This is a genomic window from Sphingobium sp. FW305-3-2-15-F-TSA7 (assembly GCF_058787155.1).
In genome coordinates this window covers 1-57224 of sequence record NZ_JBYSZM010000040.1, presented here as the reverse complement: position 1 = coordinate 57224, position 57224 = coordinate 1, and the positions used below count along the sequence as shown (strand labels likewise).

Below are 57224 nucleotides of genomic sequence, written 5' to 3'. Positions count from 1 at the left end.
GGAGGCAGATTCGTGGTCGTCGAGCAGGCGGAGAGCGTGGCGGCCAGTGTGAGAGCGAAAATGGCGCGCATCGATATTCCCCCCGGATGATCGGGGTCAGTTTAGGCGGGCATGGGCGTGATCGCCAGGGCCGGCGGGAATTCCCGGAATGACGATGCGGGAGAGGCGGGCCATGCCGCACTCTCCCGCATCGGCTTCCTAGTGTCAATTTGGTGCACCGTTACCGGAATTCCTGTCACCGGAACCCAAGGGACTCCGATCACCGATCTTGATGACGTGGTCCTTGTGATAGTGCTCGACTGAATGGTAATTTCAAGTAAATACGATAAATATAGAAGAAAACTCTATTTATCTAAACTGCTTAGGTCAAAAGCGCATCTTCTACAGGTTTTGTGAGGCCACGGTGTCCATGGCCCAAATGCACTAGGACGTGCTGCAAATATGGACAGACCGCACATGGGGCATTTAAAAAAAGAGTATGATAGAATCATATGAAATGAGAATAATATTACTAAGAATAAAGGCTCTGATAAATTAAATTTTGATACAAAGAAATGTCCAAATTTTATATATATAATAAAGATTAATGAAATTAAAATTGAATATGACCACGCTCTTAGGTAAGGGGATGATTTATTTAATGGAGACATTTTGAGCTCCGTATACTTAATTTACCTTTTGTAGTAATTTCTGTCTACCGAATCGGTTCTTGCCCAGATTTTTCCAAAATTAAGGCTAAATTCACCTTTCGCTACAGAGGAAGAGGGTGCAGGAGTTGATGTGGCCCATGGTATGGATGCAGTATATGATAGAGAGAAGTCTGGAGTAAAATTAATTAATCCGGATGTGCCGTCAAGATTTCCTCCGAAATTACTTGCCGACCATGACCAGCCATCTATATCTGGGGTTGTGGAAACGCCTGCGTTTATTGATGGGCCCGGCTTTGAAATTCCTATTGTAATCCCATCTTCATATTGATTAAAGGTGTATGCGAAAAGTATGCCGTACAAGCTGAATCCTATCTGGCCAGTTGGATAAAACGGACCACCGCAACGGCTATCACTAGGATGTAAATTGCAATTTACGGGCGCTGTAACAACAGTTTCATCATCATCATCATCATCTGAGCTCGATGTCCCACCGCCGCCGTTACCTGGCTGGCGAGGTGGCACACTCGTTCCACCATTTCCACGGCCTAAAAGAAGCCTACCCGGAACGATATTCTCGGTAGGCCGTCGACCACGTATGATAATGTCGTCGGCCGACATCCCAAAGGGATCGATCAGATTCACCGGATCCCCGGACACATATCCATACAGGTTCATACCCGCAACATAACCGATCGGGTCGGTCTGCATGAACCGGCCGATGCCCGGATTGTAGATGCGCGCCTTGTAGTAATACATGCCGAGTTCGGGCAGCCATGCCTGGCCGGTATATTGGAACCGACCGGCATTGCCCGCCGCCGGCACGCCATATTCGTCATAGCTGTTGATGTTGGTCACAGCGCCCGATCCGTTCGAGACCGCGATGATGCTCCCGCGCTCGTCGGCATGCAACCAGCGACGGTCGGTCGTGCCCGATCCCTCGTACCAGACGATCGGTTCGTCGGTGCCGGGGCCGAACACGAAGCGGCGGCGGACTGGCCCGGATGGATCATATTCGGTGGAAATGTTCAGGCCGTCATAGTCGAACATCGTCGCCGCACCGGTGACGCTATTGGTCGAGATATAGTCGAGCCGAGCCATCGGATCATACCAGGCATAACCGCCCGGAATCGCATATTGCAGATTGCGCTGGCTGTAGGCGTAACCGGTCGTCCCGATGCTGCTGATATTGCCCTTGCCGTCGTGGCCGAGCGCGGTGCTGCCTTGAGCGGTGAGCTGATTCAGGCCGTTGGGCGTTTCAGCCTTGTCGCGATTATAGTGTCCGCCCCAAGCGAACAGATCGTTGCTGCGACTGTTCGTGGCGATTTGCGAGGCGGGGTTGTAAGTGAATCCCAGCGTCAGATCATGCGTCGTACTCGCGAAATCATGCGCCAGCGATGTCAGGCGCGAGACGGTGTCATAATTATAGCTCGTCGCTGTCCCGTTGCCGCGCGTCACGCTCGTGCGCCTGCCGAGATTGTCGTAGCTATATGTGGCCAGCACGCCGGCACCTGAAGTTGCCCCATTTTCGCGGATCGCCGTCATGTTGCCGGTCACATCATAATCATAGCTGACATACACGCTGTCCGGCCATGTCAGTCGGGTCCTCCGTCCCGCCAGGTCATATTGCATGGTTTTGGTGCCGCCATAGGCGCCCGTCTGGCTCGTGGCCCTTCCAAGGGCATCATATGCGAAATTGGCGATATGCGCGATTGCGTCGCTCGATCCGGTCATCCGCCCGAGCAGGTCATAGGTGTAAGTGATATCCTGATCGATCCCGCTGCCCGAAAGATCGAGATATATCCGTCGATTCAGATTGTCGAACGTGGATCCGATGTTGCTGTTGTCGCGCAGCCTGACATTCGTGACGTTGCCGTTCGCGTCGTAGCTATATTGTTCATAATCGGTCCAGTTCACGCCGGTGTGATTGGTGGTCGGATAGTAGGATACCCAGGCGCGATCATGCCCGTCATATTGAACGACCGACGGATTGCCTTCACCGTCGGACACGCTCGCGCGCAGTCCGTTGTTGGTGTAGCTAAATTGCACCTCATCCGACTGATCTGTCGTTCCATAGGCGGTCTGTATCTTCGTCACCTGGCTCGCCGCATCATAGGTCGTCTTGCTCACCCGGTCCGGACCATTGGCGCTCGTCGTCTGTGGCGTGCAGACGACGCTTTGGCTCGCCCATTGGGTCGGATCCATGCGCTGTGCGACGCAATCGACGCGGCCGAGGGTGTCGTAGCTGGTCTGGCTGACCGCATAGGTTGTACCGCCGGCCTTCAACTCAGATTTCACAGCCCTGGCATTGGTGTCGTAAGTGGTCGCCGCCTGTTGCTGCGAAGAGAATGCCGCCCAGGCCGGATCGGTCTGGTCGGTGACCGTGCCGATCTCCACCAGCGTGACCTGCCCGTCATTATTGTAGGTGAAGCGCTGCGCCAGGGGTACGCGCGTACCGCCGCCATCGGGGTCGGGGCCGACGACGCCGATCACTTGCCGCGCATTGTCATAACGCATGACGGTGGTGTCGGCAGTGCCTGAGAGTGGGCCATCAACGGTGATCTGGTTGCCCAGAATGTCGTAGGTATAGCTGGTTGTCGCGCTCAGCGATCCGTTGCCCGCCGCGGCCGTGATGCTGCTCGGCAGCAGGTTGGCGGTATAGGCGGCGGTGGTCTTGGTCTCGTCGGCCGTGCCGGTGCAGCTTGCCGTTGTCTGGCAGGCCGAAACGCCCGTCAGCATCGTCACCCCGCCCGTTGCGGCATAGCTGAAGCGCGTCTGAGGCCGCACGGCACCCGTCGATGGCGCCGGCGCGGTCATGGTCAGCACGCCGCCATGGGTGCTGTCGTAAGTGTAGTCGGTCTGGTTGCCCTTGGCGTCCTTCGTCCAGTTCGGCTTGTTGCAGGTGACGACATTGGTACAGCTAGCGGGGTAGTCGGCGGCGATCACGATATCCGCCAGGCCCGATCCGCTCTTGGCCTTGTAAGTGGTGCTGGTCACATTGCCGCGCGCATCATAGGCGAACACGGTCTTGTTGCCTTCGGGCTGGACGATCTCGGTCGGGCGGGCCGACGTGTCGTAGACATAGTTGGTCTCGCGCGTGAGCTCGTTGGTGATTTTGGTGACGCGCGACCGGGTGAGGTCGGCGACGGCCGTCGTGACGCCCGAATTCGCGTCGGTGATGGTCGTCGTCGCCGTCGTTCCCGAGACCGTGCGGGAATAGCTCCGTGTGACGCCATCGATCGTCACCGAGGACAGCGACGGGCTGTAGGTCAGCGCGATGTTGTCGGACGACGCACCGGGGCGGCGGACGGCCGTCAAAGAGCCGCCGTCACTGGTTCCGGCATAGGTGAAATTCCATACCCGCCCGCCGATATCGGTGGTCGTGGTCGTGGTGGTGGTTGGATAGGTATAGGTGATCGTCGGCCAGCTCGGCGCAGTGGTGCCGGTATTCTTGAATGCGATCGTCGAACGCCGATACCAGTTGGTGGTCGAGCCGGGCGTGAAGGTGTTGGAGAGATAGGTGAAGTCCATCGCATAGCCGGCATTGTTGCTGACGCGATCGATGCGAACGCCACGGATGATATTGGTGAAGGGCAGGGAATCGTCCGAGCAACTCACTTGCGGGCCGGAGCGATAGCAGCGTTCGACCATTGCCCAACCGACGGTCACCGTCAAACCATTGGCCTTTTTGCGCGAGGCCATCGGCAGAAAGCAACTCGTGGTCACTGACGAGGAACAGATGTTGCTGGTGAACGCGGCTGGCCCAGGCGTCAGGGCAAAGGTGGCGAAGCTGAGTTGGTCGCCATTGGCCGTGGTCAGAACATAGGAATCGCCGCCGCCGATCTCGGTCAGCGTCGAGCCGTCCGCGTTATCGGGAACGAAGACGCCGCCGACCTTCTTGAAGTTCGAAGAGGTGGACCCGTTGATCCGAATCTGCACCTGACCGGCGACCGTGCTTCGGATCAGACGGACATCATATCCATCGCGCCAGCCGGCAGCGCCGAAGCTGCGCACCATGGCGAGCGTGGATTCGCCCTGGCCGATCGATCCTTCATTGACCGTGAAATTGAAGCTGCTGTCGACCAGATCGATACCGTTGCGATCGGTCGTGATGAAGCGCGCCGGATCGGACGCAACGGTCTGGGCATTGAGCGGCGCTTGCACGCCGAAAACCGAGAGCGCCAGCACCGAGGCCGACGCGCAGAATCTGGATGAGGTCTTCATGATTTGTCTCCACTGAAAGCTGTTTTTCGAAAGGTGGAGATCAGGGAGGTGGTGGATTGGGCGATCCGGTCAGCTTGGTCTTGGTCCGGTTGTTCGCCTTGTCGTAGGTATATTCGCCGTTGATATTGTTGTTCACCGTGCCGGTGCGCGCGGCCTTCTTCACCCGGCCCTTGGCATCATAGGTGTACGTGATGGTTTCCGCGGCGATGGCGCCGCTTGCGAGGGCGAGCGCGAGCGCCGCCGCGCTCGTGCCGAGCAGCGGCCTGATATTTCGCATTGCTTTGTTCCTTCGACTCGTGAATAGGAACAAATAGAGAACATTTGAAATCCTACATTGCAACAAGCGAAATCGGCTTGGGGCTGTTCGGTGGTGCGCCGACTGGGGAGCTTCCCTGCCGCATCGCCATTTGCGGAGAACCGGTTCCCACTTTTCCGCGCGATGCTCTAACATGCGCGCGATGCCGCCCACCGACCCGCTCTATCTCGGCCCCGTCAAACGATCGGTCACGATTGCGGGGCACCAGACCTCGATCAGCCTGGAACCGGCTTTCTGGGCCGCGCTGGAGGCGGCCGCGGCCACATTGGAACTGCCGCTCAACGCTCTGGTCGCGCGGATCGATGTCGAAAGGATCGCGGCGGAGGAGCCGCCCAATCTGGCGAGCGCGATCCGGCTATGGCTGTTCGCGCGGGCGGGCGCTGTGATGCGGTCGGGTGATGCGCCCGCGCCCTGATGTCGTTATCCCTTCAGTTTCATCCTCAGTCGTTTCGAAGGCGTATCATGCACCCAAGAGCCATATTGCTTCCCGCCCTTGCGCTTGCCGCTGCCTGTTCGGCGGGCGGTGGCGGCAATGCTCAGACCGCGCCGGGCAAGGACGGTACTGCGACCGACGCCAGCACCGCCGCGCGCGCCGCACCCACCAAGGCGCCCTTCGTGGCGACGCCCGTCGCGACCTTTGTCGAGCCCTGGGCGATGGCGTTCCTGCCCGGCGGCAAGCAGGCGCTGGTCACCGAGAAGAAGGGCGTGCTCAAGCTGCTGACCATCGACGGCGCCGCCTCGGTCGAAGTCGCGGGCGTGCCGGCGGTGGTTTATGGCGGGCAGGGCGGCCTGGGCGATGTCGCGCTTCATCCCCGCTTTGCGCGCAACGGGCTGGTCTATCTGAGCTATGCCGAGGCGGGCGAGGGCGACACGCGCGGTGCGGCGGTGGCGCGGGGCAGGCTGGTCGTCGCGGGCGGCGCTGCGCGGCTGGAGAATGTCCAGGTGATCTGGCGCCAGTCGCCCAAGGTCTCGGGGCGTGGCCATTACGGCCATCGCATCCTGTTCGCGCCCGATGGCCATCTCTTCATCTCGTCGGGCGAGCGGCAGAAATTCACGCCGTCACAGGATATGAACGCCAATCTCGGCAAGATCCTGCGACTGAACGACGACGGATCGGTGCCGAAGGACAATCCCTTTGCCGACAAGGGCGGGGTGACCGCGCAGATCTGGTCGCTCGGCCATCGCAATCCGCTGGGGTTGGCGTTCGACGCCAAGGGGCAGCTCTGGGACATGGAAATGGGGCCGGAGGGCGGCGACGAGCTCAATCGCGTCGTGCGCGGCGCGAATTACGGTTATCCGGTGGTCTCCAACGGCAATCATTATGGCGGGGCGGATATCCCCAATCACGACACGAGGCCGGAATTCTCGCGGCCGGCCCTTTGGTGGACGCCGGTGGTCTCGCCGGGCGACCTGATCTTCTATTCGGGCACCATGTTCCCGCAGTGGAAGGGCAGCGCCTTCATCCCCGGCCTGTCGTCGCAATCGCTCGTCCGCGTCGTGACCTCGGGCAGCAGCGCGCGCGAGGCCGAGCGTTTCGAAATGGGCGCGCGCATCCGCGAGGTGGAGCAGGGGCCGGATGGCGCGCTGTGGCTGCTGGAAGATGGTGAGAATGGCGCAACCGGGCGGTTGCTGAAGCTGACGCCCAAGGGGTAGGCAATCCTGATGTCATTCCCGCATGCGCGGGAATCCAGTGACGTAGAGCGCTATGGTCGACATCGTCCGGATTCCCGCGTGCGCGGGAATGACACGTTAAGGCAAAGACTTCAGTCCCCCGCCGCACCCGGCTTGAGCAGGTCCAGCACTGCCGCGGTCGTCGCGATCGTGCCGGTAATCACCGCGGGTTCCGGGGTGATCTTGAACAGCGGCGAATGGTGCGAGGGGACGGCGGGGCCGCCGGTCTTGGCCGCGTCGAGATCCGCCTGGGGCGTGCCGCCCACCGCGAAATAATAGCCGGGCACTTTCAGGTCGGGCTGGACGAAATAGGCGAAATCCTCGGCGCCCATGCCCATCTGCTCGAACGGCGCCAGCCCGCCGGCACCGAAGGTTGCGACCATCACGCCGTTCAGCCGCTTGGCGAGCGGGCCGTCGTTGATCGTCGTCGGCGTGCCTTCGCTCGCCTTGACGATGGGCAGCTTGTCCTCCGGCACGCCATTGGTCCGCGCCACGCCGATTGCCACACGCTCGATCGCCTTGAGCAGGAAGGCGCGCGTCTCCTCGTCATTGGCGCGCACCGTCAGCTGCAGGTCGGCGCGGTCGGAGATGATATTGTGCTTGGTGCCGGCATGGAAAGCGCCGACGGTGATCACGCCGGGCGCCAGCGGCTGCCGCTCGCGGCTGATGATGCCCTGCAGCGCCACGACGATCTGCGATCCGATATAGACCGGGTCCTTGCCCGTGTGCGGCGACGCGCCATGCGCGCCGACGCCGCGCACCGTGATGTCGACGCTGTCGGCGGAGGAATATTGGATGCCCTCCGACGCGCTGACCTTGCCCGTCGCCAGCGCGGACGAGACGTGGAAGCCGACGGCATAATCGGGCTTGGGGAAGCGGGTGTAGAGCCCGTCCTGGAGCATCGCGCGCGCGCCGCCCACGCGTTCCTCGGCGGGCTGGACGATGAACACCACCGTGCCTTTCCAGCGATCCTTCATCGCCGCCAGCCGCCGCGCGGTGCCGACCAGCGAGGTGATGTGCACGTCATGGCCGCAGGCATGCATCACCGGCGATTCGACGCCGTCGATGCCGACCTGGCGGACCTTGGAGGCATTGGGCAGGCCCGATTTCTCCTCGACCGGCAGGCCGTCCATATCGGCGCGCACCAGCACGACCGGGCCGTCGCCATTTTTGAGCACGCCGACCACGCCGGTACCACCGACGCCTTCGGTCACGACCATGCCCGAAACCGCCTTCAATTCCTTGGCCATGCGCGCCGCGGTCTTGGTCTCCTTGAAGCTCAGTTCGGGATTGCGATGGAAATTGTCCCACAGCGCGCCGAGCGACGCCTGATAATCCTGGCGGACCGCCGCGGCATAATCGGGTTCCGCGACGGCGGGCGTGGAGAACAGCGCAAGCGCGGCGGCGGACAGGATGAAGCGCATGAGTGAGAAGACCCCCATTTCGGATGAAGGTTGAAGCTTAAAGCAGCGAATGCGGCGGAGGGAAGCCCGTTTGCGCTTAAATTCGAGCGGCGGGGGCGATCCTTCGAGACGCGCTCTCGACTTCGCTCGATCGCTCCTCAGGATGAACGGACAGGTTGGGCAATAGTCCGCTCATCCTGAGGAGCGGCTGAGCTTGTCGAAGACGCGTCTCGAAGGGCACCCGAAGCACCTAGCAGCGGTGTGTGAGCTTGCCGCTGCTGGTCGTCTCCACGCGCATCGGCTTTCCGTTGCGCGTGCCGGTGCTGACGCTGCGCAGTTCGTAGCTGGTCAGCGTATAGCTGCCCGCGCTGACCACGGTCATCGGAATCCCCAGCCGATTGTCGGTGCAGGTCGCGACGCTGGCGATCTTGCCATTGGCCATGGTCAGCGAGCGCGGCGTGCATTCCATGTCCTCGCCACGCAGGATCAGGCCCGGATTGAGCGCGGCATCGCGTGGCGACAGGCAGGTCTTGTAATGTTTGGGCCGGCCCTTGGGGATCAGGAATCCCGGAATGCCCGGGATCGTCGCGGTGTGGATGGTCATGCTGTGCGTCCAGCCGCCCGGCTGGACCGTCACGGGTGTGGCGCCGCCGAGCATCAACGTCAGCAGCGCCGCGGTCGCAATCCTCATGCCGCCGGGGGACCGATGCGGAAGGCGCAAAGCTTGTTGCCGTCGAGATCGCGGAAATAGGCGCCATAAAAGGCCTGATCGCCATCGTCGCCGCGCACGCCGGGGCTGCCCTCGCACGTGCCGCCCAGCGCCAGCGCCTTGGCGTAGAGCGCGTCCACCTTGGCGCGTTCATCCATCACCACGGCGATCATCACGCCATTGCCCACGGTGGCGGCATTGCCGTCATAGGTCGGGCCGACGCCGAACATCGGCCGGCCCCAATCCGAGCCCCAGGCGGCACCGCCATTGGGGAAATCCATCAGCCGGCCGATGCCGACCTCCGCGAACAGCGCATCGTAAAAGGCTTGCGCCTTGCCCAGGTCGTTGGTGCCGACCAGCGTATATCCGATCATCGTCCCTCTCCGTCGTCGTTCGTGGCGGTCGCCGATCCGGTCGGACCGGCAACCGCCCCGGTTCGCATTTTATTTGCAGTCGCCGATGCGCTTCGACGTCATCCGCATCGTCATGTCGACCTGTCCGGGCATGCCGCCGCCGCTCATGACGTTGTTCATCGTCATGTCCAGCGCCTCGGCGCTGATCGTGCCGGTCATCGTCGCTTCCAGCTTGCCCTGCTGCGGCTTGTTGCAGCTCATCTTGCCGTCGATCTTGCCGCCCGTGAAGCTGAAACGCTCATAGGTGCATTCGCCGCCCTGGCCCTTTTTGATGAATTCGCTCGGGTCGCGCTCGGCCTCTTCGGGCGTCACGCAGGATTTGCTGCTATTGGCCTGCCCCATCGATTTCTGCATCGCTTCCTTCACCTGGGGCGGTGCGTTGGGCATGTCGAACTTCACCATCTGTACCGTGGTTTCCCATTCGCCCGGCTTCATCTTGGGCGCGCTCTTCATCTCTTCGGCGACTTGCTCGATGGTCTTCGGCTTGCCGGCATCGGCGGCAGCCTGGTCGTTGGCGGCGGCCTGACCGTTGACGGCGCCATCGTCCGATTTGCCGCAGGCAGCGAGCGCAAGCGCAGGAAGAGCAAGGAGCATCAGACGTTTCATGGATATCCTTTCGGTCGGGAAGCGAGGATTGTGCAGTGTTCGTGTTGCGTCGGACCTGACCATCACCCATATCGCTTTGCCATGGCAATCCAAATCCGCACCACGCTCGACGAGCCGGAAACGGGTCAGTCATTCGTGCCCCACCGCCCGTCGCGCCCGCCAAAGGCCGAGGGCGGCAAGAAATTCCGCATCGTCTCCGATTACGAGCCGGCGGGCGACCAGCCGACCGCGATCGCCGAGCTGACCGAACAGGCGCTGGCCGGGGAGCGCGACCAGGTGCTGCTCGGCGTCACCGGATCGGGCAAGACCTTCACCATGGCCAAAGTGGTTGAGACGCTGCAGCGCCCCGCGCTCGTGCTCGCCCCCAACAAGATCCTCGCCGCGCAGCTCTATGGCGAGTTCAAGAACTTCTTCCCCGACAATGCGGTCGAATATTTCGTCAGCTATTATGATTATTACCAGCCCGAGGCCTATGTGCCGCGCTCGGATACCTACATCGAGAAGGAAAGCTCGGTGAACGAGGCGATCGACCGGATGCGCCATTCGGCCACCCGGTCGCTGCTCGAGCGCGACGACGTGCTGATCGTCGCCTCGGTCTCGTGCCTCTACGGTATCGGCTCGGTCGAAACCTATTCGGCGATGATCTTCGACCTGAAAAAGGGCCAGACCGTCGATCAGCGTGAGATCATCCGCAAGCTCGTGGCACTCCAGTACAAGCGCAACGATGCGGCCTTCACGCGCGGCAATTTCCGCGTGCGCGGCGACAGCCTGGAAATCTTCCCGTCGCACTATGAGGATACCGCGTGGCGCGTCGCCTTTTTCGGCGACGAGATCGAGGAGATCGTCGAGTTCGATCCGCTGACCGGCAAGAAGGTGGCGAGCCTCGATTATGTCCGCGTCTATGCCAACAGCCATTATGTGACGCCCGGCCCGACGCTGAAACAGGCGATGGAGGCGATCCGCTTCGAACTGGCCGAGCGACTGAAGGAACTCGTCAACGAAGGCCGGCTGCTGGAGGCGCAGCGGCTGGAGCAGCGCACCAATTTCGACCTCGAGATGATCGCGGCGACCGGAAGCTGCGCGGGCATCGAGAATTACAGCCGCTTCCTGACTGGGCGTTTGCCCGGCGAGCCGCCGCCGACCCTGTTCGAATATCTGCCTGAAAACGCACTGCTCTTCGTCGATGAGAGCCACCAGACCATCGGCCAGGTCAACGGCATGTCGCGCGGCGATCATCGCCGGAAACTGACGCTCGCCGAATATGGTTTCCGCCTGCCGAGCGCGATCGACAACCGCCCGCTGCGCTTCAACGAGTGGGAAGTGATGCGCCCGCAGACCGTCTATGTCTCCGCCACGCCGGGTGGGTGGGAAATGGAGCAGACGGGGGGCGTCTTCTCCGAACAGGTCATCCGCCCGACCGGCCTGATCGATCCGCCCGTCGAGATCCGCCCGGTCGAGGATCAGGTGGACGATCTGATCAACGAATGCCGGCAGACCGCGGCCAATGGCTATCGCACGCTCGTCACCACGCTGACCAAGCGCATGGCGGAGGATCTGACCGAATATATGCACGAAGCGGGGCTGAAGGTCCGCTACATGCATTCGGATACCGAGACGCTGGAGCGGATCGAGCTGATCCGCGACCTCCGCCTGGGCGTGTATGACGTGCTGGTCGGCATCAACCTGCTGCGCGAGGGGCTCGATATTCCCGAATGCGGGCTGGTCGCGATCCTCGATGCCGACAAGGAAGGGTTCCTGCGCTCGGAAACCTCGCTGATCCAGACGATCGGCCGTGCGGCGCGCAACATCGACGGCCGCGTCATCCTCTATGCCGATCGCATGACGGGATCGATGGAGCGCGCGCTCAACGAAACCAGTCGCCGCCGTGAGAAGCAGATGGCGTATAATGCCGAACACGGCATCACACCCGCCTCGATCCGCAAGAATATCGGCGATATCATCGCCCATGCGTCGAACCGCGACCAGGTGACGGTGGAGATCGACGAGGATCGGCCGCACATGGTCGGCCACAATCTGCGCGCCTATATCGAGGAACTGGAAGCCAAGATGCGCAAGGCCGCGGCGGACCTGGAGTTCGAGGAGGCGGGCCGCCTGCGCGACGAGATCCGCGCGCTCGAACGCGAGGAACTGGGCCTGCCCGAAGGCGAGCACAAGGCGCCGATCATGGGCCGCAGCAACGAAGGCAAGCCGGGCACGCGCAAGACGCGCTTCGGCAAGACGCAGCGGAAATTCGGGGGCAAGCGGTAGGGCGGGATGTCGGGCGCCACTCCGATCTGAACGACCCCCACCGCGTCATTCCTGCGAAAGCAGGAATCCCGCTTCTTCTTACTTGATCCCGCGACCGGAAAAGCGGGATTCCTGCTTTCGCAGGAATGACGAAGAGGTTTTGCGTAGGGGCTGGATGAGGATGGGGAGCCCGCCCCTTATCCCGCAAACCCGTCGGTTGCCCGGATCAGCCGATCCAATATCCCCGGTTCGTTGAACGCGTGGCCCGCACCCTCGATCAGATGGAACGCCGCCTCGGGCCAGGCCTTGTGCAACCGCCAGGCGGTGTCGGCCGGGCAGGCGATGTCGTAGCGGCCATGGACAATCACGCCCGGAATACCCTTGAGCTTGCCGGCGTCGCGGATCAGCTGATCGTCCTCCAGCCAGCCCTGATGCGAGAAGAAGTGATTCTCGATCCGTGCAAAGGCGAGCGCGAATTCATCGGCTTCGAACGCGTCGGACAGGCCGGGATCGGGCAGCAAGGTCACCGTCTGGCCTTCCCACAGGCTCCAGGCCTTGGCCGCTTCGATCCGCGCTGCGGCATCGTCGCCGGTCAGCCGCTTGCGATAGGCGGCGACCATGTCGCCGCGTTCGGCTTCGGGGATCGGTGCCTGGAAGCGTTCCCATTTGTCGGGATGGATCAGCGAGGCGCCATGCTGATAATACCAGGCGATCTCGGCCCTGGTGATGGTGAAGATGCCGCGCAGCACCAGTTCGGACACGCGATCGGGATGCGTCTCGGCATAGGCCAGCGCCAGCGTCGATCCCCAGGATCCGCCGAACACCTGCCATGCCTCGACGCCCGCCATTTCGCGCAGCCGCTCGATGTCGGCGACCAGGTCCCAGGTCGTGTTGGCGTCCAGCCCGGCATGCGGCGTCGATCGTCCGCAGCCGCGCTGGTCGAACAGCAGCACGTCATAGCGCGCCGGATCGAAAAGCTGGCGGTGCGTCGGCGAGAATCCGCCGCCCGGCCCGCCATGCAGGAACACCGCCGGCTTGGCGCCGGGGGTGCCGCTGCGTTCCCAATAGATGCTGTGACCATCGCCGACGTCGAGATGGCCGGAGGCATAGGCGTCGAGGGGCGGATAAAGGGTGCGGAGCGTGGTCATGCGCATTCACTGGCGCAAGCCCCCTGGCTGTGCAAGCGTGTCGGGAACCCATGAGGCCGGTCTTGGTTGATAACCCGAGTCGGACGGAGAAGGGACCGGATCGTGAAAGGGGAAACCGCCGGGCACATTCTGATCGCCGCGTGCGCGGTGACGATCGTCGGCGCACTGGCCGGTGCCGGCCTGGGCAGTTTCGCCGCGGGCGGCGTTCCCCTCCAGATCGTCGAGCGCGATGGTGGCGGCCAGCAGCTCGGCCGTCCCGAAGCACTGGTCGCGGACCGGGCCGGGACTGCCTATACCGGCCCCCCGCCGATCATCCCCACCGTCTGCGAAGGGTGCGGCCCGAGCCTTGAGGAACGCAGGGCGATGGCGCGGGATCGCGAGATCGAAGCGGAGATGGCGCGCAATGAAGCCTTGTTGCGGGGCGATTATGCGGAGGATGCGCGGTTCGACGCCGATATGGCGGTGGTCGAGCGTGCAGGCGACCCGGCGGCCGTATCTGCGCCGATCGCTTTCAGGCTGACGGGCGCAAGCGCGACGCTGGCGGAAACCGCCGACGCGCCGCGCTGATGGTCGGCCGCCGGGCGCTCAGCGGCACCCCAGCGCATCCTCGATGCTCAATGTGATGAGGACGGTTGCGAACAGCACGATCATCGTGCCGAACAGCAGGGGGATATGGTTGCCGATGAACTCGATCATATTTCGCTCCTTCAAGTGACGGAGGAACGATGCGGGATAACGGGCGGACGATATTTGATCCCTGTCAAAATCGCGATGGGTGTCCGATGTGAAACGCCCCGGCACCATGGGCGCCGGGGCGTTTGCTTCACCAGCCGCGATAATGGCGGCGGCCATTGTGCCAGTAATAATAGCGGCCACGGCTGTCGCGACGATAATCGCGGCGGGCCTCGCGGAGATCGCGACGCAGATCGCGGCGCGCCTCCCACACGTCGCGGCGACTGTCGGCGCGGCGCATGTCGCGGTGATAGTCGCGATAGGCGTCGCGAACATCCTCGCGATATTCGCGGCGATCGCGCCACGACTGCGCCTCGGCGCCGGCCGGTACGGACGACAGGCCGATGGCGGCCAGGCTGGCTGCAATGATCAGAATACGCATGATCCTGCTCCTTCTTTACGCGTTCCTGACTTAGGAACGGCTCATCATGCGTGATGTTGCGTGAACCGGAAACTACGCCGCGTTCATCGGACGGACAGGCGTGAGGCGCGTTCCAGTGCGAGCCCTGGATTAGCCGGATTTCCTGCTCTTCGGCATGGGTTCCGGTATCGGATTGCGGCGGCGGGCCGTTCCGATTTTGCGATGACGAGGAACGGGGCGGCGCCTGTCGACGCCGCCCCTGGTGCGTCAGCGATTGTCGAGCTGCGCGCGCACCGCGCCCAGCCCCAGTCGCGTGATGCGATAGGGCTGGCCATTGGCGCTGGCGATCAGCCGCCGGCGTTTCAGCCGGCGGAAAACGCCCATCGTGCAATCCGACAGCAGCCAGCCGTCGCGGGTGAAGCATTCCACGTCGACGATGCGGCCATCATCGGCCCGGCGGTGGACGATACGCCCGCCTTGCGCCAGCGCGTGCAGCACGCGCTGTTCGTGTTTCGAGATATTCATGAAATCGTGTCCGCTTTCCGGATGGAAAGGGCGCGAACACAGGCTGGCGGAGGCGCGTAGCCCCGCCATCGCGTTCACGCGGCCGACGGCGCTCCGGGTTCATGAACCCGGCCCGTCGATCAGCGGGCGACAATCTCAGACATGAACCACTCCGAATGTGCGGACGCGGCGTAAAGCAAAGCCGCGCAGGCGAGGCAAGAAGAAATCACCCGAGGATTTCATCCAAAGTCGCAGATCGGGCGCGGTGTTGCGCGACGGCCCCGCCGATTGCATGAAGCATGTGCGAAAGGGAGCGACGATGGGCGAGCGCGATACGGATGATGGTGACACGCTGGTCTTCGAAGCCGTGCTCTGGCGCTGGACGCCGCAGCCGCCGGCGAAGGCGAGCTGGTATTTCGTCACCTTGACCGGCGACGCCGCCGATATGGTGCGGATGCGGTCCTTCGAGCGCCGTGCCGCGGGCCAGTCGCGCGGCTTCGGATCGGTTCCCGTGCGCGCGACGATCGGCGGCAGCGACTTCGCGACCTCGCTGTTCCCGCACAAAGAAAGCGAGGGTTATCTTCTCCCGGTCAAGGTTGAAGTGCGGCGGCGGGAGGAAATCGGGGAGGGTGACGAAGTGACGGTGACGCTTCGGCTGTGAAGCGATGGGCATTGTTGTCCAAACCAATTTGTAGTAACAATATGGCATGGACATTCGGTTCGAATGGGATCCTGAAAAGGCATCCGCGAATGTCGCCAAACACGGCGTCAGCTTCGATCTGGCGGTTCGCGTTTTTGCCGATCCCTTTGCGCTGAGCGTTCAGGATCGGATCGAGGGCGCCGAATATCGCTGGCAGACGATCGGACTGGTCGAAGGGTGGTTGCTATTGCTGGTGGCCCATACCGTGCGGGACGAGATCGACGGAGCCGAAGTGATCCGGATCATTTCGGCGCGGCGTGCAACGCGCGGGGAAAGGAAACGCTATGATCAAGAAATTCGCTGAACGGCGGATCGATTTCGCGGCCCAATCGCCGTTGAGTGCTGCGGACAGGAGCGAACTGGAACGGCTCGCTGCGATGCCGGAAGAGGCGATCGATACCAGCGATCTTCCCGAACTGGACGAGGCATTCTGGCAGAATGCCGAGCGCGGGCGTTTCTATCGTCCGGTCAAGGAATCGACGACGATCCGCGTCGATGCCGATGTGCTGCACTGGTTGAAGTCGAAGGGGCGGGGCTATCAGACGCGGATCAATAGGATCCTGCGCGAAGCGATGATGCGGGATGCGCCAAAGGGGCGCTGAGTGGGGGCAACAGATCGATTCGTTGCCGTCGCGGCCCGACGCGGGAGTGAATCCCGCGTCGTTGGTCGGCGCTTTTCGCGCCGCCGGCCGGGCGCGCCTTGTTCGCCTTGGATTGGCTTGCGCCAATCCGTCGGCCGGCACGCCTTACTCCGCCGCGATCCCCGCTTTGGCGAACATATCATCTTCGCCCGTGTCGGCGGCCACATCGTTCGCGCGCGCTTTCTTGCGGCGGTCGAAGCTATCCCACACTTCGTTCCAATTGCCCCGCGTCGCAGCCTTGGAATATTCGGTGGCGCGCGTTTCGAAGAAATTGGCGTGCTCGACGCCGTTGAGCAGCGGGGCGAGCCAGGGCAGGGGATGCTCGTCGATCATGAACATCGGCTTCAGGCCAAGCTGGCCCAGGCGCCAGTCCGCGATGTAGCGGATGTACTTCTTGATCTCCTTGGGGCTCATGCCGGGCACGGGGCCCTGCTCGAAGGCCAGGTCGATGAACGCATCCTCCAGCCCCACCGTGGTGTGGCAGACGTCGCGAATGTCGCTCTTGACCGCGGCGGTCAGGCAGTCGCGCTCGCGCGTGAAGGCGTGGAACAGCTTGGTGATGCCTTCGCAGTGCAGGCTCTCGTCGCGGATCGACCAGGTGACGATCTGGCCCATGCCCTTCATCTTGTTGAAGCGCGGGAAGTTCATCAGCATCGCGAAGCTGGCGAAGAGCTGAAGCCCCTCGGTGAAGCCGCCGAACATGGCGAGCGTGCGCGCGATATCCTCGTCGGTGTCGACGCCGAAGGTCGCGAGATAGTCGTGCTTGTCCTTCATCTCCTTATACTGAAGGAACATGCCATATTCGCTCTCGGGCATGCCGATCGTGTCGAGCAGATGGCTGTACGCCGCGATATGCACGGTCTCCATGTTGCTGAACGCGGTCAGCATCATCTTGATCTCGGTCGGCTTGAACACGCGGCCATATTTGTCGTGGTAGCAATCCTGCACCTCGACATCGGCCTGGGTGAAGAAGCGGAAGATCTGGGTGAGCAGGTTGCGCTCGTGATCGGTCAGCTTCTGTGCCCAGTCGCGGCAATCCTCGCCCAGCGGCACTTCCTCCGGCATCCAGTGGATCTGCTGCTGACGCTTCCAGAACTCGAACGCCCAGGGATATTCGAAGGGCTTATATTGTTTGGACGCTTGAAGGAGTGGCATTTCGCGTTCTTCCTTTATTCTGTCATTCCAGCGAAAGCTGGAATCCAAGCGATCTCCGGTCAGCCGCAGAGCTTGGTGATATTCCGCATGGGCCCCAGCGTTCGCTGGGGCGACAATCAATCGATCAGAGTGTCGGTCTAGACCGGCTCACTGGCACGCGAGACATTCGTCATAATCCTTCACCTCGACCTCGATCTGCTTGAGGTCGATCGTGTTGTCCGCTTCGACGCCGCCCGCGAAGCCCGCGCGCTGCACGCTCTTCGAGCGGAGATAATAGAGCGACTTGATGCCCAGTTCCCAGGCGCGGAAATGGAGCATCAGCAGGTCCCATTTCTCGACATCGGCGGGGATGAACAGGTTCAGCGAGGCCGACTGGTCGATATAGGGCGTGCGATCCGCCGCCAGCTCGATCAGCCAGCGCTGGTCGATCTCGAAGCTGGTCTTGTAAGTGTCCTTTTCCTCCTGCGAGAGGAAGTCGAGATGCTGGACCGAGCCGCCGCGTTCCAGGATCGTGTTCCACACCGCTTCGCTGTTCTTCGATTTCTCGCTGAGCAGCTTTTCCAGATAGGGATTGCGGATCGAGAAGCTGCCCGACAGCGTCTTGTGCGTATAGATATTGGCCGGGATCGGCTCGATGCAGGCGGAGGTGCCGCCGCAGATGATGCTGATCGACGCGGTCGGCGCGATCGCCATCTTGCACGAGAAACGCTCCATCACGCCCATATCGGCCGCGTCGGGGCAGGGACCGCGCTCGACCGCCAGATTCATCGATGCTTCGTTCACCTGCGCGCTGATGTGCTTGAACATCTTCAGGTTCCAGCTCTTGGCCATCGCCCCTTCGAAGGGCAGGCCGCGTGCCTGGAGGAAGCTGTGGAAGCCCATCACGCCCAGGCCGACCGAGCGCTCGCGTTCGGCGCTGTACTTGGCACGGCCCATCTCGTCGGGCGCGCGGGCGATATAGTCGGAGAGGACGTTGTCGAGGAAACGCATGACGTCTTCGATGAACTGTTTGTCACCGTTCCACTGGTCCCAGGTCTCGAGATTGAGGCTGGAGAGGCAGCAGACCGCGGTACGGTCATTGCCGAGATGGTCGGTGCCGGTGGGCAGCGTGATCTCGGAACAGAGATTCGAGGTCGAGACCTTCAGGCCCAGGTCGCGGTGATGCTTGGGCATGGTGCGGTTCACCGTGTCGGCGAACACGATATAGGGCTCGCCGGTGGCCAGCCGCGTCTCGACCAGCTTCTGGAACAGCGCGCGGGCGTCGACGCGGGCGCGTTCCGACTGATCCTTGGGGCTGCGCAGCACCCATTCGCTGCCGTCGCGCACCGCTTCCATGAAAGCGTCGGTCAGCAGCACGCCGTGATGGAGGTTGAGCGCCTTGCGGTTGAAATCGCCCGAGGGCTTCCGGATCTCGAGGAACTCCTCGATCTCGGGATGCGAGACGTCGAGATAGACCGCGGCCGATCCGCGGCGCAGCGAGCCCTGCGAGATGGCGAGGGTCAGCGAATCCATCACGCGCACGAAGGGAATGATGCCGCTGGTCTTGCCGTTCAGGCCGACGGGCTCGCCGATGCCGCGCACGCTGCCCCAATAGGTGCCGATGCCGCCGCCGCGGCTGGCCAGCCAGACATTCTCGTTCCAGGTGTTGACGATGCCGTTCAGGCTGTCGTCCACCGAGTTGAGATAGCAGGAAATCGGCAGGCCGCGTCCGGTGCCGCCGTTGGACAGCACGGGCGTTGCGGGCATGAACCACAATCTGGAGATATAGTCGTAGACGCGCTGGGCATGCGCGGCGTCGTCGGCATAGGCGCTGGCGACGCGGACGAAGAGATCCTGATAGCTTTCGCCGGGCAGGAGATAACGGTCCTTCAGCGTTTCCTTGCCGAAATCGGTCAACAGTGCGTCGCGCGCATGATCGACCTCGACAGGGAAAGGCTGCGGCATCACCGTCTTGCTGTCGATCGCGGCGCTCTTGCCGTCGGCAGCCTTGCTCTCCGTCTTGGCGGACTTGGTCGGTGCTTCGGTTACGGTTGTTGGCACGTCGCTGCTGCTCTCTTCCCGGGTATCTCTGAAGTCCATGATATACGCGCTCCCGTTCCCGATCCGTTCGACTCGGGGGCAAGCCCCCAGAATAGCATCTTTCCAGGGGCAGCGGCACGCGAAATTCGCTCGTTTCCGTCGCTTTTACACAGCGAAACCGTCTGTCGCGATATGGGGTCGCGTTGGCGGTTCTACCAGTGCTTGTGCCCAGCCCCCTGGATTCACACCATCAATAGTGCCGCATCCGGCAGGCGATGCAAGACGGTAAATGACGGTTCGAAGACTCGGTTCGTCGCTCTTATGACTCGGTTCGTGGCAGCGACGAAACGAGGCCGGGGCGCGACGCGCGGACTTCCCTTGGCTTCTGAAAAGGCAAGGGAACGAACGCGGAACAAAAATATTTCGATGAGATCGGGCCGAACCGGACCGAATGGTCATCAATCCGTCATCGAACCTTCGGCGCGTCGTCGCAGCGGCGTCCGCCGGCAGGCATATGGCCCTGGGCAAAGGGCAGGGCCTTGTCACGCAGCGCGCCAAGCAGGCGACCGGGCTGTTCGTTCACCAGATAATGGGCCGCGTCATCGATCACCACCATCTCGGTATAGGGAGAGCATATCTCGGCGGACAGCGCGACGGCGGCCTCGGTCGGCGCCTGCAGGTCGTAGCGACCCGATACGAAGATCATCGGCACCGCAAAGCGGGTGCCCAGATTGCGGCGGAAATCCCAGCCGGCCGCCGAACGGATCAATGGCACGCTCCACTCGTCGGAACCGCCCAGCATTGCGAAGATGTCGCTCAAATCCAGGTCCGGAGAGTTGAGCGCCGTCAGGAGCGTCCAGCGCGCGATATCGCCGCCGCCGCGCGCGTGATGGATCGATCCGCCAAGCGGTACGACGGGGCGCTGGATCTTGCCCATCCACGTTGCCAGCGCCTCGACGTCCTGGCCGGGCGGCGGATCGCCCATCGCCGCAACTTCCGCGGCCAGCGCCGAATCGCCGCGCCGTTGCGCGATGCGGCGAAGCGCCTCCCGTGTCTCGACGAAATTGCGCTCCCAACCCGTCACCTGGCCGAAGCCGACATAGGCGTGGAGCAGGTCGGGACGCCGCCGGGCCACTTCCGCGCCGAGCAGCGAACCCCAGCTATGGCCGACCAGGATGATCCGCTGCTGATGGAATTTGCGGCGCAGATGCTCGATCAGCGCGATGGTGTCGTCGACGAGCTGCGCGCGCGTGACCGTGCCGCGCAGCGCCTGGCCGTCGATCGCGGAACGGCCGAAGCCGCGCTGGTCCCACTGGACCACGGTGAAATATTCCTCCCAGGGGCGCTGGAACGAATAGGACATGCCGCTGATCGTGCCGCCCGGCCCGCCATGGAGATAGAGCAGCACCGGGTTGTTGCGGTCCTGGCCGCGGATCGTCACCCATTGGCGTGCGCCGTTCAGCCGGACATAGTTTTTCTGGTCGATGCCGCGCGGCGACACGATGCGGCCCATGGCATAATTATTCTCGCGCGCCACTGACCGGATGAAGAGCGATGTCGCGATGGCGATGACGAGGACGACCGCCAGGGGCAGGAGCACATAGCGTGCCGCCAGAATCAGAACGCGCTTCAGCTTCCCCACTATCCATCCCCACCCTTATTCTCTGATCGGAAAATCATATCCTCACAGAGACAAGAGTAAAGCGGCAAAGCGGATCGGGGATCCAAAGCGGCGGCGATCGATCCGCCGTTGTCCCGCCGTCAGTCTCCCCCCGTGCGCGGTTTGCGGCGCCAGATGCGGAGCCGGTCGAACATGGTGATCCCCAGATATGCGGCACCGATCCAGAATATGACTTCGGTCAGCAGCGCTGCGGCCACCACGATCCCGGTGCGCAAGGCGAAACTCGGTTCGAACAGCAACAGCGTCGCCGCCACCGCGGCCCAGGCGGAAACGACGATGGCGCCGGCAGCAATGATGAGGGTGCGGCGCAGACGGGGATTTCTGATCATGATGGTCTCCTCCCGGATCGATCGTTTCCCGATTAGTCGCCGGCTGGTGCCGTCTTCTTTCAGCTGCGTGCGAAAAAAATCCACGATCGCGCCGTTCCTGATCGGCTGCCGGATAATCTGCTTGCAAAATGCAAGCAGTCAGCCTAGCCGCCTGCGGGTCATATCATGGGCACGGAAAGGCAGGTGGCATCATGGCGCTCGAACTCTTCTCGCATCCCTTCTCCTCCTATTGTCAGAAGGCGCTGATCGCGCTGTTCGAGAACGATACTCCTTTCACCTACCGCATGCTCGAGGATGAGGGCGTGGGCGGGGAGCTTGCGCGGATCTGGCCGCTCGGTCGCTTCCCCGTGCTGCGCGAGGGCGATCGCGTCGTGCCGGAGGCGACGATGATCGTCGAATATCTCGATGTCCATTACCCCGGACCGACGCGGTTCATCCCCGAGGATCGCGATGCGGCGATCTCGGTGCGCATGATGGATCGTTTCTTCGACAATTATATCGCCACCCCGCAGCAGAAGATCGTCTTCAATTCGCTGCGCGACGAAGCCACTCGCGATGCGCATGGCGTGACCGAAGCGCAGGCCATGTTGGACAAGGCCTATCGCTGGCTCGACGGTTATATGGATGGCCGCGAATGGGCGGCGGGCGATTTCGGCCTGGCCGATTGTGCGGCGGCGCCGCAGCTTTTCTATGCCGACTGGACCTATGCGATCCCGGAGGAATTCGCGAACGTTCATGCCTATCGCCAGCGGCTGATCGAACGGCCGAGCTTCGCGCGCGCCATTGATGAGGGGCGGCCCTATCGATCCTATTTCCCGCTGGGGGCGCCCGACCGCGATTAATATCGGGTCTCGATTGAGCATGACTCGTCGAGACCCGATATCAGCCCGCGCGGCGCTTGAACGAACCGATCGAGGATGCGTCAGCATCTTCGAGATCGCGTATAAGGCGCGTCGCCGGCGCGATGTGCAACCGGGCCATTTCCACCTGCGGCGGAGCGCGATAAGGGGACGCGACTCCGCCCGCAGGGAAAGACCGAATGACCGTCATCAAGGAAGCCGACCTGATCGAGAGCGTGGCCGACGCGCTCCAGTTCATCTCCTACTATCACCCGATGGATTATATCCGCGCGCTTGGTGCCGCCTATGAGGCGGAGGCTTCGCCCGCGGCGAAGGACGCGATCGCGCAGATCCTGACGAACAGCCGTATGTGCGCGGAGGGGCATCGCCCGATCTGCCAGGATACCGGCATCGTCACGGTGTTCGTCAAATGGGGGCAGGATTGCCGGCTGGAATCGGACAAGTCGCTCCAGCAGGTGATCGATGAGGGTGTGCGCCGCGCCTATCGCAATCCGGAAAATCCGCTGCGCGCGTCGATCCTCGCCGATCCCGCCTTCGGCCGGGTGAACACCAAGGACAACACGCCCTCGGTCCTCCATGTCGAGATGGTGCCGGGCAGCAAGATCTCGGTCGACGTCGCGGCCAAGGGCGGCGGCAGCGAGAACAAGTCGAAGTTCAAGATGCTCAACCCGTCCGACTCGATCGTCGACTGGGTGCTGGAGATGGTGCCGCAGATGGGCGCGGGCTGGTGCCCGCCGGGCATGCTCGGCATCGGCATCGGCGGTACCGCGGAAAAGGCGGTGCTGCTTGCCAAGGAATCGCTGATGGGCGCGATCGACATGAGCCAGCTCAAGGCGCGCGGGCCGCAGAACAAGCTCGAGGAACTGCGCATCGAGATCTACGACAAGGTCAATGCACTGGGCATCGGCGCGCAGGGGCTGGGCGGGCTTTCGACCATCCTCGACGTCAAGATCATGGACTGGCCGACACATGCCGCATCGAAGCCGATCGCGATGATCCCCAATTGCGCGGCGACCCGCCATGCCCATTTCACGCTCGACGGATCGGGTCCGGCCTATCTGGAGCCGCCCAAGCTGTCCGAATGGCCCGATGTGAACTGGACGCCGAGCAAGGAAGCGATCCGCGTCGATCTCGACACGCTGACGCCCGAGGTGGTCCAGAGCTGGAAACATGGCGACCGGCTGCTGCTCAACGGCAAGATGCTCACCGGCCGCGACGCCGCGCACAAGCGTATCCAGGACATGCTGGCCAAGGGCGAGCCGCTGCCCGTCGAACTCGCCGGCCGCGTCATCTATTATGTCGGTCCCGTCGATCCGGTGGGTGAGGAGATTGTCGGCCCCGCCGGCCCGACGACCGCCACGCGCATGGACAAGTTCACGCGCATGATGCTCGAACAGGGGCTGCTCGCGATGGTTGGCAAGGCCGAGCGCGGCCCGATGGCGATCGACGCGATCCGCGAACACAAGTCCGCCTATCTGATGGCGGTCGGCGGCGCCGCCTATCTGGTCGCCAAGGCGATCAAGGGCTCCAAGGTCGTCGGTTTCCACGATCTCGGCATGGAAGCGATCTACGAGTTCGAGGTGCAGGACATGCCGGTGACGGTCGCCGTCGACGCCGAGGGCCAGAGCGTCCACCACCTCGCCCCGCTCGTCTGGCAGGACAAGATCCGCAAGGAGAAGCTGCTCGAGGGGGTTTGATCCAGATTCTCCTCCCTGCGCGTAGCGCGGGGAGGGGGACCGCGGCGCGAAGCGGCGTGGTGGAGGGGAAATAGGATGCCAGCACCACGCAAGAGCGTCGAAAATGCTCGCCGGCTGCGCCGCGCACTGACCCCGCCCGAAGCTAAGCTCTGGACATATCTGCGAACCCGGCCACTCGGCTTCAAGTTCCGGCGCCAGCATCCAATCGGCACCTTCACCCTCGATTTCTATTGCGCGTCTGCACAACTGGCGATCGAGATCGATGGTATCGCGCACGACATGGGGGATAATCCTGCGCGAGACGTAGCGTGCGACGCCTGGGTCGCGGAGCAGGGCGTACGGACCGTGCGGGTGCCCGCCGCCCTTGTCCGCGATGATATGGATGCGGTCGTTCGGATGATCCTTGCCGAATGTGGCGCAGAATGACGCATCGCTATTCCCCTCCACCACGCCGCTTCGCGTCGCGGCCCCCCTCCCCACGCTGCGCGCAGGGAGGAGAGGCGCTTCTCCTCCCCATCGTCAGATGGGGAGGGGGACCGCGCGACGTAGTCGCGTGGTGGAGGGGAATAGCGATGCCGTGGTCATACCGGATCGTTCCATGATCACCTCCCCGATCTGGCTGCCCGCGACGCTGATCGCCGGGCTGCTCCAGGCATGGCGGACGGCGGTGCAGCGGCGGGTGAGTCAGTCATTGTCGGTGAACGCCGCTGGGCTGGTGCGCTATCTCTACGGACTGCCCTTTGTCGTGGCATTGTGGGCGACCTATCAATTCGCGATCGCGCCCGCGCCCATGCCCGCGATCGGGGGCATGGCCCTGCCACTCTGCGCAACGGCCGGATTTGCGCAGATCGTCGCGACCAATTTGCTGCTGATAGCATTCGACCAGCGCAATTTCGTTGTCGGCACCGCTTATTCGAAGACCGAGGCGGTGCAGGGCGCGCTGCTGTCGCTGCTGCTGCTCGGCGAGCGGCTGAACATCCTGACCTGGGCGGGAATCGTTGCCGGGGTGATCGGGGTGATGATCCTGTCGACGGGGGGCAAGCGCATGGGCGCCGGCGAATTGCTGCGTGCGCTCGGCCAGCCCGCGGCGCGCTATGGCATCGCCTCCGGCCTGTTCTTTGCACTTACAGCGGTCGCGGTGCGCCGCTCGACCGCGGAGGTGGCCACTGGCGACCCGATCCGCGCCGCATTGATCGTGCTGGCCGTGACGGTCGCGCTCCAGACGGTGATGCTGGGCGGCTGGCTGTTCTGGCGTGAGCGCGACCAAGTCCGCGCGGTGTTTTCGAGCTGGCGGGTCTCCGGTCAGGTCGGCCTGCTCTCGGCGCTGGGATCGGCCTGCTGGTTCACCGGCTTCGCCACCGCGCCGGTCGCGCTTGTGCGGATCGTCGGACAGGTCGAGATGGTCTTCACGCTCGGCTTCGCGCATTTCTATCTGCGTGAAAGGCTGCGTGGCAGCGAGGTTGCCGGGCTCGTGCTGGTCGTTCTCGGCGTGATGCTGGCGCTCGGCGGATCGATGCGCTGAGACGAGGCGCGGCTTATGGGCTGCCCGGGCTGCCGGCGCCCGGTTGAGCGGCCCGTTTCCGCTTCGCCTTGCGATGATCCGCGACGTCGAGCAATGTCTGCAAGCGGACATCCTCGAACTTGCCGATCCAGCGACGCACGATCTGTGCGAGCGGAACGGGGTTGAGATAATGAAGCTTCTCGCGGCCGCGGCGGCGGACGGCGACCAGGTTTGCCGCTTCCAATATGGCGAGATGCTTCGAAACAGCCTGGCGCGACATTGCGAGATCGGTGCAGAGAGCGGTCAGCGTCTGGCCGTTACGAGTGACGAGTCGATCGAGCAGCTCACGCCGGCTTTCATCCGCCAGCGCCCGGAAAATATCAGTCATCACCTTGATTAAGCAACCAAAAGGTTGCCTGTCAACATTTTGAAGCGGCTTGCGGGCACACGCGACTCGGCTATGCGTCGACCGGCACGGTATCCGGAGAAAACATGCGAAGCGCGACGATCAGGCTGCTCAAGGCGCTCGCAACCATCATCCTGTTTACGACGATCGCGCTGTGCCTGGCGGTCACGATCGTGCCGCCTTTCCTCGACCGCGTCTATTATCATGGGCCGGTCAGCGATCATTATGATGGCGCGCGCTTCTTCAATCCGGATGGCGAGGATACGGTGCGGCCGCCGACGGGCGGCAGCCGTGGAGGTTTCCTGTTCCGTTGGGTGCTGGGGCGTGACGACCGCCCCGCCTGGCCCGACGGGATCGCGGTCGGGCAGGCGAAACCCGCCGCAAGGGTCGAAGGCGAGACGATGGTCGCGACCTGGGTCGGCCATGCCACCATGCTGATCCAGACCGCCGGGCTCAATATCCTGACTGATCCGGTCTGGAGCGACGTGGCGGGCCCGCTCAACCTGGTTGGGCCGAAGCGGATCGCGCCGCCCGGCATCCGCTTCGAGGATCTGCCGAAGATCGATCTCGTTGTCGTCAGCCACAATCATTACGATCATATGGATCTGCCGACGTTGAAATGGCTCTGGGAGCGCGACCGGCCGAAGATCGTGACGAGCCTGGGCAACGACACGCTGATCCGCAGCACCGGCGCCGAAGCGACCGCGCTCGACTGGGGCGGACGGTTGACCGTGAAGCCCGGCATCGACGTTGTCGTGACGCGCAACCATCATTGGGGCAGCCGCTGGGGCACCGACCGCAATCGCGCGCTCTGGTCCAGCTTCACCGTCACCCTGCCCGGCGGTAATATCTTCTTCGCGGGAGACACCGGGCCTGGCGACATGAAATGGCCCGCCGAGGCCGCACGGCTGGGCCCGGTGCGGCTGGCGATCCTGCCCATCGGCGCTTTCCGCTTCGAGCCCGGCCAGATGAAGACCGGCAGCCATATCGGCCCGCGCGAGGCGGTGGAGGTGTTCTCCGGGCTCGGTGCGTCCTTCGGCCTGCCCATCCATTGGGGAACCTTCCGCCTGTCCTACGAGGCGTATGACACGCCGCCCAGGATGCTCGACCTGTTCACGCGCTGCGCCGGCTATGCGCCCGACGCATTCCGCCCGCGCCGGATCGGCATGCCGGTCAGCGTGCCGCCCTATGCCGTGCCCGCGCGCGCGTCGGTGGTCGATGCGCGCGACTGTGTGGAAGGATCGGCGGCGCTCAGGGCATTGCGTTGAGCGCTTTCTGGCGGCTTTCTCAAGCGACTCAAGGCGCGTCGGTGACGCGCTTGAACGCATAGCCCGTCGAGAAATCGAACCGGTCCATGTGCCCCTTGGGATCGCGTCGGAATTCGACGAAGAAATTCCGCGACTCCATTTCATAGGGCCAGCGCGGTCGTGCCTTGAACACGTCGTAGTTCCAATGCTCCAGGTCATAGCGGTCGCGGCCTGCGGCGATGACGAGATGGCCGCTCTCGACGGTCACCCTGGCCGTGCCGAACGCGCCATTGTCGGCGAAGCTGCCCGTATAGGCAGTGAGCGGCATCGACGGGCTGGTGCCGGCGACACGCGCCTGGACAATGGCCTGCTGCGCCGCGTCGCTCTCGGCACGCTGCTTGAGCGCCTGCGCCCGGAAACGGCGGCTCCAGTCGCGGTCACCGACACCAAGCGCCTCGTCGATCGCGATTTGCGCGACGGCCAGCGGCATCATCGTCTCTTCCGAATTGGCGAGCGCGATCACGGCGATGCCGTCGTCGGGGAGGAACGCCATCCGGCTGCGAAAGCCGTCAATGCCGCCCGAATGCGAGATCACCGTGTGTCCGCGATAATCGTGCGCGTACCAGCCCATGGCGTAGCTGCGAAAGCGGATCCGGTCTTCGCCGTCGCCGGCGACGGTCACCCACTCGTCCGCCGCCCGCGCGCCGCGCACAGGCGTCTGCGGCACATGGGTCTCATGCAGTGTTGCGGGTGAGAGCAGCGCCCTTGCGCCGCTACGGCCGTCGGCGAGCTGGAATTGCAGCCAGAGCGCCATGTCGTGGGCACTCGAATTGACCCCTCCCGCGGGCGTCGCGGTCTCGTCCTCATAGCGCCATTCGATCGGGCGCCAGCGATCGGCTCCGCGGAGATGGGGGGAGGCGGCGTTGGCGTCCGCGCGTGCGCGCAGGCTGTCGGCATTGGTGCGCGTCATGCCGAGCGGCTTCCAGAAACTGTCGGCGGCATAGTCTTCCCAGACCTTGCCGGTGACCGTCGACACCACCTGGCCGAGCGCGGTGTAGCTGTCGGTCGTGTAGAGGAATTCCGAGCGCAGCGGATGGATCTGGGGCAGGAAGCGGATCCGCCGGACATGATCGGCGCGGTCGAGGCTGGCGCGGCGGAAGCTGTATTCGGAACTGCCGATGCCGCTGCGCATGCTGAGCAGGTCGCGCAGCGTCACTTCGTCGGTGTCGCGGTCGCGCGGCATACGGAACCAGGGCAGATAGCGGGTGACCGGCGCATCCCAGGCGAGCTTTCCCTCATCGACCAGCTTCGCCACGGTCGCGGAGGCAAAGCTCTTGGTAAGCGATGCGATGCCGAACAGCGTCCGCGCATCGACCGGCTTGTCGTCCCCTGCCTTGCGCACGCCAAAGCCGCGCTCATGGATGATGCGCCCGTCGCGGACGATCGCGATGGCGAGGCCGGGTTGGTTCCATTCGCGCATCATCACTTCGACCCTGGCGTCGAAGCTGGCGATGTCGAAAGCGCGCTCGTTCGCCAGCGTTTGCGCGGTGGGTTGCGTCTGCGCGAACGCCATGCCCGGAACCGTCGCGAAGGCGATTGCAAGACAGGTGCGGAATATGGTCGGCCCGTGGCGGGCAAGCCGGGAGGCACCAATGGCTGGGGATATGGTCATAAAGGCTCTGCGGCTGGAGTGCGGGATGAAGTCCGTGACGATGCCCGCATAGTCCATCGGCATGAATCTCCAAAAGCGCCACCCCCTCGGAAGGGCCCGGATTTACATTCGCAAGAGCGTCTGATCTATCCACGCAATGCACCGCCAAATCCCATCGGCGATCCGCCGAACCTTCGCTGCTGTCCTGATCGCCTTTATGGCCTGCCTGCCCGCACAGGCGGTATCGGCGCGGCCGGCGGGCGTTTCGATCGTGCGCACGACCTATGGCATACCCCATATCACCGCCTCCGACTGGCGCGGCCTGGGCTATGGCTATGGCTATGTCGCCGCCGAGGACAATCTGTGCATTCTTGCGGACGCCTTCGTCACCTTTCGCGGCGAAAGATCGCGCTATTTCGGCGCCACGGCCCGCCGCGGCCGGGGCAGCACATTGGGCACGCCGGTCAATCTCGAATCGGATTTCTTCTTTCGTCACGTCGCCGACGACGCGCAGATCGCACGCTTCCGGGCGGCGCAGCCGGCCGATCTCGACGCGCTGATTACGGGCTATGCGGCGGGTTACAGCCGCTATGTCGGCGAGTTGCGCGGTGGCGGCCATGCCGGTCGCCATGCCGATTGCCGCGGTGCCGAATGGCTGAACGCGGCGACCGCCGAGGATATCTATCGCCGGCTCTACGTGCTCTCGCTCACCGCCAGCTCGGTCAATTTCATCGAGGCGATCGGCAGCGCCCAGCCGCCCGCCAAGGGCGCTGCCGCTGTGACGCGACCCGGAGCACAGCAGATCGCCTGGACCTTGCCGGCCGATCGCGATCCCGATTTCGGCAGCAACATGTACGGCTTCGGCAGCGAGGCGACGGGCACGAAACACGGGCTGCTGCTCGGCAATCCGCATTGGTATTGGAAGAGCGTCGACCGGTTCCAGCAGGTGCATCTCAAGATCCCCGGGAAGATCGACGTCCAGGGTGTGTCGATCGTCGGCGTTCCCGTGATCCAGGTCGGCTTCAACCGCGATGTTGCATGGAGCCATACCGTGTCCACCGCGGCCCGCTTCACGCTCTACAAGCTCAAGCTCGTCGAGGGTGATCCGACGGCCTATCTCTATGACGGCAAGGTTCGGCGGATGACGGCGCGCCCGGTCACCGTGCAGGTCAAGGACGATGACGGCAGCATCCGCGCCGTCACCCGCACGCTTTACCGGTCGCACTACGGATCGATGCTGGCGACGGGCTGGACCGGGACCGAGGCGCTGACCATCCGCGACGTCAATGCCGACAATATGAGGCTCTATCGCAATTGGCTGCGCCTCGATCGTGCCGGGAGCCTCGACGAATTCATTCGTATCCAGCGCGAAGAGGTGGCGATCCCCTGGGTCAATACCGTCGCGGTCGGCCGCAACGACAATCGCGCCTGGTATGCCGATATCGGCGCGATCCCCAATGTCAGCGACGCCAAGCGCGCCGCTTGCAGCGTCGCCAAGGCGACGCTCGACGGTTCGCGCTCCGAATGCGAGTGGGACAATGATGCGGACACGCCGCAACCCGGCACGCTGGGCGTGTCGAAGCTGCCGTCGATCGAGCGGCGCGACTATGTGGCGAACATGAACGACAGCTATTGGCTCGCCAATCCCGGCGTGCCGCTGACCGGCTATCCCGCGATCATCGGCGCGGTCGACAATGAACAGTCGATGCGCACCCGGCTGGGGCATCGCCTCGCGCAGCAGCGGCTGGCCGGCACCGACGGTCTGCCCGGCAAGGGCGTGACCAGCGAAAGCCTGAGGGCGATCACGCTCAACAGCCGCGTGATGACCGCCGAGCTGTTCCTCGACGACCTGCTGGCCGGCCCCTGCCGCAAAACCACGATCAAGCTGGCCGCGACCGGCGCCGATATCGACGTGAGAAAGGCCTGTGCAGTGCTCGCCGCCTGGGATCGGCGCGGCAATATCGACTCGGTCGGCGCGCATATCTGGGACCGGTTCTGGGACGAGCTGAAGGACGTTCCGGCGGAGGCGCGCTACAGCACCCCCTTCGACCCCGCGCGTCCGATCGACACGCCGCGCGGACTGCGCGCCGACACGCCCGTGGTGGAGCAGGCGTTCGCCGCCGCGGTGCGCGTGGTCCAGGCCAGCGGCATCGCACTCGATGCGCCGCGATCGGCCTATCAATATCTGACCGATGCCGATGGTACGAAGATTCCGCTCGCCGGCGGCTGCGGTGCGCAGGGCTATTTCACCATCGTCTGCACGCAGATCACCGAACAGGGGCCGGTCGCGAACGTGCACGGCAACAGCTATATCCAGGTGGTCGGCTTCGACGACAAGGGCGTTGTTCCCTACACGCTGGAGGTGCCGTCGCAATCCACCGATCCCGCATCGCCCTGGTACCGCGACTATACGCGCGCCTATTCGCAGAAACGCTGGCACCGCGCGCCGTTCACCGACCGGGAGATCCGGCGTGCCACGGTTGCGCGGACGACACTGGTCGACTGAATGACTGGGAGGCACCGTCGATGCGTTCGATCATGGGTGGGGTCGGGTCGATCGGGAGACGCCCGGTGAATCGCCGGCCGGGATCGCGATCGGAGCCGCGGCGGCGTTCGGTCGGCGGGATTGCCCTGGCGAGGGCGGCGTTGATGTTCATGGCCCTTGGCTCGGCCCTTGGGCATGATCGCGCCGTCGCTTCGGATCGGCATGCTGCCGACATCCTCATCACCGACGGGACGGTGATCACCATGGACCCCGCCCGGCGGGTGATCGAGGACGGCGCGGTGGCGATCGTCGGAAACCGGATCGTCGCGGTCGGAACGACGGCCGAGTTGCGGATTCGCTTCCGTGCGCGCTCGATCATCGATGCGCGCCGCAAAGTGGTGATGCCGGGGCTGATCGATGGCCATGGCCATGCCGGCCATGCGATGTTCAAGTCATTGGGTGCCGACAGCGACCAGTGGGACAATGCCGTCGAGCGCATGTACGCCCATGGCTCGACCCCCGATTTCTGGAGAGCCGATGCGCAGCTCGCCGCGCTGGAGCGGCTGAAGTCCGGCGTGACCACGTCGGTGAACGTCTTTGGCGGAGGCTCCGACGTGTACCGGGTCGACGACCCCAAATATGGCGACGCCTATCTTGGGGCGATCAAGACCATCGGGGTTCGCTGGTTCCTCGGCGTCGGCCCGCGCCGCGGCCCATATCCCAGCGCGTTCACCGAATGGGACGGAGAGGCGCACAAGGATCTTCAGCTCTCCTTCGATCGGCAGATCGAGGTTGCCGAGACGCTGATCCGCAAATGGGACGGTGCGGCTGACGGTCGCGTGAGGATGGCGGTGGCGTTTCCGACGATCAGCCCGGACGCCAAGCTCGAAGGGGCGGCACTCGATGCCGTGAAAAATGAGGCGCGCGTCGCGCGCGACCTGTCGAAGCGATATCATGTCTTCTTCCTGCAGGACGGTCACACGCGCGGTACCGTCAAATTCGCCAACGACGTGCTCGGGCTGCTTGGGCCCGATGCGATATTCTCGCACGCGACCAGCCTTACGGATGAGGAAATCAAGCTGATCGCGTCGAGTGGAACGCGCATCTCGCACAATCCCAGCGCGATCTTCTCGATGTACGGACGCAATCCCACCACCGAGCTGATCGACGCGGGTGCCATCGTCATGCTCGGGTCGGACGGCGTCGCGCCGGATCGCAGCTACGACATGTTCCGTCACATGTTCCAGGCGACACGCTATCATCGCTTCCATTTCCGCGACTCGACGGTGCTGCCCGCCGGCAAGGTGCTGGAAATGGCGACCGTCGATGCGGCGCGGGCGCTGGGCATGGAAAAGGAGATCGGTTCGCTCGAACCCGGCAAGAAAGCCGACATCATCCTGGTCGACTGGTTCAAGCCGCACCTCGTGCCGATGAACATGCCGGTCCATCGCATGGTCTATTTCGCCAATGGCGCTGATGTCTCGACGGTGCTCGTCGACGGCCGCATCCTGATGCGCGACCGCAAGGTGCTGAGCGTCAACGAACAACAGGCGCTCATGACGGCGCAGCGCGAGGCGGACCTGGCGATCCGTCGTGCGGGACTGCAGGATCTGACCGCGCTACCGAACGGCTTCTGGGGCTCGACCCGATTAAAGCCCTGACCGCGTTCGAGTCAGACCCGCTTGTAGCGGAAATACCAGACTTCATGCCCCTTGCGGCGCGCCTTGGCTTCGTAGCGCGTCTCGGGCCAGCCGCCGGGGCGGACCAGAAAGTCCTTCGGTTCTTTCGCCAGCCATTCGAAATCGCGGCGCTGGTTCATCACCATCATCGACCAGCGGCAATAGGTCGGGTCGTCGGTGCCCAGCCGGAACTCGCCGCCGGGCTGCAGCTTGGCGGCGATCAGGTCGAGCGGGCCGTGGTTCATCATCCGGCGCTTGGCATGGCGCGCCTTGGGCCAGGGGTCGGGATGGAGCAGATAGACGAAGCGCAGCGATCCGTCGGGTACCCGCTCCAGCACGTCGAGCGCGTCGCCCATATGCAGGCGGACATTGGGCAGATGCCCCTCGCGGATATGCATCAGCGCGCCGACCACGCCGTTGAGGAAGGGCTCGCAGCCGATAAAGCCGTGATCGGGCAGCAGGTCGGCGCGATAGGCGAGATGTTCGCCCGATCCGAAGCCGATCTCGAAATGCAGCGGGCGATCGTCACCGAACAGCCCCGTGGCGGTGACGTCGCCGGTCTCGGGCACGCTTAGCGCGGGCAGCAATTCCTCGACGAGCTGCGCCTGGCCCTGACGCAATTTGTGGCCCTTGGCCCGGCCATAGAGGCGGCGGATGCTGGCTGGATCGTTCATGGCGTGGCCCCTAACCGAGCGCCGCCGAGTCAGCAACGGCATGCCGTACTTGATGGCATCATCGCCGGCAGGGTTTGCCCTCATATTGATTGCGGACGACGGCATATTGCCTGCCGTTCCAGCGCTGCACCGGAAAACAGAAGCCGGGGCCGCCGACTTCGATATCGGCCCAGCCGCCAGCGCCTTTGCTCGCCAGGAAAGTCGGAATCCCGACCGCGTCATGCCAGCGTTTCCAGCCGGCCGGCGTCGGCGTGACGATGGTGAAATGGAAGCCGGTATTGCCGTAACAGGCGCTACCCTCGTCCATCACGACCACTTCGGGGCGGCCATCGCCATTGAGATCGCGGATCGCGGCGCCGGCAATGCCGTCGTCCGCGATCGACGCATCGGACATGCCGTCGCAGCCCTTCCATTGCCGTCCGGCCTTCGCGAAGCCCGCGGCGCGCATGATCGCGTCTTTCTGGGCGGGAGTCAGCGTCGCCGCCTTCATCGGCAGCGTCCAGCCGTCAGTCGGATAGGCCGCCGATGCCGGCGTGGCCGCGGCAGACGCCGCGACAAGGATGAAAATCGAAGAAAGTCGCATGCCATTCCCCCACCGAACGAGTCGGTGGGGAGTTTAGCATGGCGCAGATGCCTGTCAGACCGCCGCTTTCAGCTTCTCGACCAGGTCGGTACGTTCCCAGGGGAAGAAATCCCCATCGGGCGTGCGGCCGAAATGGCCATAGGCTGCGGTCTTCTCGTAGATCGGCTTGTTGAGGGCGAGATGCGTGCGGATGGCGCGCGGCGTCAGGCCGCCCAGATCCTCGATCGCCATGATCGCCTGCTCGATCCTGTCGTCGCCCACCGTGCCGGTGCCGTGCGTGTCGACATAGAGCGACAGCGGCTTGGAGACGCCGATCGCATAAGCGAGCTGGATGGTGCAGCGCGTGGCGAGGCCGGCCGCGACGATGTTCTTCGCCAGATAGCGCGTGATATAGGCGGCAGAGCGGTCGACCTTGGTCGGGTCCTTGCCCGAAAAGGCGCCGCCGCCATGGGGGGCGGCGCCGCCATAGGTGTCGACGATGATCTTGCGGCCGGTCAGGCCGGCATCGCCGTCGGGTCCGCCGATCTCGAAGCTGCCGGTCGGGTTGATGTGATATTCGGTCGCGTCGGACAGCAGCCTGGCGGGCAGGATGTCCGCCACCACGCTTTTCACATAGGCGTGAAGCTCGGCTTCGTTGGCGCCTTCGTCATAGCCCTTGGCATGCTGGGTGGAGACGACGATCGCGGTCGCGGCGGCGGGCACGCCATTCTCGAAGCGCAGCGTGACCTGGCTCTTGGCGTCGGGCTCGAGGAAGGGCGCTGCGCCTGAATGGCGGTCGGCGGCCATGCGCTCGAGGATCTTGTGGCTGTAATAAAGCGTCGCCGGCATCAGGTCGGGCGTCTCGTCGCAGGCGAAGCCGAACATGATGCCCTGGTCGCCGGCGCCCTCGTCCTTGTTGCCCGATGCGTCGACGCCCTGCGCGATATGCGCCGACTGCGGATGCAGGTTGTTCGAGAAATCGAGCGTCTGCCAGTGAAAGCCGTCCTGCGCATAGCCGATGCGCTTCACGGTCTCGCGGACGGTCTGTTCGATCTCCTCGGGAACGCCGGGCGCCCAGTTGCCGTCCTCGTCCATGATGCCCTTGCCGCGGATCTCGCCGGCCAGCACGACCTTTTGCGTGGTGGTCAGCGTTTCGCACGCCACGCGCGCTTCGGGATCCTTGGACAGGAACAGATCGACGATCGCGTCGGAGATCTGGTCGGAAACCTTGTCGGGATGGCCTTCGGAAACCGACTCGGACGTGAAGAGGTAGTTGGAACGCATGGCTGAAAACCCGCAGATATAAGGAAAGCTTTAAATGCGGAAATCGCCTTAGCGGCGGCGGCGGCGCAAGGCAACGCCGAGAGCCCCAAGAAAAACTGCGAACGCCAGTGGCAGGATGTTTCCGAGGCGTGCAAACAGCGTCGGCGCGTGCGGCGCGGGCAGGCGGGTCTCGATGAACCCCGATTGATGATGCGGGATGCTTGCGAGCACGCGGCCATCGGCATCGACCACCGCGGAAATGCCCGTCGGGGTCGATCGGATCACCGGAACCCCGTCTTCGATCGCGCGCAGCCGCGCCTGTGCCAGATGCTGGGGCGGCCCCCAACTGCCGAACCAGGCGTCGTTCGACGGGTTGAACAGGAAATCGGGGCGGTTGGCGCGATCGACGACCTGGCCGGAAAAGATGATCTCGTAACAGATCTGCACGCCCACCTTGCCGAAGCCCGGCAGCGTATAGCTTTGCGGCCCCGGGCCGGGCCAGAAATCGACATCGCCGGGCACGAGCCGCGACAGGCCGATCGCCGACAGGATCGGCCGCATCGGCAGATATTCGCCATAGGGAACGAGATGCGCCTTGTCGTAACGGTGGAGCAGGCGCCCGGCCGAATCCATCGCGTACATGGAATTGCGCCCACCGATCGTGCGCTCTTCCAGATAGCCGTCCACGGCCTTGCTGTCGCGATAGCGCTTGGTCGCGCCGAGCAGCAGGATATCGCGCGGGCCGAGCAGCGCCGCGATACGCGCGCGGGCAAAGACATCCTCGTCCAGATATTCGGGTACCGCCGCTTCGGGCCAGAGCAGCAGCCGCGGCTCCGCGCCAGGCCTGCCCGAAAGCGTGGCGAGCTTGCGGAAATTGGCGGCGTCCTGGGCCGGGTCGTATTTGGTCTCCTGCCCGATATTGGGCTGGACGACGCGGATCAACGGGCCGGCGGGCCCGGTGGCGGGCCCCAGAAACCAGCCAAGGATGAATGCGATGGCGACCGGCGCGGCGAGGAGGAGCATCGTCGCGCCGGGTTTGCCTGTCCCAATTCGAGGGGCGCTCCGCTGTCTGACCATCGTCGCCAGCAGCCAGACGATCGCCGCGAACATCATCGCCATGCCCGAAAGGCCATAGGTGCCGATCAGGCTGGTCAAGCGGGCGATATGGTGCAGCGGCAGCAGCGTCACGCCCAGTGGATTCCATGCGAAGCCCGTGAACATCGTCGCGCGCAGCCACTCGGTGACAATCCAGGCGGCGGCATAGATCAGGACATAGGCCGCTGCATGGTCGCGACCCCAGCGCCAGGCGAGGCCCGCCGCCATCGCCGGATAGACGGCGAGATAAAGCGACAGCAGGACGACCGCGCCATAGCCGTACCAATGCGGCATCGCATCCTGGAACGTGAAGGCATGGGCGATCCAGTTGAGCCCGACGGTGAAATGCCCGACGCCGAACAGCCAGCCGATCAGCAGCGCGGACCGGAGCGCCGGCGCGGTACGGACGAGGTGGAGCAGCAGCGCGAAGCAGGCGAGCGTGACTGGCCAAAGCCCCAACGGCGCGAAGCCCGTGGCGGAGGCGAGCCCGGCGAGGAGCGCGAGAATCGGGGTGAAGCGCGACACGGCCCGCTTGTCGCCGTCATGTCCGGAGTTTTCAAGCGGAGCGTGGCGTGGCAAGCACGTCGCATGGATTTTTGGGTTTTCGCCGTCTTGCTGCTTGCCTTCGGGCAGGACGCACCCGCCGCATCGGCTTTGCCGAGCGCGGCGCGCTGCACCGCGCTGTTCGAGATCACGCTCGATCAGCTGAAACAGAAGAGCGGCGATCCCGCGATGACCGCGGGTTTCGTTCAGGATACCGCTGCGCTGCGTGCGATCGTGATCGCCGAGCAGCGCACCGCGGCCGATCCGCAGGCGGCGGCCGACGCGGCGATCGCCGCCGAGCGCCGGGCCGTGCGCGACGCGCCCGAGGATTTCGACCTCAAGCCCTGCTACCGCGTGAAGGCGCTGGGGCCGCTGCGTGGTTGAATGGATCATGTTGATGGCGGCCGCATCGCTCGATGCGACGCAGCAGCGCGATATCGCCTGCGTTGCGACGCTCGCGATCGTTACCTACGAGCAGGGGCGCGGGGAAACACGCTGGCCGGCCGTGGGCGAGGATGGCGCGCGCTATGCGCAAGTGGTCGGCGAACGGGTGATGAAGCAGAGCGGCCAGACGCGCGAGCAGGTCCGCGATGCGATCCTGGCCGCGGTCGTCGAGCGCCAGAAGGCGAAGACATTGCCGGATACCGAGGTGACAGCCTGTCTGGCGCTGATGCGCGACGCCTTGCCGGCGCTTCCGGCGCCGACACTGCCGCAATGCGCGGCGATGCTGCGGCTTGCCTATGATGACGAGCATGGCCGCAACGGCCTGTCCGACGATGCCAGAAAGCTGGCGACGATCGCGTCGATCCTCGACCACAAGGCGCGCGAGGCGCTGCGGGCCGAGGGCAGATCGGGGCCCGAGGCCGATGCGGCGATGACCACGGCGCGCGAGCGCGTTGCCGCCGAGGTCAAGGCGCGCGAAGCCGACGGCGTCTCGGCGGGGCTCGATTATTCCGCCTGCCTGGTGATGGCGAAACCCTGAATTGAACTGTCGCCCCAACGAAAGCTGGGGCCCATACGATCTTTCAGTCTCGCTGCGATCCGGGGCATCGCATGGGCTCCAGCTTTCGCTGGAGCGACAGGTGGATTTGCGAAAGCGTTCAGCCGCCCGTCGTCTGCACCTGCCAGCCGCCACCGAGCGCGCGGAACAGGTCGACCTGGGTCGTGGCGATCCGGGCGTCGGACAAAGCGAGATCTGCCTGGGTCTGCGCCAACGAGCGTTCGGCATCGAGCACCGCGAGCGAATCGATCTTGCCTTCGCGCAGCTGGATGCGGGCGAGGCGCGCTGCGGTTTCGGCCTGGGTGCGTGCGTCGTTGAGCGCGATCCGCCGATCGAGTTCATGGGCATAGGCCGACAGCGCGGTCTCGGTTTCGCGCAGCGCATTGAGCACGGCGCCGTCGAAATTGGCGAGCGCCGCTGCCGAGGATGCCTCGGCCTGCTCGATCCGTGCCCGGTTGGCTTCCTGGTTGGGGAATGACCAGTTGAGCAACGGCCCGAGCAGCCAGCGGAAGGGCCCCCCGGTGAAGAGGTCGCCGATCGACGGCCCGGTCGCGCCGATCGACGCGCCGAAGCTGATCCGGGGGTAGAGATCGGCGGTGGCGACGCCGATCCGCGCGGTCTCCGCCGCCAGCCGCCGTTCCGCCTCACGCACATCGGGGCGGCGCGCGATCAGCGCGCGACCGTCGCCGACCGGTATCGCCTGATCGAGCTTCAGGATCGTCCGGCGCGCGCCCGCCTCTGGAGGGAGCTGGGCGGGCGCGCGGCCGGTGAGCGTGGCGAGGCGGAACAATGCCCCATCACGCTCGGCTCGAAGCGGCGGCAATGCGGCACGCTGCTGGTCGCGAAGGGACGCGACACGAGCAACGTCGAGACGCGTGCCGCGCCCCGCTTCGAAGCGTTTGGTGGTGACGTTCAACGTCTGGTCGATCAATGTGACGGTGCGTTCGGCGACGCCCAGCCGCTCGGCGGCGGCGCTGGCATCGGCATAGGCGCGTGCAGTCTCGGCGGCGACCGCGACGCGGACCGCGTCCCGGGCGGCCTCGGCCGCATCGGTATCGCCCCGCGCCGCCTCGATCGAACGGCTGACGCGTCCGAACAGGTCGACTTCGTAGGAAATGTCGAGCCCGACATCGAAGCTCGAATCGGTGCGGTCGATGCCCGGGGCCGCCTGACCCGCTGGCACGCGTCCGTAGGTTGCTCCCGCGCCGACCGTTGCTTGGGGTAGGCGGCCGGCGCGGGTCTCGCGCAGCTGGGCTCGTGCGCGAGATAGGTTGGCGGTGGCGACGCGCAGATCGGTGTTGTGGACGAGCGCGTCCGCAACCAGCGTGTCGAGCACCGGATCCTGATAGAGCCGCCACCATTCGCCCGCGGGCTCGGCGGCGGTGAAAGCGGGGTTGGCCGCGGCGATGAACGGACCGGCCGCTGCCGGCGCGGGCGTCGGCGCGATATGATCGGGGCCGACCGCGCAGGCGGCGAGGGTCAGGACGCTGGCAAAGGCCAGGGCAGTGTTGCGAAAGCGGGTCATTTTTCTGTTCTCCCTTATTCGGCGGGCTGGAGCGCGGGCTCCGACGGCGTTCCGCGACGCGGCATCCAGCCGCGCATGGTGCGGAGGGCGACGTAGAAGACCGGCGTGAAGACCAGCCCGAAGAAGGTGACGCCGATCATGCCGAAGAAGACGGCGGTGCCGAGCGCCTGGCGGAGCTCCCAGCCGGGTCCCGATGCGGTGACCAGCGGCAGCACGCCCAGGATGAAGGCGAAGCTGGTCATCAGGATCGGACGAAGCCGTGCCCGTGCCGCCTCGACCGCCGCCTGGAGCGCGGTGGCGCCGCGTTCCTCGGCCTGTTTGGCGAATTCGACGATCAGGATCGCGTTCTTGGCGGCGAGCGCGATGAGCACGATCAGGCCGATCTGCGTCAGGATGTTGTTGTCCATCCCCCGCAGGTTCACGCCCGCCATTGCCGCGAGCAAGGTCATCGGCACGATCAGGATGATCGCGAGCGGCAGCACCAGGCTTTCGAACTGCGCGGCCAGCACGAGGAAGACGAAGATCACCGCCATGGCGAAGACGATCGCGGCGACGTTGCCGGCGGCCTTCTGCTCGAAGGCGATGCCGGTCCACTCGCTGCGAAAACCCGAGGGCAGGCTCTTCGCCATCACTTCCATCGTTGCGATCGACTGGCCGGTCGAGAAGCCGCGCGCGGTCTCGCCATCGATCTCGACCGCGGGGAAGAGGTTATAGCGGGTCACGCGATAGGGGCCGGCCTTGTTCTCGAAGGTCGCGACTGCGCCGATCGGCACCATGCCGCCCGAATTGGACCGCGTCTTCAATTGCGCGATGTCGGCCGGATCGTCGCGGAACGACGCATCGGCCTGTGCGGTCACGCGGAAGGTGCGGCCGAGCAGGTTGAAGTCGTTGACATAGGCCGAACCCAGATAGACCTGCAGCGCCTCGAACACGCGGCTTGCCGGTACGCCCAGCATGTCGGCCTTGGCGCGATCGATGTCCGCATAGATGCGCGGGGTGGCGGTGTTGTAGAGCGTGAAGACGTTCATCAGGCCTTTTTCCTGATGCGCGCCGCCGATCACCCCGCCGGCCGCCTGTTCGAGCGCCTGATAGCCCTCGCCATTGCGGTCCTGCACCATCATCCGCCAGCCGCCGCCATTGCCGATGCCCTGGATCACCGGGGGCGGCAGGACAAAGGCCATCGCCTCGTCCATGTCGGCAAGCGCCGCGCGCATGTCGTTCTCGATATTCGCCTCGGTGCGGTCGGTGCCGGCACGTTCGGAGAAGGGCTTGAAGGTGATATAGGCGGCGGCGGCATTGGGCGCCTGGGTGCCCGACGCGCCGTCGAAACCGGCGAACATCACAGCGGCCTGGGTGCCGGGCACTTCCAGCAGCTTCTTCACTGCCTTTTTGAGCACGCGGTCGGTCTGCTCGACCGAACTGCCCGGGGGAAGCTGGATCGCGGCAAGCGCATAGCCCTGGTCCTGCGCGGGCACGAAGCCCGCCGGGGTCGCCCAGAACAGGCCGACCGTGGCGACGACGAGGCCCGCATAGGTGACGAGCATCTTCTTCGGCGCGCCGGCGACGCGATGGGTGAAGTCGCCATACCAGACGCTCAGCCGGTCGAAGCTGGTGTTGAAGCGTTCGCCCGCGCGATAGGCGATCCGCCGCCAGCCGCTGGCCGGCGCCTCGGTCGCCTTGGGCTTGAGCAGCCGGGCGGCGAGCGCGGGGGAGAGCGTGAGCGACAGGATCAGCGAGATGATCGTGGCGGTCGCGATCGTCACCGCGAACTGGCGATAGAATTCGCCCGAAATGCCGGTGAGGAAGGTGGTCGGCACGAACACCGCGCACATGACGAGCACGATCGCGACCAGTGCCGCGGACACTTCGTCCATCGATCGATGCGCGGCGTCGCGCGGGTTCATGCCGTGCTCGATATTGCGTTCGACATTCTCGACGACGACGATCGCGTCGTCGACGACGATACCGATCGCGAGCACCAGCCCGAACAGCGACAATGTGTTGAGCGAATAGCCGAAGGCCGCGAGCACCGCGAAGGTGCCGATCAGCGAGACCGGGATCGCGATGACCGGGACGATCGCCGCGCGCCAGCTCTGCAGGAAGACGATGATGACGAGCACGACGAGCAGCACCGCTTCGAACAGGGTCTTCTGCACGGCGGTGATCGATTCACCGATGAACTCGGTGGGGTTCCAGATGATCCGGTATTCGAGCCCCTTGGGGAAAGTCTTGGCGGCATCGGCCAGTTCGGACTTGATGCCCATGGCCGCGGCCAGCGCATTGGTGCCGGGCCGCTGGGTGATGCCCATGATGATGGAGTCCTGGCCCGACAGATAGGCGTTCACGCCATAATCCTCGGCGCCCAGCTCGACGCGCGCGACGTCGCGCAACCGCGTGATCGCGCCGCTCTCGTCGGTGCGCACGATGATGTTGGCGAATTCGTCGGCGGTTTTGAAACGGCCCTGGGTCTCGACGTTGATCTGCTGCGCGGCGCCGGTGTCGAAGGGCGGCTGGCCGACGGTGCCGGCCGCGACCTGGACGTTCTGCGAGCGCAAGGCGGTGACGATGTCGCCCGCCGTCAGGCCGAGCGCTGAAGCGCGGCCAGGATCTATCCAGATGCGCATCGCATAGTCGCGCGCGCCGAACACCTGGACGTCGCCGATGCCGTCGACGCGGGTCAGGCGGTCCTTGAGCTGGGTCAATGCGTAGTTGGAGACATAGCCGCGATCGAGCGAGCCGTCGGGCGACAGCACATTGACCGCCATCAGCCACGACGGAGACGTCTTGCGGACGACGACGCCCTGGCGGCGGACTTCTTCGGGCAGGCTCGGTTCGGCCAGCGCGACGCGGTTCTGCACCAGCACCTGCGCGGTATCGAGATTGGTGCCGATCTTGAAGGTCGCGGTGATCGTCAGCCGGCCGTCGCCGGTCGATTGCGACGACATGTAGAGCATGTTGTCGACGCCGTTGATCTGTTGTTCCAGAGGCGCTGCGACGGTGTCCGCCACCGTCTCGGCGGAGGCGCCGGGATAATTGGCAGAAACGGTGACCGTCGGCGGCACCACATCGGGATATTGCGAGACCGGCAGCCCGAAATAGGCCGCGGCGCCGACGATCGAGATGATGATCGCGATCACGCCCGCGAAGATCGGACGGCGGATGAAGAAATGACTGATGCCCATGGCTTTTGCCTTTGTTTTTGTGCCTGATCGTATCGCCCTGGGGACCGCCCGGGCCGGGCTCGTCGAAACCTTGTCGCTCTGGCCCGATAGTGGCGCCGGAGCGGCAAGGAGAGGGACTCGACGGGCTCAGCCCGGACGGGGCGGGGAACCGATCATCGCGCCAGCGTCGCTTGTGACGCCGATGGCGTCTGAACCGGGGTTGTCGATGGCTTGAACGATGCCGGCGGATCGATCTTGCCGATGCGCGCATTCACCTTGCTGCCCGGCATCGCGAACTGCAGGCCCTGGATGACCACGCGGTCGTCGGCCTTCAGCCCCGAGCGGATGCTGCGCAGGCCGCCGACCAGCGGGCCGGGTACGACCTCGCGCGCCGCGACCGTGCCGTCCTTCGCCACCACGAAGACCACGCGGCGCGCCTGATCGGTGCGGACGGCGGCATCGGGGATCAGCAGCGCCTGTGCGGACCCGCCATCGGTCAGCCGCATATTGCCGAACATGCCGGGCGCGATGAAATAGTCGGGATTGTCGATCACCGCGCGGCCGCGCATCGTGCCGGACTTGGGATCTATAGCGTTGTCGGTGAAATCGACCTTGCCCGACCAGCTGTAATCGGCCTCGTCCTGCAGCTTGATCTGGACCTGCTGCGCCTCGCTGCCGCCCTTCTGCCTGTCGCGAAGACCCTTCAGGTACAACGCCTCCGAACCGTCGAAGGTGAAGTAGATGGGATCGAGCGCGAGCACCGTCGTCAGCATCGATTCATTGGCACCGACGAGATTGCCGACATCGACCCGGCGATCGGAGATGCGGCCGGTCACCGGCGAGCGGATCTGGGTGAATTCCAGATCGAGCTGACGGCTGCGGACCAGAGCCTGTGCGGCGGCGACGCCGGCCTCGCCCGAGCGCATCGCGGCGCGGAGTGAATCGACTTCTTCCTGGCTCACCGCTTCGTCGCTGATCAGCCGTGCGGCACGGGCATATTCACTGCGGGCTAGGGCAAGCTGGGTCTGCGCCGACGCGGCGCGCGCGCGCGCCTCGGCAAGCGCCGCCGTGAAGGGGCGCTGGTCGATGGTGAAGAGCAGCTGACCTCTCTGGACGATGTCACCATCCTTGAAGTGGACCGCGGTGAGCTGGCCCGAGACGCGCGGGCGGATCTCGACCGCCTGGCTCGCTTCGAACCGGCCGGTATAATCGTCCCATTCGGTGATGGCGCGCTGCAGCGGCTGGCTGACGGTGACATTGGGTGGCGGCGGCGCGTCGGCCTGTGCTTCTCCGCCACCGAAACCCTTCACCCCGGCAAAGGCGGCGGCGGCGATCAGAACGGCAACGATGCCGGTCTGCGTCTTGCGCTGCACGCCCCAGGGAAGGCGCTTTTGCGGTGCGGAGGTGTCCGCGCCGTTGGGCTGTTCCTCCGGCTGGTTGTCGACGGGTTCGCGGTCGCGATCGGGGAATGACTTGTACATGGGTACGCCTTTCAGCGGGAGAGGGAGGAAAGAGCGGACACCGCGCGGCGCGAGAAGCCGGCGGCAAGAAAGGCATCGATCTCGTAGGCCGGCAGCCGGTCGCGCAGATACCGTGCAACCACGGCGAAACGCCGCAGCGCCTCCAGCCTGGGGTTGGCGAGCGGATTGGGACGACGGATGCCGAACAGCGCCTCGGCGATCCGCACGAAGCGCGTGCGCGGGCGAACGCTCCAGGCCGTATCGCGCGCTGCAAGTGCCAGCACATGCAGCTCGAGCGCGGTGAAGACTGGCTCTGGTCCGGGCGCGGCCGTTTTCGTCTCGTCCGCCTGTTGAGCGGCGACGCCAAAAGGCCACCCGTCGAAGGCACGATAGGCCATCGGAGCAACTCCCTGTTCTGATCTGTCTCTAAGTCCGAATCGGAGTGTTACCGATCGGTACGTTTCTAATAGGTACCGATCGGTAACATGGCAAGCGTTTTTCTGCTGCGCTTGCGAAATGGGCGATGATAGAAAAGCTTACAGGGGTGAAAGCAGGCTTGTATATTGACGTATAATCAACATCTTATGGCCATGGATGGGACGGTGATGGTGGATGTCGTTCATCACAGGTGCACGATTTGCACTTTAGGTACCGTTCTGTTACATCTTTTTAAACCGCACGGACGCTCTTTGAATGAAGACCAAGACCGTTGACCTTGATGCCGACTGCGTCTGCGAACCCCGCAAGGGCGCAGGTCTGCGCATTTTCGAGACTGCACGAGAGCTTTTCTACAAGCGCGGCATTCGCGCAGTGGGTGTCGACGAGATCGTCTGCCAGGCAGGCGTGACCAAGCCGAGCCTCTATCGCAGCTACGAATCCAAGGATGCGCTGGTGGCCGCCTGTCTCGAATCCTATGTCGAGGAAAGCTGCGCGGAGATCGATGCCGCGGTCGATGCGGCGGGCGAGAATCCCCGCGATCAGCTTCGCGCCATCGTCGCGCATTATGCGATCCAGATGACGAGCCCCGATTTTCGCGGTTGCCCGATGTCCAACACCGCGGTCGAGTTTCCCGAACATAGCCATCCGGGCCGGCCGGTGGTGGAGGATTGCAAGGTCGCCTTTCGCAGCCGGCTTGTCGAGATCACCCGGCGCATGGATGTGCGCGAGCCCGAGGCATTGGCGGACGGATTGCTGATGCTGATCGAAGGCGCGTACAGCACCCATCATGTCTTTGGCAGCCAGGGCCCGGCCCTGACCTTGGTCCGCGCCGCCGATGCATTGATCGGGGCCTACGGGCCGCGCTGAGCGGGTGGGGGCATTTCACACCCTGCCCACCTACCACGCTCAACATCAGGCAGCGATGTCTCGATCGCGATGCAATAGAACCCGTTCGTGTCGAGCGAAGTCGAGACACGCTGCGCCGCGACCAACGTCCCTCGACTTCGCTCGGGACAAACGGAAGGGGAGGCGACCCGGTTCGAGCTGAACCGGATCACCTTCCGAGCCGGCTGGTGACGCCATCTCCCTCGAAATCGTTCTAGTTGAACCGCCCTTTGCTCGCAGCCTTCTCCGCAAGCAACGGCGCGATCGCGAAACCGTGCTTCTCCAGCCCGGCCTTGATCTTGTCGGCGCCTTCGAGGTCCGCCCAGAACATCGGGCCGCCGCGATAGACCGGCCAGCCATAGCCATAGACCCAGACGACATCGATGTCCGATGCGCGCTGCGCCATCTTCTCTTCCAGAATCAGGGCGCCTTCGTTGACCATCGAGTAGAGCGTCCGCTCGATGATTTCCTCGTCGCTGATCTCGCGCTTCACCGCGCCCGACTTGGCGGAGAAATCGTCGATGATCGCCTGGACCTCGGCGCTGGGCGAGGGGTTCCGCTTCTCGTCATAATCGTAAAAGCCCTTGCCGGTTTTCTGACCCCAGCGGCCGACCGCGCACAGCGCGTCGCGGACATTCTCGATGCGGGTGGGGTCGCGGTGCCAGCCGATATCGACGCCGGCCAGGTCGCTCATCTGGAATGGACCCATCGGCATGCCGAAATCGACATGGACCTTGTCGATCTGCTGCGGCGTGGCGCCTTCCATCAGCAGCTTCATCGCCTCGATCTGGCGCGGCTTCAGCATGCGGTTGCCGATGAACCCGTCGCAGACGCCCGCGACGACTGCGACCTTCTTGATCTTCTTGGCCACCGCCATCGCGGTCGCCAGCACGTCGGGTGCGGTCTTGGCGCCGCGCACGACCTCGAGCAGCTTCATGACGTTGGCGGGCGAGAAGAAATGCAGGCCGAGCACGTCCTGCGGGCGGCTGGTCGACGCCGCGATCTCGTTCACATCGAGATAGCTGGTGTTGGACGCCAGGATCGCACCGGGCTTGGCGATCGCGTCGAGCTTGCCGAACACCTCTTTCTTGACGTCCATATTCTCGAACACGGCTTCGATGATCAGGTCGCAATCGGCAAGGTCGGCCATGTCGAGCGTCGGGGTGAGGATGCCCATCGCGGCTTCGACCTGTTCGGGTTTCATCCGGCCTTTGGCGGCGCTCGCCTCGTAATTCTTGCGGATGACGCCGACGCCGCGCTCGAGCGCGTCCTGCTTCATTTCTAGGATCGTCACCGGAATGCCCGCGCTCAGGAAGTTCATCGAGATGCCGCCGCCCATCGTGCCGGCGCCGATCATGCCGACCTTGCGGATGTCACGCAGCTTCGTGTCTTCCGGCACGTCGTCGATCTTCGATGCCTTGCGCTCGGAGAAGAAGATATGGCGCTGGGCGGCGGACTGGCTGCCCATCATCAGCTTCATGAATTCCTGGCGTTCGAATGCGATGCCGTCCTGGAAGGGCAGGCGCGTGGCGGCCTCGACACAGGCGATATTGGCGGCGGGCGCGTCGAAGCCGCGGAACTTCTTCGCATTGGCCTTGGTGAAGGTCTCGATATAGGCGGGATCGCCCTTGACCGGCAATTCGCTCGACCTGCGCGGACCCTTGGCGATGCAGTCGCGCGCATAGGCGATCGCTGTCTCGGCGAGCTTGCCTTCCTCAGCCACAAGATCGACGAGCCCCAGGCTTTCGGCCTTGCTCGCGCTCACCGGATTGCCCGTCGCGCACATCTCGACGGCGGCCTCGATCCCGGCGACGCGCGGCAGGCGCTGGGTGCCGCCGGCACCGGGCAGAAGGCCCAGCTTCACTTCCGGCACGCCGAGCTGGGCGGACGGAACGGCGACCCGGTAATGGCAGGACAAGGCGGTTTCGAGTCCGCCGCCCAGCGCGGTGCCGTGGATCGCCGCAATCACCGGCTTGGTGCATGCTTCGATCAGGTCGACCAGGGCGGGCAGGCTCGGCTCGACCGGGGCCTTGGTGAATTCGGTGATGTCGGCGCCGGCGAAGAAGGTGCGGCCGTCGCAGCGGATGACCACCGCCTTCACGGCATCATCGCCCAGCGCTTCCTCTATCCCGGCCTGGAGCCCCTGGCGGACGGCGGCGCCGAGCGCATTCACCGGCGGGTTGTTGGAGATGATGACGAGTATTTCGCCATGACGTTCGGTGGTGACGACGGACATTGGTTCCTCCAGTTTCTCTTGTCTCAACTCAGTTATGTTTGGTCATTCTGCCCCTCTCCTCCCCATCGAAGATGGGGAGGGGGACCATCGACCATAGGTCGATGGTGGAGGGGAAATGCGATACTGGGGTTACGCGGAGTTTCGATCGGAATTGCATCGATATTCCTGGCGCGAAATCATGCATCGCATTTCCCCTCCACCACGCCGCTTCGCGTCGCGGTCCCCCTCCCCACGCTTCGCGCAGGGAGGAGAGATGAGGTCATGAATGAAGACATAGGCACAGACATCAATCGGCCAGCGCCGAATAGATCATGGTCTTGATCTCGCGGCGCACCGGATAGGTGTTCGACGGCATCAGCTGGGTCATGAAGATCATGATGACGTCTTCCTGCGGATCGACGAAAAAGGCGGTCGAGAACATGCCGCCCCAGAAGAAATCGCCCTTCGATCCGGGGACCATCGTCGCAGCGGGATCGATGGTGGTCGCGAATCCCAGCCCGAAACCGGTGCCTGCATTCTCCGCCTCGCTGAACAGCGCCTTGGAATGCTGGGTCAGGTCGCCGCCGCCGGGCAGATGGTTGGCGGTCATCAGCGCCAGCGTCTTGCGGCTGATGATCCGTGCGCCGTCCAGCTCGCCTTCGTTGAGCAGCATCCGGCAGAAGCGATGATAATCGGCCAATGTCGACGCCATGCCGCCGCCGCCCGAAAGCTGGTTGGGCTTGCGCGCCCAGGCGCTCTTGGCGCCTGTGTCGTACATCTTCTTGGTTTCGGCGGCATTGAAGACATAGCAATCGGGCAGGCGGTGATGCTTCGCCTCCGGCACCTGGAAATGCGTATCGTCCATGCCGAGCGGACCGGTGACGCGTGCCGCGATCGCTTCGTCGAGCGGCCGGTCGTCGACGCGCTGGATGATCGCGCCGAGAATATCGGTCGCCACCGAATAATTCCACGAACTGCCCGGATCGAACTGAAGCGGAATGCCCGCGAGCAGCGTGATCAGCTCCTCCAGATCGGGGCCGGCAAAGGCTTCGAGCTTGGCTGCGCGATAGGCCGCGTCGATCGGCGTGCGTTCCTGAAAGCCATAGGTGAGGCCCGAGGTATGGCGCAGCAGGTCGATCATCCGCATCGGCGCCGTTGCCGGGCGTGACGTGAAGGGCTGGTTGCCGCCGCCGGCGACGAAGACGCCGAGATCCTTCCATTCGGGGATCACGCGGTGGACGGGATCGGCGAGTGCCAGCTTGCCTTCCTCGACAAGCTGCATGAACGCGATCGAGGTGATCGGCTTGGTCATCGACGCGATGCGGAAGATCGCATCGTCCTTGAGCGGTTCGCCGGCACGGGCTTCGCCCTGGACCGAGAGATGCGCGATCTCGTCGCCGCGACCGACGAGCAAGGCGGCATGCGGCAGCCGTCCGGTATCGAGATATTTGGCCTTGAGATGTGCGGGAATGCGGGCAAGGCGCTCGGCATCGAAGCCCAGTTCGGCGGGATCGGACATGGTGATCATGCGCGCACGATCGAAGCGGCGATCGCCTCGGCCTTTTCGAACAGGGCCGGATCGATCGAAAGCCCGCTGGCGGCGGCATTGTCGTCGACCTGTTCGGGGCGGCTCGCGCCGATGATCGCCGATGCGACATTGGGTTCGCTCAGCACCCAGGCGAGCGCGAATTGCGCCAGCGTGCAGCCCGCTTCGGCGGCGAGCGGCCGAAGCTGTTCGACCGCGCCGAGCACTGCATCGTTCATGAAGCGATCGATGAAGCCGCCCATCTGGTCGCTGGTCGCGCGACTATCGGGTGGCGGGGCTTCGCCCGGCCGGTATTTGCCCGTGAGCACGCCCTGCGCCAGTGGCGACCAGACGATCTGCGAAATGCCGTTCGCGGCCGAAAGCGGAATGACTTCGGCTTCGGGCGCGCGCCACAGCAGCGAATATTGCGGCTGGCTCGAAACGAACTTCACCGTTCCGGGTACGGCGAGCGCGTCGCGGATATTCTGCGGCGACCATTCGGAAAAGCCGATATGGCGCGCCTTGCCCGCGCGGACGACTTCGCTCAGCGCCTCCATCGTCTCCTCGATCGGCGTCTCGTCGTCATAGCGATGGCATTGATAGAGATCGATATAGTCGGTCTTGAGACGGGTGAGCGACGCGTCGACCTGTTTGAGGATCTGCGCGCGCGACAGGCCGCGATCAGTGTCGGTCATCGGGAAGAACAGCTTGGTCGCCAGCACATAGCTGTCGCGCGGCCGGCCGGCGAGCGCTTCACCCAGGAAGGTTTCCGCCGCGCCCTTGCCGTAGATATTGGCGGTGTCGATGAAATTGATGCCGATCTCCAGCGCGCGGTCGAGACAGGCGCGCGCCTTGTCCGCCTCGACGCCGACGCCGAAGGTCAGCCATGATCCGAGCGCGATCTCCGAAACCTGGAGATCGCTGTCGCCGAGCCTGCGATATTTCACCGATGATTGTCCTTCATGCCGCGGTCTTGCCGGTTTCCTGGCGGGTCACGGGATGCGAGCTGGATAGCCCGCCATCGACCGCGATCGCCTGGCCGTTCACATAGCTGGATTCGTCGGAGGCGAGGAACAGGGCCGTGAACGCGATCTCTTCCGGCTGTCCTGCGCGGCGCAGCGGATTGAGCCGGCCGATCTTTTCCTCGACGCCCTTTTCGCGCGCATAAACGAAGGCACGCTCGGTCATGCCGGTCTCGATCAGCCCCGGGCAGATCGCATTGACCCGCACGCCCGTACCCGAAAGCTGCTGCGCCGATGTCTGCACCAGGTTGATCACACCCGCCTTCGACGCCGAATAGGCCGGACAGCCTGCGCCCGACCGGATGCCGGCGACGCTGGCGGTGCAGATGATCGAGCCCGAGCCCTTCTTCATGATCTCCTGCGCGGCGTGCTTCACGATCAGATAGGGTCCGATCAGATTGACCTGCAGGATCTGCTGCCAATCCTCGACGCTGTGATCGAAGATACCGGTCAGCCCGCCCGAAATGCCGGCATTGGCAAAGGCGATATCGAGTCCGCCATAGGAGAGCCGGGCGGTCTGGACGAGGTTCTTCACATCCTCTTCCTTGCCTGCGTTCATCTGGATCGCGTTGACCTCGCCGCCTTCGTCGCGGATCAGCTTCGCGGTCTCGTGCACGCTGTCGGCCTTGTCGCCGATCACCAGCCGCGCGCCGTTGCGCGCGAACAGCAATGCCGTCGCGCGGCCGATGCCCGATCCCGCGCCAGTGATGACCGCGCTCTTGCCCTGCAACCGTCCGATCATATGGCGTCTCCTATTCCGCTCCAGCCTTCACCGCGAACGCCCAGGCCGCCTTGGCCAGCGACGGCGCGGGCGCGGCGGTTGCTTCCGCCTGCGCGCTCGACGCGGTGCCTTCGAGGATACGCTTCCTGATGCCCTGGACGATGCCGGTGAGGCGGAACAGATTGTAGCTGAAATACCAGTTGAGGTCCGGCAGACCCGTGCGGCCGGTCGCAGCGCAATAGCGTTCCACCGTCTCTTCGAGCGTCGGGATGCCGAGCGCGGCAAGATCGAGGCCACGGATGCCCGAACGGCCCTCCGGCTCGGTCACCCAGTTCATCAGCAGATAGGAGAAATCGGCCAGCGGATCGCCGAGCGTCGAGAGTTCCCAGTCGAGCACCGCCAGCACGTGCGGTTCGGCGGCGTCGAAGATCATATTGTCGATGCGAAAATCGCCATGGACGATCGAGACGCGATCCTGTGCCGGCATCGTCCTGGGCAGCCATTCGATCAGCCGCTCGACCTCGGGCATATGCTCGGTTTCCGAGGCACGATATTGCTTGGTCCAGCGACCGACCTGGCGCTCGAAATAATTGCCCGGCTTGCCATAATCACCCAGGCCCGCGGCCTCGTGATCGACGCTGTGGAGCGCGGCCATCGTATCGATCATCGCGTGATAAAGGCCACGTCGCTCGTCCGGCGCCATACCGGGCAGCGAACCGTCCCACAGGTTGCGACCCTCGACCAGGCCCATCACATAGAACATCGATCCGATCACGCCGTCGTCGGTGCACAGCCCATATGGGCGGGCGACCGGAAAACCGGTGGGATGAAGCGCCGCGATCAGCCGATATTCGCGGTCGACGGCATGAGCGGACGGCAGCAGCGGCCCGAACGGCTTGCGGCGCAGCACATAGGCGCCGCTGGGCGCGTCGATGCGATAGGTCGGGTTGGATTGCCCGCCCTTGAACTTGGTCAGCCGGATCGGTCCCTCGAATCCCGCGACGTTCGCGGTCATCCACGCCGTCAGCGCGGCTTCGTCGAGCCGATCCTTTTCCGGAACCTCGACCGTGCCGGTCATGTTCGCCTGCGTATCCCCGGTCATGCGTCGAACACGATCACGGTGCGCGCCGAGTCGCCCTTGCGAAGCTCGTCGAACGCATGGTTGATCCTGTCGAGCGGCACGCGCTCGGCAATGATGGTATCGAGGTCGAGCAGGCCGCGCATGTAGAAGTCGACGAGGCGCGGGATATCGACCGGGAAGCGGTTGCCGCCCATGATGGCGCCCTGCAACTTCTTGCCCGACAGCAGGTCCATCGCGCTGAGCCCGGTCTTGTGGTCGAGCGGCATCATGCCGAGCACGGTGGCGGTGCCGCCGCGGCGCAGCAGCCTGACCGCCATGTCGCCCGATGCCGGCCGTCCGACCGCTTCGATGGCATGGTCGACGCCGCCTTTGGTCAGCGCGACGATCTCGTCGACCGCACCTTCTGCCGACGAATCGACCATATCGGTGGCGCCCAGCTTTTCGGCGAGTGCGCGTTTTTCCGGTACAGGATCGACCGCGATGATCCTGCCCGCGCCCGCGATACGCGCCGCATTGATCGCCGCGAGCCCGACGCCGCCGCAGCCGACGACTGCGACGGTCTCTCCGGGCGTGAGCTTTGCCACGTTGAACACCGCGCCGGCGCCCGTCGTCACCGCGCAGCCGAGCACACTGGCGCGGTCGAGCGGCATTTCGGGATCGATCGCGACACAGGCATGTTCGTGGACGAGCATCTGTTCGGCATAGGCCGACAGGTTGAGCATCTGGTTGATTGGCGCACCGCCCATGCTGAGCCGCGGCGGCTCCCCCTTTTTGCGGCGCGTATCCCCGCCCAGGCACAGCGACATCCGGCCGGTGACGCAGAATTCGCAATGACCGCAAAAGGCCGACAGGCAGGTGACGACCGCATCGCCGACCTTCACCGTCGTCACGCCTTCGCCGACCATCTCGACGATTCCGGCCGCTTCATGGCCTGGAATCGCGGGCAGCGGGTGCGGATAGGCGCCGTCGACGAAATGCAGGTCCGAACGGCAGACGCCGCACGCCACCGTGCGGATCAGCACTTCGCGCGGACCGGGCTTGTCGACCGCGATCTCCTCAATGGTGAGGGGCATTTTCGCTTGGTGGAGGACGGCGGCCTTCATCAGCGCGATCCCGCCGCCGCCTTGGCCGCGGCGATCGCGTCGCGACCGCCATGCTTGCCGAATTCGAGGCGGGCGATCGCGCGGTTATGGACTTCGTCGGGGCCGTCGGCGAGCCGCAATGTGCGGATGCCGGCATAGGCGCGGGCCAGGCCGAAATCCTCGGACACGCCGGCGCCGCCATGCGCCTGGATCGCATCGTCGATGATGCGCAGCGCCATGCGCGGTGCTGCCACCTTGATCATCGCGATCTCGGCCTGCGCGGCCTTGTTGCCGGCCTTGTCCATCATGTCGGCGGCCTTCAGGCAAAGCAGGCGGCACATCTCGATATCGATCCGCGCTTCGGCGATGCGCTGTTCCCATACGCTGTGCTCGGCCACCGCCTTGCCGAAGGCGACGCGCGACAGCAGCCGCTTCGCCATCTTCTCGATCGCTTCCTCGGCGACGCCGATGGTGCGCATGCAGTGATGGATGCGGCCGGGCCCGAGACGCCCTTGCGCGATCTCGAAGCCGCGCCCCTCGCCGAGCAGAATATTCTCTGCCGGCACGCGCACGTCGTCGAGCTGGATCTCCATATGACCGTGCGGCGCGTCGTCATAGCCGAAGACGGGCAGATGGCGCAGGATCTTCACACCCGGTGCGTCGAGCGGCATCAGGATCATCGACTGCTGCGCGTGGCGCTGTGCCTCGAAATCGGTCTTGCCCATCAGGATCGAGATTGTGCAGCGCGGATCGCCCGCGCCCGACGACCACCATTTGCGGCCGTTGATCACATAATCATCACCGTCGCGCGTGATCCGCGTCTCGATATTGGTCGCGTCGGACGAGGCGACCGCCGGCTCGGTCATCAGAAAGGCGGAGCGGATCTCGCCGTCCATCAGCGGCTTGAGCCACCGGTCCTTCTGGTCGCGGGTGCCGTAGCGGTGGAACACTTCCATATTGCCGGTGTCGGGCGCCGAGCAGTTGAACACTTCCGACGCCCAGCCGATGCGGCCCATTTCCTCGGCGCACAGCGCATATTCGAGATTGGAGAGCCCGGGGCCGTCAAATTCGAAACTGTCGTCGACAGGGGTGCGGCCGGATGCCGGCGGCATGAACAGGTTCCAGATACCGGCCGCCTTGGCGCGGGCCTTCTCCTCCTCGATCACCGGCAGGACTTTCCAGCGCCCGCCTTCGGCCTGCTGCGCATGATAATCATGGTCGCGCGGACGAACATGCGTCTCGATGAAGTCGCGAACGCGGTCGCGCCAATAGGCTTGCCGCTCGGTCAGGGTGAAGTCCATCGCGTCTCTCCTGCCTCAGATTTTCGATCGTGCCCGATAGGCGAAAGCCGATTCCGCCCGGCTTGTGAACCCCCGATTTTTAGGCGTCGACTGCATTGTTCCCGCCTTCCGCTACGGCAAGCTGGCGCAGTCGCGCTTCATGTTCCGCACGACCAAAGGGGAATCGCGTGAAGATCCATGCCGCGCACAGCCCGATCGCGACGGTCAGCCCCGCATAGGCCGCCATCAGCCGCGTGATCACCGTTGAGTCGACCGCTGCGGGTTGCGCTTCGGCCGGGAAACCGATCGCGCCGAGCAGCGCGCCCGACAGGAAGATGCCGACTCCCGTCACGCATTTCTGCGTGAAGAAGAATCCGGCGAAGAACAGCCCTTCGGTGCGCTTGCCCGTTTTCGCTTCGGACGCTTCGGTGACGTCGGCGACCATCGAGGCGGTGAGGATCATCACGCCGACGCCCGCGGCGGTCGAAAGCGCCATCAGCGAAAGGAAGGCCGGCATCAGCAAGGGCGCGCCGTTGGCCGGGAACAGGCCGGCGAGTCGCAGCCAATAGGGCAGGGTGGCGAAGGTGAGGCTGACGATCGCGAGCAACGCCGCGGCATCCTTCTTCCCCATATGGCGCGAAATCGCGGCGACGCCGAGAAAGGCGAGCACCACCCCGGCAAACAGGGCAAGCGCATAGGTGATGAAGGCGACTTGCGGAAACTCCCAGACGAACAGCAGCAGATAGTTGCTGAGCGCGAAGGTGAGGCCCTGATTGGCGAAGGCGAAAAGGGCGGCCGCCATCAGGATCAGGAAAGGCCGGTTGCTCAATGTCCCCGCGATCGCGCGCAGCGTCGGGCCAAGGGGCAGCCGCTCCGGCGCGGTGGCGTGGCGGCGCGCATAGGCGCGATGCGTGCCGATCGCCGAGACCAGCACGGCGACGAGCATGATCGCCGCGCCGACCAGGGCGAAACGATGATAGCCATTGGGATTGAGCTGTCCGATGGGATAGCCGGGCTCGGGTACCAGCAATGCCGCGAAAGCGAGCACCAGCATCGCGAGGCCGCCCGCCCAGCCGAACAAATAGCGATAGCGCAGCACCGCGGTCCGCTCGTGATAGTCGCGCGTGATTTCGGGCGCGAGCGCCAGCGACGGCACTTCGTAGCAGGAGACGACCGCGCGGACGAGAATCGCGATGCCGATCAGATAGGCGAACTGCACCCCCGGCGACGCATCGGGCGGATTCCACAGCAGCACCCACACCAGTGCGATCGGCACGGCGGAAAGATAGAGCCAGGGATGGCGCCGGCCCCAGCGCGAATGCGTCTGATCCGAAAGATGGCCGACCAGCGGATCGATGCACGCATCGACGAGCAGCGCGACCATGATCGCCAGCCCGACCTGATGTGCGGGCAGGCCCACCACCTGATTGTAGAAGAGCAGCAGGAAAACGGAGAAACCGTTGTCCTTGATGCCATAAGCGACGGCGCCGAAACCATAGGCCAGCTTGGTGCGCAGGGGGACGCGATGAGACGCTGATTCGCTCTCGACTCTCAAGGGCCATCCTCTCTTTTCCGCGGCAAGCATGGGGGGTGGCACGGGCATGGTCAATGCGCGCGCCGCTGACGCTACGGCACCTGCGATTCCCGCAGAATCCCTTGCTTGGCTGGTTTTGCGGCCATAGTCTCGGGCATGAAATCATGCTCGGAGAGGAGCGACGAATGAGCGACCTTGAGACCTTCCGCGCGGAAACCCGCGCCTGGCTGGAGGCCAATTGCCCCGCCGAGATGCGCGAGCCGGTGAAGGACGAGACCGACGCCTGCTGGGGCGGCCGCAATCCCACTTACAAGAACCCCGCGCAGAAGCTGTGGATGGACCGGATGGCCGAAAAGGGCTGGACGGTGCCCGACTGGCCGAAACCCTATGGCGGCGGCGGCCTCTCGCCCGCCGAGACCAAGATTCTCCGCCAGGAAATGGCGTCGCTCGGCTGCCGCTCGCCGCTGTCGTCCTTCGGCATCTGGATGCTCGGCCCCGCGCTGCTCAAATTCGGCACCGAGGAACAGAAGGTCCATTATCTCAACCAGATCGCCAGGGGCGAGATCCGCTGGTGCCAGGGCTATTCGGAGCCGGGTTCGGGCTCCGATCTCGTCTCGCTCCAGACCTTCGGCGAGGACAAGGGCGACCATTGGGTCGTCAACGGCCAGAAGATCTGGACGAGCTATGCCGACAAGGCCGACTGGATCTTCTGCCTCGTCCGCACCGACAAGGACGACAAATATAAGGGCATCAGCTTCCTGCTATTCGACATGGCGACGCCGGGCGTCACCACCAAGCCGATCAAGCTGATCTCGGGCAATTCGCCTTTCTGCGAGACGTTTTTCGACAATGTCGTTGTGCCCAAGGCGCAGATCGTCGGCGAACTCAATCGCGGCTGGGACGTCGCCAAATATCTGCTCGGCCATGAGCGCGAGATGATCTCGGGCGCCGGTAACGCGCCGGTGGGTTCGGTCGGCGCGATGCACAAGGATCTGATGGCGGCCGACCCGATCCTGCGCGGCGACATGGCGCGGCTCGACATCGATACGCTCGCCTTCCGTGCGATGGGCGAGAAGTTCATCGACGAGATGAAAGCGGGCAAGGCCCATCCCGCCCAGCCCAATAT

Annotated in this window: 50 protein-coding genes (1 of these 50 running past the window's edge); 18 read left to right on the top strand and 32 right to left on the bottom strand. The window is 64.3% G+C overall.

What is annotated here, in order from left to right; genetic code table 11:
* From AC3WN8_RS25455 to AC3WN8_RS25445, 3 genes are all read right to left on the bottom strand, one after another.
* Positions 1–71, bottom strand: partial view of an amidase gene (locus AC3WN8_RS25455; RefSeq protein ID WP_492672308.1) — the start only. It extends 1555 nt beyond the left edge of the window; 71 of the gene's 1626 nt are visible here — the first part of the coding sequence; its start codon is at positions 69–71; its stop codon lies off the left edge, out of view.
* A gap of 600 nt (positions 72–671) precedes the next feature.
* Entirely contained in the window at positions 672–4871 is a 4200-nt protein-coding gene (locus AC3WN8_RS25450; protein WP_492672307.1) for an RHS repeat-associated core domain-containing protein, read from the bottom strand.
* A 40-nt stretch (positions 4872–4911) separates the two neighbouring features.
* Positions 4912–5148 carry a hypothetical protein gene (locus tag AC3WN8_RS25445; protein WP_492672306.1) on the bottom strand — a complete coding sequence of 79 codons (237 nt, stop codon included), beginning with the start codon at positions 5146–5148 and terminating at the stop codon, positions 4912–4914.
* Between the two features lie 181 nt (positions 5149–5329).
* On the opposite strand from AC3WN8_RS25445, the gene AC3WN8_RS25440 reads away from it, so the two are divergent.
* Both AC3WN8_RS25440 and AC3WN8_RS25435 read left to right on the top strand, forming a co-directional pair.
* Positions 5330–5602 carry a ribbon-helix-helix domain-containing protein gene (locus tag AC3WN8_RS25440; protein WP_492672320.1) on the top strand — a complete coding sequence of 91 codons (273 nt, stop codon included), beginning with the start codon at positions 5330–5332 and terminating at the stop codon, positions 5600–5602.
* Positions 5603–5649: 47 nt separating this feature from the next.
* On the top strand, positions 5650–6840 hold the full coding sequence (locus AC3WN8_RS25435; protein WP_492672305.1) for a PQQ-dependent sugar dehydrogenase: 1191 nt from the start codon (positions 5650–5652) through the stop codon (positions 6838–6840).
* 110 nt (positions 6841–6950) lie between these two features.
* On the opposite strand, the gene AC3WN8_RS25430 is transcribed toward AC3WN8_RS25435, so the two are convergent.
* From AC3WN8_RS25430 to AC3WN8_RS25415, 4 genes are all read right to left on the bottom strand, one after another.
* The gene (locus AC3WN8_RS25430; protein WP_492672304.1) at positions 6951–8282 is read right to left on the bottom strand and encodes an amidohydrolase; all 1332 of its coding nucleotides are present in this window, start codon (positions 8280–8282) and stop codon (positions 6951–6953) included.
* A 229-nt stretch (positions 8283–8511) separates the two neighbouring features.
* Positions 8512–8952, bottom strand: a complete 441-nt coding sequence (locus tag AC3WN8_RS25425) for a DUF3617 domain-containing protein (RefSeq protein WP_492672303.1) — start codon at positions 8950–8952, stop codon at positions 8512–8514.
* Entirely contained in the window at positions 8949–9344 is a 396-nt protein-coding gene (locus AC3WN8_RS25420; RefSeq protein ID WP_492672302.1) for a VOC family protein, read from the bottom strand. Before AC3WN8_RS25420 ends, AC3WN8_RS25425 begins: the two co-directional genes overlap by 4 nt.
* A 69-nt stretch (positions 9345–9413) precedes the next feature.
* Positions 9414–9989 (bottom strand): DUF3617 domain-containing protein, encoded by a 576-nt coding sequence (locus tag AC3WN8_RS25415; RefSeq protein WP_492672301.1) that lies wholly within the window; start codon positions 9987–9989, stop codon positions 9414–9416.
* Between the two features lie 81 nt (positions 9990–10070).
* On the opposite strand from AC3WN8_RS25415, the gene uvrB reads away from it, so the two are divergent.
* On the top strand, positions 10071–12257 hold the full coding sequence (gene uvrB, locus AC3WN8_RS25410) for an excinuclease ABC subunit UvrB (RefSeq protein WP_492672300.1): 2187 nt from the start codon (positions 10071–10073) through the stop codon (positions 12255–12257).
* 176 nt (positions 12258–12433) lie between these two features.
* On the opposite strand, the gene pip is transcribed toward uvrB, so the two are convergent.
* Positions 12434–13384 carry a prolyl aminopeptidase gene (gene pip / locus AC3WN8_RS25405; protein ID WP_492672299.1) on the bottom strand — a complete coding sequence of 317 codons (951 nt, stop codon included), beginning with the start codon at positions 13382–13384 and terminating at the stop codon, positions 12434–12436.
* A gap of 102 nt (positions 13385–13486) precedes the next feature.
* On the opposite strand from pip, the gene AC3WN8_RS25400 reads away from it, so the two are divergent.
* Complete coding sequence (locus AC3WN8_RS25400; RefSeq protein ID WP_492672298.1) at positions 13487–13951, top strand: hypothetical protein; 465 nt, start codon at positions 13487–13489, stop codon at positions 13949–13951.
* A gap of 256 nt (positions 13952–14207) precedes the next feature.
* Here the strand turns inward: AC3WN8_RS25400 and AC3WN8_RS25395 are convergent, their stop codons facing one another.
* Both AC3WN8_RS25395 and AC3WN8_RS25390 read right to left on the bottom strand, forming a co-directional pair.
* On the bottom strand, positions 14208–14498 hold the full coding sequence (locus tag AC3WN8_RS25395) for a hypothetical protein (protein WP_492672297.1): 291 nt from the start codon (positions 14496–14498) through the stop codon (positions 14208–14210).
* A 246-nt stretch (positions 14499–14744) separates the two neighbouring features.
* Positions 14745–15002, bottom strand: coding sequence for a YjhX family toxin (locus AC3WN8_RS25390; RefSeq protein WP_492672296.1), 258 nt, complete (start codon positions 15000–15002; stop codon positions 14745–14747).
* Between the two features lie 298 nt (positions 15003–15300).
* Here AC3WN8_RS25390 and AC3WN8_RS25385 point away from each other — a divergent pair, with 298 nt between their 5' ends.
* From AC3WN8_RS25385 to AC3WN8_RS25375, 3 genes are read left to right on the top strand one after another with little or no spacing between them, the layout of a single operon-like run.
* Positions 15301–15642, top strand: coding sequence for a DUF1905 domain-containing protein (locus AC3WN8_RS25385; protein ID WP_492672295.1), 342 nt, complete (start codon positions 15301–15303; stop codon positions 15640–15642).
* A 46-nt stretch (positions 15643–15688) separates the two neighbouring features.
* Positions 15689–15985, top strand: coding sequence for a BrnT family toxin (locus tag AC3WN8_RS25380; RefSeq protein WP_492672294.1), 297 nt, complete (start codon positions 15689–15691; stop codon positions 15983–15985).
* Entirely contained in the window at positions 15966–16283 is a 318-nt protein-coding gene (locus AC3WN8_RS25375; RefSeq protein ID WP_492672293.1) for a BrnA antitoxin family protein, read from the top strand. The genes AC3WN8_RS25380 and AC3WN8_RS25375 overlap by 20 nt, the downstream gene beginning before the upstream one ends.
* Positions 16284–16427: 144 nt before the next feature.
* Here the strand turns inward: AC3WN8_RS25375 and AC3WN8_RS25370 are convergent, their stop codons facing one another.
* The 4 genes from AC3WN8_RS25370 to AC3WN8_RS25355 form a co-directional block, all read right to left on the bottom strand.
* Positions 16428–17477 (bottom strand): ribonucleotide-diphosphate reductase subunit beta, encoded by a 1050-nt coding sequence (locus tag AC3WN8_RS25370; protein ID WP_492672292.1) that lies wholly within the window; start codon positions 17475–17477, stop codon positions 16428–16430.
* A 147-nt stretch (positions 17478–17624) separates the two neighbouring features.
* Positions 17625–19556, bottom strand: coding sequence for a ribonucleoside-diphosphate reductase subunit alpha (locus tag AC3WN8_RS25365; protein ID WP_492672291.1), 1932 nt, complete (start codon positions 19554–19556; stop codon positions 17625–17627).
* Between the two features lie 406 nt (positions 19557–19962).
* Positions 19963–21138 (bottom strand): alpha/beta fold hydrolase, encoded by a 1176-nt coding sequence (locus AC3WN8_RS25360; protein WP_492672290.1) that lies wholly within the window; start codon positions 21136–21138, stop codon positions 19963–19965.
* 119 nt (positions 21139–21257) lie between these two features.
* Positions 21258–21506: a hypothetical protein gene (locus tag AC3WN8_RS25355; protein WP_492672289.1), complete on the bottom strand. Its 249-nt coding sequence runs from the start codon at positions 21504–21506 to the stop codon at positions 21258–21260.
* A gap of 191 nt (positions 21507–21697) precedes the next feature.
* Between AC3WN8_RS25355 and AC3WN8_RS25350 the strand changes: the two genes are divergently transcribed.
* The 4 genes from AC3WN8_RS25350 to AC3WN8_RS25335 all read left to right on the top strand — a co-directional run bounded on the left by AC3WN8_RS25350 (position 21698) and on the right by AC3WN8_RS25335 (position 25585).
* Positions 21698–22348 carry a glutathione S-transferase family protein gene (locus AC3WN8_RS25350; RefSeq protein ID WP_492672288.1) on the top strand — a complete coding sequence of 217 codons (651 nt, stop codon included), beginning with the start codon at positions 21698–21700 and terminating at the stop codon, positions 22346–22348.
* A 197-nt stretch (positions 22349–22545) separates the two neighbouring features.
* Positions 22546–24063 carry a fumarate hydratase gene (locus AC3WN8_RS25345; RefSeq protein ID WP_492672287.1) on the top strand — a complete coding sequence of 506 codons (1518 nt, stop codon included), beginning with the start codon at positions 22546–22548 and terminating at the stop codon, positions 24061–24063.
* 75 nt (positions 24064–24138) lie between these two features.
* Positions 24139–24489: an endonuclease domain-containing protein gene (locus tag AC3WN8_RS25340; RefSeq protein WP_492672286.1), complete on the top strand. Its 351-nt coding sequence runs from the start codon at positions 24139–24141 to the stop codon at positions 24487–24489.
* Positions 24490–24661: 172 nt separating this feature from the next.
* Positions 24662–25585, top strand: coding sequence for an EamA family transporter (locus AC3WN8_RS25335; RefSeq protein ID WP_492672285.1), 924 nt, complete (start codon positions 24662–24664; stop codon positions 25583–25585).
* Positions 25586–25598: 13 nt separating this feature from the next.
* Here AC3WN8_RS25335 and AC3WN8_RS25330 read toward each other — a convergent pair whose 3' ends face one another.
* Entirely contained in the window at positions 25599–25952 is a 354-nt protein-coding gene (locus AC3WN8_RS25330; protein WP_492672284.1) for an ArsR/SmtB family transcription factor, read from the bottom strand.
* A 104-nt stretch (positions 25953–26056) separates the two neighbouring features.
* On the opposite strand from AC3WN8_RS25330, the gene AC3WN8_RS25325 reads away from it, so the two are divergent.
* Complete coding sequence (locus tag AC3WN8_RS25325; protein ID WP_492672283.1) at positions 26057–27238, top strand: MBL fold metallo-hydrolase; 1182 nt, start codon at positions 26057–26059, stop codon at positions 27236–27238.
* 28 nt (positions 27239–27266) lie between these two features.
* On the opposite strand, the gene AC3WN8_RS25320 is transcribed toward AC3WN8_RS25325, so the two are convergent.
* A complete protein-coding gene (locus tag AC3WN8_RS25320; RefSeq protein WP_492672282.1) occupies positions 27267–28889 on the bottom strand; it encodes a serine hydrolase in 1623 nt (540 codons plus the stop codon).
* A gap of 136 nt (positions 28890–29025) precedes the next feature.
* Here AC3WN8_RS25320 and AC3WN8_RS25315 point away from each other — a divergent pair, with 136 nt between their 5' ends.
* Entirely contained in the window at positions 29026–31374 is a 2349-nt protein-coding gene (locus AC3WN8_RS25315; RefSeq protein WP_492672281.1) for a penicillin acylase family protein, read from the top strand.
* A 143-nt stretch (positions 31375–31517) separates the two neighbouring features.
* Positions 31518–33014: an amidohydrolase family protein gene (locus AC3WN8_RS25310; RefSeq protein WP_492672280.1), complete on the top strand. Its 1497-nt coding sequence runs from the start codon at positions 31518–31520 to the stop codon at positions 33012–33014.
* Positions 33015–33025: 11 nt separating this feature from the next.
* Here AC3WN8_RS25310 and trmB read toward each other — a convergent pair whose 3' ends face one another.
* Genes trmB through lnt form a run of 4 tightly spaced genes read right to left on the bottom strand, consistent with a single transcriptional unit; the run spans position 33026 to position 37151 of the window.
* Positions 33026–33706 (bottom strand): tRNA (guanine(46)-N(7))-methyltransferase TrmB, encoded by a 681-nt coding sequence (gene trmB / locus AC3WN8_RS25305; protein WP_492672279.1) that lies wholly within the window; start codon positions 33704–33706, stop codon positions 33026–33028.
* 58 nt (positions 33707–33764) lie between these two features.
* Complete coding sequence (locus AC3WN8_RS25300) at positions 33765–34289, bottom strand: hypothetical protein (RefSeq protein WP_492672278.1); 525 nt, start codon at positions 34287–34289, stop codon at positions 33765–33767.
* 54 nt (positions 34290–34343) lie between these two features.
* The gene (gene metK, locus AC3WN8_RS25295) at positions 34344–35552 is read right to left on the bottom strand and encodes a methionine adenosyltransferase (RefSeq protein WP_492672277.1); all 1209 of its coding nucleotides are present in this window, start codon (positions 35550–35552) and stop codon (positions 34344–34346) included.
* 48 nt (positions 35553–35600) lie between these two features.
* Complete coding sequence (gene lnt, locus AC3WN8_RS25290) at positions 35601–37151, bottom strand: apolipoprotein N-acyltransferase (protein ID WP_492672276.1); 1551 nt, start codon at positions 37149–37151, stop codon at positions 35601–35603.
* A 63-nt stretch (positions 37152–37214) separates the two neighbouring features.
* On the opposite strand from lnt, the gene AC3WN8_RS25285 reads away from it, so the two are divergent.
* Together AC3WN8_RS25285 and AC3WN8_RS25280 are read left to right on the top strand one after the other, a co-directional pair.
* Positions 37215–37553, top strand: a complete 339-nt coding sequence (locus tag AC3WN8_RS25285) for a hypothetical protein (protein ID WP_492672275.1) — start codon at positions 37215–37217, stop codon at positions 37551–37553.
* Between the two features lie 13 nt (positions 37554–37566).
* A complete protein-coding gene (locus tag AC3WN8_RS25280) occupies positions 37567–38151 on the top strand; it encodes a hypothetical protein (RefSeq protein ID WP_492672274.1) in 585 nt (194 codons plus the stop codon).
* Positions 38152–38269: 118 nt separating this feature from the next.
* Here AC3WN8_RS25280 and AC3WN8_RS25275 read toward each other — a convergent pair whose 3' ends face one another.
* From AC3WN8_RS25275 to AC3WN8_RS25260, 4 genes are all read right to left on the bottom strand, one after another.
* Positions 38270–39694 (bottom strand): efflux transporter outer membrane subunit, encoded by a 1425-nt coding sequence (locus tag AC3WN8_RS25275; RefSeq protein WP_492672273.1) that lies wholly within the window; start codon positions 39692–39694, stop codon positions 38270–38272.
* 14 nt (positions 39695–39708) lie between these two features.
* Entirely contained in the window at positions 39709–42876 is a 3168-nt protein-coding gene (locus AC3WN8_RS25270; RefSeq protein ID WP_492672272.1) for an efflux RND transporter permease subunit, read from the bottom strand.
* Positions 42877–43028: 152 nt separating this feature from the next.
* Entirely contained in the window at positions 43029–44336 is a 1308-nt protein-coding gene (locus AC3WN8_RS25265) for an efflux RND transporter periplasmic adaptor subunit (protein WP_492672271.1), read from the bottom strand.
* Positions 44337–44347: 11 nt separating this feature from the next.
* Positions 44348–44713 (bottom strand): hypothetical protein, encoded by a 366-nt coding sequence (locus AC3WN8_RS25260; RefSeq protein WP_492672270.1) that lies wholly within the window; start codon positions 44711–44713, stop codon positions 44348–44350.
* A gap of 295 nt (positions 44714–45008) precedes the next feature.
* Between AC3WN8_RS25260 and AC3WN8_RS25255 the strand changes: the two genes are divergently transcribed.
* Positions 45009–45620: a TetR/AcrR family transcriptional regulator gene (locus AC3WN8_RS25255; protein WP_492672269.1), complete on the top strand. Its 612-nt coding sequence runs from the start codon at positions 45009–45011 to the stop codon at positions 45618–45620.
* Between the two features lie 232 nt (positions 45621–45852).
* Here AC3WN8_RS25255 and AC3WN8_RS25250 read toward each other — a convergent pair whose 3' ends face one another.
* The 8 genes from AC3WN8_RS25250 to AC3WN8_RS25215 all read right to left on the bottom strand — a co-directional run bounded on the left by AC3WN8_RS25250 (position 45853) and on the right by AC3WN8_RS25215 (position 56119).
* A complete protein-coding gene (locus tag AC3WN8_RS25250) occupies positions 45853–47874 on the bottom strand; it encodes a 3-hydroxyacyl-CoA dehydrogenase NAD-binding domain-containing protein (RefSeq protein WP_492672268.1) in 2022 nt (673 codons plus the stop codon).
* Positions 47875–48160: 286 nt separating this feature from the next.
* Positions 48161–49381 carry a serine hydrolase domain-containing protein gene (locus AC3WN8_RS25245; protein WP_492672267.1) on the bottom strand — a complete coding sequence of 407 codons (1221 nt, stop codon included), beginning with the start codon at positions 49379–49381 and terminating at the stop codon, positions 48161–48163.
* Positions 49378–50325: an aldo/keto reductase family protein gene (locus AC3WN8_RS25240; RefSeq protein WP_492672266.1), complete on the bottom strand. Its 948-nt coding sequence runs from the start codon at positions 50323–50325 to the stop codon at positions 49378–49380. Before AC3WN8_RS25240 ends, AC3WN8_RS25245 begins: the two co-directional genes overlap by 4 nt.
* 13 nt (positions 50326–50338) lie before the next feature.
* The gene (locus tag AC3WN8_RS25235; protein ID WP_492672265.1) at positions 50339–51142 is read right to left on the bottom strand and encodes an SDR family NAD(P)-dependent oxidoreductase; all 804 of its coding nucleotides are present in this window, start codon (positions 51140–51142) and stop codon (positions 50339–50341) included.
* Positions 51143–51152: 10 nt separating this feature from the next.
* Positions 51153–52223, bottom strand: a complete 1071-nt coding sequence (locus tag AC3WN8_RS25230) for a phosphotransferase family protein (protein WP_492672264.1) — start codon at positions 52221–52223, stop codon at positions 51153–51155.
* Positions 52220–53305: a Zn-dependent alcohol dehydrogenase gene (locus AC3WN8_RS25225; protein WP_492672263.1), complete on the bottom strand. Its 1086-nt coding sequence runs from the start codon at positions 53303–53305 to the stop codon at positions 52220–52222. The genes AC3WN8_RS25230 and AC3WN8_RS25225 overlap by 4 nt, the downstream gene beginning before the upstream one ends.
* Positions 53305–54585, bottom strand: coding sequence for an acyl-CoA dehydrogenase family protein (locus AC3WN8_RS25220; protein ID WP_492672262.1), 1281 nt, complete (start codon positions 54583–54585; stop codon positions 53305–53307). Before AC3WN8_RS25220 ends, AC3WN8_RS25225 begins: the two co-directional genes overlap by 1 nt.
* Positions 54586–54664: 79 nt before the next feature.
* Positions 54665–56119 carry an MFS transporter gene (locus tag AC3WN8_RS25215; protein ID WP_492672261.1) on the bottom strand — a complete coding sequence of 485 codons (1455 nt, stop codon included), beginning with the start codon at positions 56117–56119 and terminating at the stop codon, positions 54665–54667.
* A 164-nt stretch (positions 56120–56283) separates the two neighbouring features.
* On the opposite strand from AC3WN8_RS25215, the gene AC3WN8_RS25210 reads away from it, so the two are divergent.
* A partial coding sequence (locus tag AC3WN8_RS25210) for an acyl-CoA dehydrogenase family protein (protein ID WP_492672260.1) occupies positions 56284–57224 on the top strand: 941 nt, incomplete at its 3' end.

Bases quoted from the DNA above. Each gene is read 5' to 3' on its own strand.
- AC3WN8_RS25450 (WP_492672307.1), bottom strand. From the start codon at position 4,871: ATGAAGACCTCATCCAGATTCTGCGCGTCGGCCTCGGTGCTGGCGCTC.
- AC3WN8_RS25445 (WP_492672306.1), bottom strand. From the start codon at position 5,148: ATGCGAAATATCAGGCCGCTGCTCGGCACGAGCGCGGCGGCGCTCGCG.
- AC3WN8_RS25440 (WP_492672320.1), top strand. From the start codon at position 5,330: ATGCCGCCCACCGACCCGCTCTATCTCGGCCCCGTCAAACGATCGGTC.
- AC3WN8_RS25435 (WP_492672305.1), top strand. From the start codon at position 5,650: ATGCACCCAAGAGCCATATTGCTTCCCGCCCTTGCGCTTGCCGCTGCC.
- AC3WN8_RS25430 (WP_492672304.1), bottom strand. From the start codon at position 8,282: ATGCGCTTCATCCTGTCCGCCGCCGCGCTTGCGCTGTTCTCCACGCCC.
- AC3WN8_RS25425 (WP_492672303.1), bottom strand. From the start codon at position 8,952: ATGAGGATTGCGACCGCGGCGCTGCTGACGTTGATGCTCGGCGGCGCC.
- AC3WN8_RS25420 (WP_492672302.1), bottom strand. From the start codon at position 9,344: ATGATCGGATATACGCTGGTCGGCACCAACGACCTGGGCAAGGCGCAA.
- AC3WN8_RS25415 (WP_492672301.1), bottom strand. From the start codon at position 9,989: ATGAAACGTCTGATGCTCCTTGCTCTTCCTGCGCTTGCGCTCGCTGCC.
- uvrB (WP_492672300.1), top strand. From the start codon at position 10,071: ATGGCAATCCAAATCCGCACCACGCTCGACGAGCCGGAAACGGGTCAG.
- pip (WP_492672299.1), bottom strand. From the start codon at position 13,384: ATGACCACGCTCCGCACCCTTTATCCGCCCCTCGACGCCTATGCCTCC.
- AC3WN8_RS25395 (WP_492672297.1), bottom strand. From the start codon at position 14,498: ATGCGTATTCTGATCATTGCAGCCAGCCTGGCCGCCATCGGCCTGTCG.
- AC3WN8_RS25390 (WP_492672296.1), bottom strand. From the start codon at position 15,002: ATGAATATCTCGAAACACGAACAGCGCGTGCTGCACGCGCTGGCGCAA.
- AC3WN8_RS25385 (WP_492672295.1), top strand. From the start codon at position 15,301: ATGGGCGAGCGCGATACGGATGATGGTGACACGCTGGTCTTCGAAGCC.
- AC3WN8_RS25380 (WP_492672294.1), top strand. From the start codon at position 15,689: ATGGACATTCGGTTCGAATGGGATCCTGAAAAGGCATCCGCGAATGTC.
- AC3WN8_RS25375 (WP_492672293.1), top strand. From the start codon at position 15,966: ATGATCAAGAAATTCGCTGAACGGCGGATCGATTTCGCGGCCCAATCG.
- AC3WN8_RS25370 (WP_492672292.1), bottom strand. From the start codon at position 17,477: ATGCCACTCCTTCAAGCGTCCAAACAATATAAGCCCTTCGAATATCCC.
- AC3WN8_RS25365 (WP_492672291.1), bottom strand. From the start codon at position 19,556: ATGGACTTCAGAGATACCCGGGAAGAGAGCAGCAGCGACGTGCCAACA.
- AC3WN8_RS25355 (WP_492672289.1), bottom strand. From the start codon at position 21,506: ATGATCAGAAATCCCCGTCTGCGCCGCACCCTCATCATTGCTGCCGGC.
- AC3WN8_RS25350 (WP_492672288.1), top strand. From the start codon at position 21,698: ATGGCGCTCGAACTCTTCTCGCATCCCTTCTCCTCCTATTGTCAGAAG.
- AC3WN8_RS25345 (WP_492672287.1), top strand. From the start codon at position 22,546: ATGACCGTCATCAAGGAAGCCGACCTGATCGAGAGCGTGGCCGACGCG.
- AC3WN8_RS25340 (WP_492672286.1), top strand. From the start codon at position 24,139: ATGCCAGCACCACGCAAGAGCGTCGAAAATGCTCGCCGGCTGCGCCGC.
- AC3WN8_RS25335 (WP_492672285.1), top strand. From the start codon at position 24,662: ATGATCACCTCCCCGATCTGGCTGCCCGCGACGCTGATCGCCGGGCTG.
- AC3WN8_RS25330 (WP_492672284.1), bottom strand. From the start codon at position 25,952: ATGACTGATATTTTCCGGGCGCTGGCGGATGAAAGCCGGCGTGAGCTG.
- AC3WN8_RS25325 (WP_492672283.1), top strand. From the start codon at position 26,057: ATGCGAAGCGCGACGATCAGGCTGCTCAAGGCGCTCGCAACCATCATC.
- AC3WN8_RS25320 (WP_492672282.1), bottom strand. From the start codon at position 28,889: ATGACCATATCCCCAGCCATTGGTGCCTCCCGGCTTGCCCGCCACGGG.
- AC3WN8_RS25315 (WP_492672281.1), top strand. From the start codon at position 29,026: ATGCACCGCCAAATCCCATCGGCGATCCGCCGAACCTTCGCTGCTGTC.
- AC3WN8_RS25310 (WP_492672280.1), top strand. From the start codon at position 31,518: ATGTTCATGGCCCTTGGCTCGGCCCTTGGGCATGATCGCGCCGTCGCT.
- trmB (WP_492672279.1), bottom strand. From the start codon at position 33,706: ATGAACGATCCAGCCAGCATCCGCCGCCTCTATGGCCGGGCCAAGGGC.
- AC3WN8_RS25300 (WP_492672278.1), bottom strand. From the start codon at position 34,289: ATGCGACTTTCTTCGATTTTCATCCTTGTCGCGGCGTCTGCCGCGGCC.
- metK (WP_492672277.1), bottom strand. From the start codon at position 35,552: ATGCGTTCCAACTACCTCTTCACGTCCGAGTCGGTTTCCGAAGGCCAT.
- AC3WN8_RS25285 (WP_492672275.1), top strand. From the start codon at position 37,215: ATGGATTTTTGGGTTTTCGCCGTCTTGCTGCTTGCCTTCGGGCAGGAC.
- AC3WN8_RS25280 (WP_492672274.1), top strand. From the start codon at position 37,567: ATGGCGGCCGCATCGCTCGATGCGACGCAGCAGCGCGATATCGCCTGC.
- AC3WN8_RS25275 (WP_492672273.1), bottom strand. From the start codon at position 39,694: ATGACCCGCTTTCGCAACACTGCCCTGGCCTTTGCCAGCGTCCTGACC.
- AC3WN8_RS25270 (WP_492672272.1), bottom strand. From the start codon at position 42,876: ATGGGCATCAGTCATTTCTTCATCCGCCGTCCGATCTTCGCGGGCGTG.
- AC3WN8_RS25265 (WP_492672271.1), bottom strand. From the start codon at position 44,336: ATGTACAAGTCATTCCCCGATCGCGACCGCGAACCCGTCGACAACCAG.
- AC3WN8_RS25260 (WP_492672270.1), bottom strand. From the start codon at position 44,713: ATGGCCTATCGTGCCTTCGACGGGTGGCCTTTTGGCGTCGCCGCTCAA.
- AC3WN8_RS25255 (WP_492672269.1), top strand. From the start codon at position 45,009: ATGAAGACCAAGACCGTTGACCTTGATGCCGACTGCGTCTGCGAACCC.
- AC3WN8_RS25250 (WP_492672268.1), bottom strand. From the start codon at position 47,874: ATGTCCGTCGTCACCACCGAACGTCATGGCGAAATACTCGTCATCATC.
- AC3WN8_RS25245 (WP_492672267.1), bottom strand. From the start codon at position 49,381: ATGATCACCATGTCCGATCCCGCCGAACTGGGCTTCGATGCCGAGCGC.
- AC3WN8_RS25235 (WP_492672265.1), bottom strand. From the start codon at position 51,142: ATGATCGGACGGTTGCAGGGCAAGAGCGCGGTCATCACTGGCGCGGGA.
- AC3WN8_RS25230 (WP_492672264.1), bottom strand. From the start codon at position 52,223: ATGACCGGGGATACGCAGGCGAACATGACCGGCACGGTCGAGGTTCCG.
- AC3WN8_RS25225 (WP_492672263.1), bottom strand. From the start codon at position 53,305: ATGAAGGCCGCCGTCCTCCACCAAGCGAAAATGCCCCTCACCATTGAG.
- AC3WN8_RS25220 (WP_492672262.1), bottom strand. From the start codon at position 54,585: ATGGACTTCACCCTGACCGAGCGGCAAGCCTATTGGCGCGACCGCGTT.